The sequence below is a fragment of the Aquincola agrisoli genome, assembly GCF_036621135.1.
Classification (GTDB): domain Bacteria; phylum Pseudomonadota; class Gammaproteobacteria; order Burkholderiales; family Burkholderiaceae_C; genus Aquincola; species Aquincola agrisoli.
The window spans coordinates 1-56,219 of sequence record NZ_JAZIBG010000001.1; the positions used below are offsets into that span (position 1 = coordinate 1).

Below are 56,219 nucleotides of genomic sequence, written 5' to 3' on the forward strand. Positions count from 1 at the left end.
GTGTGAAAGTAGGACATCGTCAGGCTATTTACCCCGCAAAGCCCCTGCTCATCTCCTTGAGCAGGGGCTTCGCCTTTTGGGGATCGGGCTTTGGCTGGCTCCAGCCAGCACCAAGGCGTCGCTTTGCTTATCCCTTGGTGGGGAAACTTGACACGCGAGTCATGGATGTCGGCGGACTCGTGGGACGAGTTGCCGAAGATGCCCTTCGTAGCCGTGTCTCATCCAGCGATCGGGAGCGATCGGGCATGGCAGAACGACAAGTTGGGCAGGCTGACACCAGAGAACTCACCACCTCGCCGCATTCGCGGCAGCGAATCAAGGCCATCACCTAACTCCCGCTGAAACGACGGTTGCGAGGATGAACCGATCCGGCAGCCGAGCCTATCGTTCAAAACGAGGGAGCTCGAGTGAGGGGCTGTGCCGGATGATGCCGGTAGCTGGTCCAAAATTCAAATTTGGACTAAGATGGTGAATGAATCCATTATTGGATCTGCCGCTATGACTGCACTACCGCTTCCGCGCACAGACGACCACGCCGTCGGCGTGTCAGAGCAACGCATGGCAGCAGCCGGACTGCGCGCCTTCGAGCGCATTGCTGCGCAGTGGGAGCTGTCGATTGATGAGCAACTGACGTTGTTGGGCGGTCCGGCGCGATCGACTTTCTTTGCTTGGCGAAAGCAGCCGGACAAGGCCCACCTCTCCCGCGATACGCTGGAGCGGCTTTCGAACTTGCTCGGGATCTACAAGTCACTGCAGATCCTGCTGCCCGACACGGTCGCCGCCGATCGTTGGATACGGCAGCCTAACTCGGCAACCCCGTTTGGCGGACGCAGCGCATTGGAGCGCATGCTCGCTGGCAACATGAGCGACCTCGGCGTGGTTCGGCAGTATCTTGACGCCGTGCGCGGCGGTGGCTGGTCGTGACCGTGGTGCGCCGTGTCCGTTGGGCACAGGCCTGCCGGATCGTTCCGACGCGTCACCCCTCCGTGTACCTCTTCGACCGGGTTGCCGACCCGTCGGACTTCGAGGCGTTGTACGCGCTGGAGTCCATGACCAACGATCGGGTGCGCGATGAGGTGGGCCAGATCGAACTGGTGCCGCCAGACGAGCGAATCTTCGGTCCGGGCACCGGGCCCATCATGGCGGCCTTCACCCACCTCAATCCCTTGGGAAGCCGTTTTTCGGACGGTACTTTTGGCGTGTTCTACGCTGCTGCCGACCGGGCTGTCGCGGTGGCGGAAACCAGCTATCACCATGGCCGTTTCCTGGCCGCTACCCAACAAGGACCGATGCACCTGCCGATGCGGCTGTACCACGTGGCCGTCGATGCACGCTTGCACGACCTGCGCCCCGAAGGAGCGGTCGCTTCGCAAGTCTATGACCCGAACGACTACGCGGCGGCCCAAGCATTGGGCAAGCAGCTGCGCGCGTCGGATTCGGCAGGGGTCGTCTACCGGAGCGTGCGGCATGCCGGCGGGTACTGCGTAGGCCTCTTCAAGCCACGCGCGGCGCGGAACTGCATCCATGCCGCCGTGCTGCTCTACGCGTGGGATGGCACTCGCTTCACCGACGTCTACGAGAAGCTGGAAACCTCCGACTGAGACCCCGGCTCCCCGATTGATGCATCGCAAGGTGTCGGAACCAATGGCGTGCATACTCGGTCTGTTTCCATCCAGCACACTCCAGGAGAAGGCCTTGAAGATCCTGATTCCCGTCGACGGCAGCCCGTTCACGAAGCGCATGCTGGGCTATCTCGCGGCCCATGATGAATGGCTGGGCAAGCAGCACGAATACACCGTGCTTCACGTCGAGACGCCGCTGCCGCCGCATGCAGCTTCTGCCGTGGGGCGCGAGGCGTGCGAAAGCTATTACCGCGACCAGGCTGCCGAGGTGCTGGACCCCATTCGCAAGTTCTTTGAGCAGCAGGCAGCCCCTGCGACGTTCGAGTCCAAGATCGGTTCGACGGCAACCACGATCGCGGAGGTAGCCGACAAGGGGGATTTCGACCTGCTGATCATGGGCTCGCACGGCCACGGCTCCTTCGCCAAGTTGGTACTCGGTTCCGTGACTTCCAAGGTGCTGAGCTTGACCAAGGTGCCGGTCCTCATCGTTCGTTGATCGGCGCCCGCCGTTCGCGGGAGTTGCCACTGCCGGTGAGGGCGGTGGCCGACGCCGTACCATGGGCGCATGAGTTCCAAGGTTCTATTCGGCTTCCATGCCGTCACGGTGCGGTTGAAGACGGCACCGTCTTCCATCGCGGAGATCCACGTCGACGCCACTCGTCGCGATGCACGCATGCGGCAGTTCGTCGAGCGTGCCAAGGAGGCGGGCGCCAAGCTGCTGGACAGCGACGACGAGCGGCTGTCCCGCATGGTGGGCACGCACCGGCACCAGGGAGTGGTGGCGCGCGTCACGCCGCTGCCTCAGGCACACAGCCTGGACGATGTGCTCGACGAGGTCGAAGGCCCCCCTTTGGTCCTCGTGCTCGATGGCGTGACCGACCCGCACAACCTGGGCGCATGCCTGCGTGTGGCGGACGGTGCCGGCGCGCATGCCGTCGTTGCGCCGCGTGACCATGCGGTGGGGCTCAATGCCACCGTTGCCAAGGTGGCCAGCGGCGCTGCGGAGACGGTGCCGTACCTGATGGTGACCAACCTCGCCCGGACGCTCAACGAGCTGAAGGACAGGGGGTTGCGTGTCATCGGCACCAGCGACGACGCGCCTCGCTCGTTGTACGAGGCGGATTTCAGCGGGCCTGTGGCGCTGGTGCTCGGTGCGGAAGGCCCGGGCATGCGGCAGCTCACGCGCAAGACCTGCGATGAACTGGTGCGCATCCCGATGCAGGGCGCGGTGGAGAGCCTCAACGTGTCGGTGGCCTCCGGCGTCTGCCTCTACGAGGCGCTTCGCCAGCGCGGTGGCCGCCGACGCTGACGCGGCCCGCGTGGCCGCCTTGCAGGCGCGCGTTGCGCAGGCTGCCCGTGTCTGTGTGCTGACGGGCGCCGGCATGAGCGCGGAGAGCGGCATTCCCACGTTCCGCGACGCGCAGAGCGGCCTGTGGGCGCGGTTCGACCCCATGCAGCTTGCCAGCGAGGAAGGCTTCCGCGCCGACCCGCGCCTGGTGTGGGACTGGTACGCGCAGCGCAGGGAGGGTGTGCGCCGCGCACAGCCGCACGCAGGCCATGTGGCGCTGGCCGACTTTGCGCGGCGCCGCCCGGGGGTATTGACCGTGATCACCCAGAACGTCGACGACCTGCACCAGCGTGCGGGCCTGCTCGGCACGATCCGGCTGCACGGCGACATCCTGCAGGATCAGTGGCTGTCGCCGAGCCGCCACGCCCCTGCGTGCGATCTGGCGCAGGCCGTTCCCGGCCGGCCGCCCCGCTGCGCTCTGTGCGGCAACCTCGTGCGCCCCGGCGTGGTCTGGTTCGGTGAATCACTGCCGCACGGTGCCTGGCAGGCGGCCGAGCAGGCCGCACAGGCATGCGCCGTGATGCTCGTGGTCGGCACCTCCGGCGTCGTGTGGCCGGCGGCGGGACTGGCGGCGGCTGCACGCCGTAGCGGGGCGCATGTGGTGATCATCAACCCGGCCGCCACGGAGATCGACGGAGATGCGCACGAGCACCTGGCGGGCCCGGCCGCCGAGCTGCTGCCGAAGTTGTTGATGCGGTAGCGGCGGTGTAGGTCGGCGCGGGGGCATCAGCCCGCCTCGATGGCCGCGCCGCGTTCCACGAGCAACGCACGCAGCACCGAGCGGTGGCAGCGCGCCTCGTCCTCGCAATAGCAGCCCAGCGCGAGGTTCGTTCGCATCGACATCGCCGCCAGCAGGTCGAGCAGCTGCGAGGCCTCGGGCGTGGCCAGTTGGCGCTTGAAGCGGCGTGTGAAATCGGCCCACGCCTTGGCATCGGCCGCAGCCTGGCCGTCGCGCATCAGCTCCGGGCTGGGCGACAACAGCGGCAGCCACAGGTCGTAGTAGTCGCGTGATGCGAACTCGGCCTTGGGCACGCCGCGCGGCGGCCGCCGCACCGTACCGAGGCGCAGGCCTTCGCCGGGTGCGCGGGGCGTGCCGAGTCGAACGATGCGCAGTGCCATGTCCGGTGAAATGAAGTCGATGGACCACTTTAGCGCTGCGCAAGCAGTGGCAACATCGGGCTGGCCACGACTTTTCCGGAGTGAACGAACCATGCGCATCCTTCTGCCCATCGATGGATCGGACCTGTCGCTCGACGCCGTGCGCCACGTGTTGCGCCTGGCGGGCGCCGGCCTGCAGGCGAGCTTCCTCCTGGTCAACGTGCAGGAGCCCACGCACTTGTACGAAGTGCTGATGCTGCGCGACCCGGAGGCCCGCGCCGCTGCGGCGCGGGAGGCCGGCGAGCATGCGCTGCAAGGCGCGCAGGCGCTGCTGGATGCAGCAGGGTACGGGTACGAGATCGAGGTCGCGACCGGCGATCCGGCCACTTCGCTGGTGGACGTGGCCGAGCGCGAAGGCTGCGACGCCATCGTCATGGGCAGCTTCGGCCATGGTGCGCTGAGCGAGGCGCTGCTGGGCTCGGTGACGCAGGCGGTGCTGAGCCGTGCCAACGTGCCAGTCACGATCGTCAAGCACCCGTCGCTCGAGGAGCCCCCGCCGCCGGCTGCGCTGGACGAGGGCGCCGCCGAGGAGTAGGCCGGCGGGCGGCGCGGGGCCGAGCGGGTATCCTGCGGGGTTTCCCGACGAGCCGACATTTCCCCCGGAGCCTGTTTCCATGACACGCGTTTTCAACTTCAGCGCCGGTCCCGCGGCGCTTCCCGAACCGGTGCTGCGCGAGGCCGCGGCCGAGATGCTCGACTGGCACGGCTCGGGCATGTCCGTCATGGAGATGAGCCACCGCGGCAAGGAGTTCATGGGCATCCTGGCCGAGACGAAGGCGCTGCTCGTCGAGCTGCTGCAGATCCCCTCGAACTACAAGGTGCTGTTCCTGCAGGGCGGGGCGATCGGCCAGAACGCCATCATCCCGATGAACCTGCTGCGCGGCCGCACCAGCGCCGACTACGTGCACACCGGCGAGTGGTCGAAGAAGTCGATCGAAGAGGCGCAGAAGTACTGCACCGTGCGCGTGGCGGCCACGGCCGAGGCCAGCCAGTACACCCACGTGCCCAAGCAGAGCACCTGGGACATCGACCCGAACGCCGCCTACGTGCATATCTGTGCCAACGAGACCATCGGCGGCGTCGAATACCACTGGACGCCTGACACCGGCGACATCCCGCTGGTGGCCGACATGTCGTCGAACTTCCTGTCGAAGCCGGTCGACGTGAGCCGCTTCGGGCTGATCTACGGTGGCGCGCAGAAGAACATCGGCCCCGCGGGCCTCACGCTCGTGATCGTGCGCGACGACCTCATCGGCCAGGCGCTGCCGATCACGCCGTCGGTCTTCGACTACCGGGTGCTGGCCGACAACGACTCGATGATCAACACGCCGCCCACGTACGCGATCTACATCGCGGGGCTGGTGTTCAAGTGGATCAAGGCGCAAGGGGGCCTGGCGGCCATGGCCGAGCTGAACCGCAGGAAGGCCGCGGTGCTGTACGACTACCTCGACGCGACCGGCTTCTACACGAGCCCGATCGCCAAGGAGGACCGTTCGCTCATGAACGTGCCGTTCCGCCTGCCCGATCCGAAGCTCGACGCCGAATTCCTCAAGGGCGCCGAGGCGCGCGGCATGGTTCAGCTCAAGGGCCACCGCGTGGTCGGCGGCATGCGCGCGTCGATCTACAACGCGGTGCCGGTCGAGGCAGTGCAGGCGCTGGTGGCCTACATGAAGGAATTCGAGGCTGCCCGCGGCTGAGCGGCCGGCCGGGCTACTTCTTGACCTGCAGCAGGCGGGCGATGTCGCGCGACGCCTGCAGCAGACGGGGCAGGAACTGCTCCACCATCATCGCCGGTGGCGTGCGGTTGTGTTGCCCGCTGATGTTCAGCGCGGCGATCGTGCGGCCGGTCCGGTCGACGATCGGCGCCGCCAGTGACACCAGGCCTTCCTCCAGCTCCTGGTTCACCAGGCACCAGCCCTGGCCGCGCACGGTGTCGACCAGCGCGACGAGCGCATCGATGTCGACCACGGTGCGCGAGGTGTACGAGATGCGCTCCCGCGAGGCCAGCCGCGCCCGTGCTTCCTCGGGCGGCAGGCCCGCCAGCAGCACCCGGCCCATCGACGTGCAGTAGGCGGGCAGCCGGCTGCCGATGCCCAGGTTGATGCTCATGATCTTGTGCGTGGGCACGCGCAGCACGTAGACCAGCTCCGCGCCATCGAGCACCGCGGCCGAGCAGGACTCCTTCACCTGCGCCACCAGCGCTTCCATCACCGGCTCGGCCAGGTTCCACAGCGGCAGCGACGACAGGTAGGCAAAGCCCAGGTCCAGGATTTTCGGCGTGAGCCTGAACTGCCGGCCCTGGCTCTCCACGTAGCCGAGTCCCTCGAGCGTGAGCAGGATCCGACGCGCGCCGGCGCGTGTCAGGCCGGTACGGTGGGCCACCTCGGTGAGCGTCTGCATGGGCGCCTGGGCACTGAACGAGCGGATCACCGCCAGTCCGCGGGCGAACGACTGCACGTAGGTGTCGCCGGGTTTCGGGCGTTCGGCGGCGGCAGGTGGCGAGGGAAGCGGCTGGCTGGACATGCCCGATTATCGGCAGCGCGGCTTCGGTACCATCGCGCCCGTCCCAACCCACCCACTGCGAGAAACAGGAGCCCCACCATGGCGATGGACGTCGTCGACTACGAAATCAGAGGCGCCGAGATGCAATATGTCGAGGTCGAGCTCGACCCCGGCGAGGCCGCGATCGGCGAGGCCGGCAGCATGATGTTCATGGACGCCGGCATCGGCATGGACACGGTGTTCGGCGACGGCTCCAAGGGCCAAGGCGGCTTCTTCGGCAAGCTGCTCGGCGCGGGCAAGCGGCTGGTGACCGGCGAGTCCCTGTTCACGACGATCTACACCAACGAGTCGGCCACCAAGCGCCGGGTGGCGTTTGCGTCGCCCTATCCGGGCAAGATCCTGCCGATGGACCTGTCCCAGCTCGGCGGCACGCTGATCTGCCAGAAGGACGCCTTCCTGTGCGCCGCGCGGGGCGTGTCGCTCGGCATCGCGCTGCAGCAGAAGCTCAGCGTCGGCTTCTTCGGCGGCGAGGGCTTCATCATGCAGAAGCTCGACGGCGACGGCCTCGCCTTCGTGCATGCCGGCGGCACCGTTGTCAAGCGCGAGCTGCAGCCCGGCCAGACGCTGCTGGTCGACACCGGCTGCGTGGTCGCCTACACGCCCAACGTGAGCTTCGAGATCCAGTACGTCGGCAAGATCAAGACGGCGCTGTTCGGCGGCGAGGGCCTGTTCTTCGCCAAGATGACCGGCCCCGGCACCATCTGGCTGCAGAGCCTGCCGCTGTCGCGCCTGGCCTCGCGCATCTTCGCGGCGGCGCCGCAGCGCGGTGGCTCGCGCGAGGAGGGTTCGATGCTCGGCGGCCTCGCCGCGGGCGGGCTGCTGGGCGGTGTGCTCGGCGGCGGCGACGACGAGTAGGCGCCTCACGCCTTTCCAGCACGGGCACCACCTACACTAGCGGGCTAGGCAACGGCAGCCCGTTCGTGGTTGGTGCGCTCTTGAAAGAATCTTCGTTGGCGGTGCCGCTCAGCCGGCGCTGCGTGCTGGCCGCCGCGGCCCTGCAGGTATTCCGGCCCGCGCAGGCCGCGCCGGCGGGGGCCGCCGGGCCGATCTTCGTGCTCAATTCGCTCGACGCGAACGTCAGCGTGATCGATCCGGTCTCGTTCACCGAGATCCGCCGGCTGCCCACGGGCAAGGAGCCGCACCACCTCTACCTCACGCCCGACGAGAAGTCGATCGTGGTGGCCAATGCACTGAGCGACTCGCTCACGTTCATCGACCCCCTGACCGGCCTCGTGCAGCGCACGGTGACCGAGATCATCGATCCCTACCACCTGCGTTTCTCGCCCGACATGAAGTGGTTCGTCACGGCGGCGAACCGGCTCAACCATGTCGACCTCTACCGCTGGCGGCCGGCCGATGCGCAGCCGCTGCAGCTCGCCAAGCGCATCCCGGCCAGCCGCACGCCCAGCCACCTCTGGATCGACAGCCGCAGCACCGTCGTCTACGTCTCGATGCAGGACAGCGACGAGCTGATGGCGATCGACCTGGCCACGCAGGCGCCGCGCTGGAAGATCCCGGTGGGCAAGATGCCCGCCGACATCTTCCTCACCGCCGACGACCGCACGCTGCTGGTGGCCTTGACGGGCGACCAGTTCGTCGAGTGCTACGACGTCAGCGGCGCCAAGCCGCAGCTCGTCAAGCGCATCAAGACCGCGGCCGGCGCCCATGCGTTCCGCGCGAAGGGCGACCGCCGGCACGTGTTCGTCAGCAACCGCGTGGCCAACACCATCAGCCTCATCGACACGCATGCGCTGGCCGTCGTCGACAGCTTCGCCGCGCCGGGCGGACCAGATTGCATGGAGCTGCTGGCCGACGGCCGCACGCTGCTCGTCAGTTCCCGCTGGGCACGCAAGCTGACCTTCATCGACACCACCCGCCGCGAGGTGGTTCGCCAGGTGCCCGTCGGCCGCTCGCCGCACGGGGTGTGGACGTTGGCCCATGCGCCCCGCCAGTAGCCGCGGGCGCGCGCGCTTCGGTCCGCGCGCCTCGCTCGGCCTGGTGTTGCTGGCAGCGGCCGCCGCTGCGGCCGTGCCTGCCGGTGCGGCCGGCTGCAGCCAGCCGGTCTACCTCACCTTCGACACCGGCCACATGGGCGTCGCGCCGCTGGTGGCCGAGGTGCTGCAGCGCCACGCGGTCAAGGCCACCTTCTTTCTCGCCAACGAGCGCACCCAGACCGGCGGCGGCAGCCTCGACGACCAGTGGGCCCCATGGTGGAAGGCCCGGGCGGCCGAAGGCCATGCTTTCGGATCGCACACCTGGGACCACCTCGTCTGGCAGGCCGACACCGGCACCTCGATGCGGCTGCGCCCCACGGCCGGGCCGCAGGCCGGCCGCACGCTGACGCTCACGCCGGCGCAGTACTGCGCCGAGCTGCGCCGCCCGGCCGAGCGTTTCCAGGCCATGACCGGCGCGGCGATGCTGCCGCTGTTCCGCGCGCCGGCCGGCCGCACCTCGCCTGCGCTGCTGGCCGCCGCCAAGGCCTGCGGCTTCACGCACGTCGGCTGGTCGCCGGCGGGCTTCCTGGGCGACGAACTGCCGAGCGACAAGTACCCTAACGACAAGCTGCTGGCCCAGGCGCTGCAGCGCATCCGTCCGGGCGACATCCTGCTGGCCCACCTGGGCATCTGGTCGCGGCAGGATCCGTGGGCGCCCGCGGTGCTGGAGCCGTTGATCACGGGCCTGCAGCGGCGCGGCTTCTGCTTCGCGACGCTGCGGGAGCACCCGCAGTACGGCGCGCGCTGAAAACGCATGGAGATGAACACGTCCCTCATCGACCGCTTCGCAGACGCCTTCGGCACGGCCCAGCAATGGCTCTTCGAGCAGCTGCTGCAGCCGGCGATGTTCGCGCTCGGCCTGGGCAACCTGCTGGAGGACGCCTACGACGCGACCGGCTGGCTGCTCGTCGGGCTGATCCAGATCGCGATCATGGCCACCGTGCTGCGCGGGCTGGAGCGCTGGCGCCCGGTGGAGCCGCTGACCGACCGCGCCGCGGTGCGCGTCGACATCCTTTACACGCTGGTCCACCGGCTGGGCCTCTTCCGCGTGGCGCTGTTCCTCACGCTGACGCCGCTGTGGGATGACGCGATCGGCTGGCTGCGGCTGCAGGGCCTGGCCACCTTCCACCTCGATGCCCTGTGGCCCGGCGTGACCGACGTGGCCTGGGTCTCCTTCCTGATGTACCTGCTGGTGTTCGACTTCGTCGAATACCTGCTGCACCGCGCGCAGCACCGCTTCGGCTGGTGGTGGCAGCTGCATGCGGTGCACCACAGCCAGCGCCAGATGACGCTGTGGAGCGACAACCGCAACCACCTGCTGGACGACGTGATCCACGACAGCGTGCTGGTGATCGTCGGGCTGCTCGTCGGCATCGCGCCGGGCCAGTTCGTCGCGATCGTCGCGATCACCCAGCTGCTCGAGAGCCTGTCGCACACCAACGTGCGGATGGCCTTCGGCCGCTTCGGCGACCGGCTGCTGGTGAGCCCCCGGTTCCACCGGCTGCACCACCGCATCGGTGTGGGCCATGAGTCGGACGGCCCCGGCACGCTGGGCGGCCACAACTTCGCCGTGCTGTTCCCGGTGTGGGACCTGCTGTTCCGCACGGCCCGGTTCGATGGCCGCGACGAGCCCACCGGCATCCGCGACCAGCTGCCCGAGCACGGCGGGCGCGACTACGGCCGCGGCTTCTGGTCGCAGCAGTGGCTGGGCCTGAAGCGCCTGGCTTCCCGCGGCTGAGCCCGCATCCCGACGAAGGGCAGGATGAGAGACCTGATCGATGCCTTTTGGCGCGCCAGCGCCTACTGCCTGCACCCGCGCGTCATCGCGCTGTCGGTGCTGCCGCTGCTGGTGGCGGGCGGCCTCACGCTGGCCGCGGGCTGGTTCTTCTGGGAGGCGGCCGTCGATGGCGTGCGTGCCACGCTTGAGGGCTGGCTGCTGATCTCCGCGTTCCTGCAGTGGCTGGACTCCATGGGCGCCGAGGGCTTCCGCGCCGTGCTGGCGCCGCTGGTGGTGGTGGCGCTGGCGGTGCCGGTGATCGTGCTGCTGTCGCTGCTGATGGTGGCGGTGATGATGACGCCCGCGCTGGTCTCGCTCGTCGCGCGCCGGCGCTTCCCCACCCTGGAGCGCAAGCGGGGCGCGGGGCTGCTGACCTCGGTGATGTGGTCGCTGGGCTACACGCTGCTCGCGCTGCTGGTGCTCGCCGCGAGCGTTCCGCTGTGGTTGATCCCCCCGCTCGTGCTGGTGATCCCGCCGCTGGTCTGGGGCTGGCTCACCTACCGGGTGATGGCCTTCGACGTGCTCGCCGACCACGCCAGCCGCGGCGAGCGCGAGACCCTGCTGCGCCAGCACCGCTGGCCGCTGCTCGCCATGGGCGTGGTCAGCGGCTACCTCGGCGCGGCGCCTTCGCTGCTGTGGGCGATGAGCGCGGTCACGCTGATCTTCGCGCCCCTGCTCATCGTCGTGTCGGTGTGGCTGTACACGCTGGTCTTCGCGTTCTCGTCGCTGTGGTTCGCGCACTATGCGCTGGCGGCGCTGCAGCGCCTTCGGGTGCAGGCCGGCGCGGCGCCGCCATCGGCCGGGCCCGTGCCCGTCCCTGCGCCGGCTGCCGAGCCGCCGGCGTTGCCGCCGGCCTGAACGCGCCGCCTCGACATTGCCCTGGAGATTCCGCATGCACTTCGGCCTCATCATCATCGGCGACGAGATCCTGTCCGGCAAACGCCAGGACAAGCACCTGCCCAAGGTCATCGAACTGCTGAACGCGCGTGGCCTCTCGCTCGCCTGGGCCCGCTACGTGGGCGACGACCGCGAGCGCATCACCCAGACCCTGCGCGATGCGATGGCCAGCGGCGATGCGGTGTTCAGCTGCGGCGGCATCGGCGCCACGCCCGACGACCACACCCGCCAGGCCGCCGCCGCCGCGCGGGGCGTGCCGCTGGTGCTGCATCCGCAGGCGCGTGAGCTCATCGTCGAGCGGATGCGTGACATCGCTGCGGAGCAGGGCCAGCCGTTCGAGCCCGACCGTGCCGACAACGTGCACCGGCTGAACATGGGCGTCTTCCCCGAGGGCGCGCAGATCATTCCCAATCCCTACAACAAGATCCCGGGCTTCAGCGTCGGCGAAGTGCACTTCGTGCCGGGGTTTCCGGTGATGGCGCACCCGATGATCGAAGGGCTGCTCGATGGCCGCTATGCCACCCTGCACGGCAGCCACCGCACGGTCGAGCAGTCGGTCATCGTGTTCGGTGCGATGGAGGCGGCATTGACGCCGCTGATGGAGGCCGTCGAGTGCGAGTTCCCGGGGATCAAGGTGTTCAGCCTGCCCAGCGTCGACCATCCGCAGTGGGGCCGGCACATCGAGTTGGGCGTCAAGGGCCCCGCAGCGGCGGTGCCGCTCGCCTACGCGCGTCTGAAGGCCGCGCTGCTGGCGGAGCCCATCCGCCTGGGCCCCGAGATGGTGCGCTGATCCCAGCGGAGGTGGCGCGTACTTGGTGCATCAAGTGGCACCAAAGTGGTTCCCCCATGCCCCGAACCGGTAAGATGCCCCGGGCACACTTTCTGCTAATTTAAAAACGCGCCTTTTTGGGGCTCGGCAGCGTTTTTCATGCTGTCGCTCGATGCTCCGATCTGCCGTTTAGTACTTCAAAAACCCACCCCAAGACCAGCGCCCGCTAGGAGATTCCTGATGGCAAAGACTGTCGCCGACGTGATGACCATGGTGAAGGAGAACGAAGTCAAGTTCGTTGACTTCCGCTTCACCGACACCCGCGGCAAGGAACAGCACGTTTCGGTTCCTATCTCTCACTTCGACGAAGACAAGTTCACCGCCGGCCACGCCTTCGACGGCTCGTCGATCGCCGGCTGGAAGGGCATCGAAGCATCCGACATGCTGCTGATGCCGGACCCGAATACCGCCAACATCGACCCGTTCTTCGAAGAGCCGACGCTGATCATGACCTGCGACGTGCTCGAGCCTGCCGACGGCAAGGCCTACGAGCGCGATCCGCGTTCGCTGGCCAAGCGCGCCGAGGCGTACCTGAAGTCGTCCGGCCTGGGCGATACCGCCTTCTTCGGCCCCGAACCCGAGTTCTTCGTCTTCGACAGCGTGCGCTGGCAAGTCGACATGTCCGGCTGCTTCGTCAAGATCGAAGCGGAAGAGGGCGCCTGGAACACCGGCAAGGACTACGAGCACGGCAACTCCGGCTACCGCCCCACCGTCAAGGGCGGCTACTTCCCGACCCCGCCGGTCGATTCGGGCCAGGACCTGCGCTCGGAGATGAGCCTGATCCTCGAATCGCTGGGCATCCCGGTCGAGGTGCACCACCACGAGGTGGCCAACGCCGGCCAGATGGAGCTGGGCACGAAGTTCAGCACGCTGCTGCAGCGCGCCGACTGGTGCCAGCTGCAGAAGTACGTCATGCAGAACGTGGCGCGCAGCTACGGCAAGACGCTGACCTTCATGCCCAAGCCCATCGTCGGCGACAACGGCTCGGGCATGCACGTGCACCAGTCGGTCTGGAAGGACGGCAAGAACCTGTTTGCCGGCGACGGCTACGCGGGCCTGTCGGAGTTCGCGCTGTACTACATCGGCGGCATCATCAAGCACGGCCGTGCCCTGAACGCGATCACCAACCCGACCACCAACAGCTACAAGCGCCTGGTGCCCGGCTTCGAAGCCCCGGTGAAGCTGGCCTACTCGGCCAAGAACCGCTCGGCCTCGATCCGCATCCCGTTCGTCGCCAACCCGAAGGGCCGCCGCATCGAGGCGCGCTTCCCGGATCCCATGGCCAACCCGTACCTGGCCTTCTCGGCGCTGCTGATGGCGGGCCTCGACGGCGTGGAGAACAAGATCCATCCGGGCGAAGCCGCCTCGAAGGACCTCTACCACCTGCCGCCGGAAGAGGACAAGCTGATCCCGACCGTGTGCCACAGCCTCGACCAGGCGCTCGAGTACCTCGACAAGGACCGTGAGTTCCTGACCAAGGGCGGCGTGTTCACCGATTCGTACATCGACGCCTACATCGAGCTGAAGATGCAGGAAGTGCAGCGCTTCCGCATGACCACGCACCCGATCGAGTTCGACATGTACTACAGCCTGTAAGCCTGCGGGCTTGCAACACGAGGGACGGCCATGGCCGTCCCTTTTTAGTTGGGGGAAGGGGTCATGTCGCTGCGACACAATGGCTCTCCAGGTCATTGGGAGATCGGTGCATGAATGGGTGTCGCTGGCTGATGGGGGCGCTGCTGGCATGCAGCGGCGGGGCGTGGGCGCAGTCCGCCGTCGTCTACCGCTGCCCGGGGCCGCCGGTGCTCTACACCGATGCGATGTCGCCGCAGGAAGCGCGTGACCGCGGCTGCCGGACCATCGACAACGCGCCGGTGACGGTCGTGCAGACGCCCAAGCCCAGGCCGGTGGCCTCGTCGCCCGCGCCGTCCGGCAACGGCGCCGGGCAGCGGCCCGGTGAGGCGCGTGTCGACCCCACCGAGCAACGCGCCCGCGATGCCGATGCCCGGCGCATCCTCGAGGCCGAACTCAGGCGGGAGCAGGAGCGCCTGGTGGCGATGAAGCAGGAATACAACAACGGCGAGCCCGAACGCCGGGGCGACGAGCGCAACTACCAGCGCTACCTCGACCGGGTCAACGACCTGAAGACCGCCATCCAGCGCAAGGAGGGCGACATCGAGGCCATCAAGCGCGAGCTCTCGCGCCTGCCGTCATGAAGCATGCCGCCACGCCCGCGGGGCACTTCGACACCTTCGACCTGCTGGCCACGATGATCGCCATCGCCCGGCCGACGGGCGAATGCCTGTTCGCCAACGCCAGCTTCGAGCAGGTGATGGGGCTTTCGCGCCGCACGCTGCAGCGCGGATCGCTGCTCGACTGCTTCATCGAGCCGCAGCAGCTGCGCGACGCCCTGGTGGCCGTGGCGCGCAACGACTACGCCACCGGCCGCTTCGAGGCGGCGCTGCGGCGCCAGCCCAACGTGCACCTGGAGCCGATGCCGGTGCACGTGATCGTCAACCAGATCGATGGCGAAAGCGACCGCGTGCTGGTCGAGGTGATCGAGATCGAGCAGCAGACGCGCCACGACCGCGAGGAGCGCACGCTCGGCCAGGTCAAGGCGAACAAGGAGCTGATCCGCAACCTCGCCCACGAGATCAAGAACCCGCTGGGCGGCATCCGCGGCGCGGCGCAGCTGCTGGAGATGGAGCTCGAATCGAAGGAGTTGACCGAATACACGCAGGTGATCGTGCAGGAGGCCGACCGCCTGCAGGCGCTGGTCGACCGGCTGCTGGCGCCGCACCGGCGGCCGCACGTGGTGGGCGACGTCAACATCCACGAGGTGTGCGAGCGGGTGAGGGCGCTGATCACCGCCGAATTCCCGCGCGGGCTGACGATCGAGCGCGATTACGACATCTCGATCCCCGAGTTCCGAGGCGACCGCGAGCAGTTGATCCAGGCGGTGCTCAACATCGCGCACAACGCCGCGCAGGCGCTCAACGAGCGCATCGCCGCGGGCGATGCCCGCCTCTGGTTCCGCACCCGGATCGCGCGCCAGCTCACGATCGGCAAGACGCGCTTCCGGCTGGCACTTGAATTGCATATCGAAGACAACGGCCCGGGAGTCCCCGAGTCGATCAGCGATCGCATCTTCTACCCGCTGGTATCGGGTCGCGATGGCGGGTCGGGCTTGGGGCTCACGCTGGCGCAGACGTTCGTGCAGCAACACCAGGGCACGATCGAATGCGACAGCGTTCCGGGCCGGACGGTGTTCAAGATCGTGATCCCGCTGCCGTGATCACAACGCCCTAGAAAGTCACCCTGCGCGCATGAAACCCATCTGGATCGTCGACGACGACCAATCCATCCGGTTCGTCCTCGAGAAAGCCCTGGCCCGCGAGCAGTTCGCGGTGCGGAGCTTCTCCAACCCGCGCGACGTGTTGAGCGCCCTCGACGAAGAAGCGCCCCAGGTGCTGGTGAGCGACATCCGCATGCCGGGGGGCTCGGGCATCGAGCTGCTCTCGCGCGTGAAGGCGCGCCACCCGGGCCTGCCGGTCATCATCATGACCGCCTACTCCGACCTGGACAGCGCCGTCTCGGCCTTCCAGGGCGGCGCATTCGAGTACCTGCCCAAGCCCTTCGACGTGCCCAAGGCGGTGGAGCTGATCCGCCGCGCGGTCGACGAGAGCATGCGCGAGGCGGTGCTCGACGACCGCCAGGCCGAGATGCCCGAGATGCTCGGCCAGGCGCCGGCGATGCAGGACGTGTTCCGCGCCATCGGCCGGCTCTCCCAGAGCAACGTCACGGTGATGATCACTGGCGAAAGCGGCTCGGGCAAGGAGCTGGTGGCGCGTGCTTTGCACAAACACAGCCCGCGCGGCAATGGCCCGTTCGTGGCCATCAACACCGCGGCGATCCCGAAGGACCTGCTGGAAAGCGAGCTGTTCGGCCACGAGCGCGGCGCCTTCACCGGCGCGCAGACCATGCGACGCGGCCGCTTCGAGCAGGCCGACGGCGGCACGCTCTTCCTCGACGAAATTGGCGACATGCCGTTCGACCTGCAGACGCGCCTGCTGCGTGTGCTGTCCGACGGCCAGTTCTACCGCGTCGGCGGGCATCAGCCGCTCAAGAGCAACGTGCGCGTGATCGCCGCGACGCACCAGAACCTCGAGGAGCGCGTCAAGCAGGGCGTGTTCCGCGAAGACCTGTTCCACCGCCTCAACGTGATCCGGCTGCGCCTGCCCGCGCTGCGCGAGCGCCGCGAGGACATCCCCGCGCTGACCCGCTTCTTCCTGCAGAAGAGCGCCAAGGAGCTGGGCGTCGAGGCCAAGCGCATCACCGATGCGGCGCTCGAACGGCTGATGGGCTTCGACTTCCCCGGCAACGTGCGCCAGCTCGAGAACGTCTGCCACTGGCTGACGGTGATGGCGCCGGCGCAGGTGGTCGAGGCCAAGGACCTGCCGCCCGAGCTGCTGGCGATGCCGGCATCGATCCCGCTGTCCGCCGCGCCGGCACCGGCCATCGCCGGGGAAGCGCCGCCGGTACCCACGTCGCTGCCGCCGGCCGAGCTGCCGTTGCCGATGGCCACCCCGGCGGGCGTGGGGACGCCGTCGTTCGATCCGGCGCCGTATGCGCCGGCGCCGATGCCGGCGTTCCCGCCGAACGCGCTCGGCGGCGCACCGGCGGTGGCCGCGCCAGCGCCTGCCGGGGCCTCGCGCGCCTGGCTCGCCGACCTGGAGCGCGAGGCCCGGCAGCTGCTGGAAGCCGGCTCGCCGGAGGTCTGGGACATGCTGACGCGCCAGTTCGAGGGCCAGCTCATCCACACCGCGCTCGACATCACCCGGGGCCGCCGCATCGAGGCGGCGCACAAGCTGGGCATCGGCCGCAACACGATCACCCGCAAGATCCAGGAACTGGGCCTGGACGACTGAGAAGCGCCGGGCTTCCTCAAGGCCCCGGCCGGCAGGCCGAAACCAGAAGGAAAGTGTCCTGGACCAGGACGCCTTCTCTTCCGAATTGCAAGGGGCCTGCCATGAAGTTCGAGAACTTGCGCCTTTCCGGCAAGTTGTGGGGTGTGATCGCTGCGCTGCAACTGGTGATGGTCGGCGCCGCCGGCCTCACCCTGCACCGGGCCATGGCCGTCAGCGACGCGGCGCTGGCCGCGCAGGCCGAGAGCCACGGCCTGGTCGAGCAGACCACGCGGTGGAAGGGCCTCACCGAGACCGCCGTCACGCGCAGCATGGCCTCCGCGGTCAGCGCTGACACGGCCGTCGGCGATCTCTTCAAGCAGAACCTCGCCAACGATGCGCCCGTCATCGCCAAGCTGCGCGAGGAGGTGATGAAGAAGGCGCAGACGCCGCAGGACAAGGAGCTGTCCGCGGTGATCGCCGCCAACGGCAAGGCGCTGCTGGCCGCGAGCGCCAAGACCCGCGAAGCGGGCGCGGCGGGCAACCGCGAGGAGGTGGCCGTGCTGCTGAAGTCGCAGTACGAGCCCTCGGTGCGCGCCTACCTGGCCAGCATCGACGACTTCGCGCAGCTCCAGCGCCGCAAGAGCGAACAGGCGGCGGCCGACGCGGGTGCGGCGCGCCAGCGCATCGTGCTGCTGGGCGCCGTGGCCGGGGTGCTGATGCTGCTCCTGGGTGGCGGTGCGGCGGCGCTGCTGGTGCGCTCGATCCAGCGTCCGCTCGACGAGGCCGTGCGCACCGCGCACGCCATTGCCGAGGGTGACCTGACCCGGCGCATCGACAGCACGCGCGGCGACGAGATCGGCGCGCTGATGAAGGCCCTGCGCCACATGAACGACGCGCTGGCGGGCATGGTGGGCAGCGTGCGCTCGTCGACCGACAGCATCCAGCATGCCTCGTCGGAGATCGCCAGCGGCAACGCCGACCTCTCGATGCGCACCGAGCAGACGGCCAGCAACCTGCAGCAGACGGCCAGCTCGATGGAGCAGCTCACCGGCACCGTGCGGCAGAGCGCCGATGCGGCCACCACGGCCAACCAGCTCGCGCATTCGGCCGCGGAGGTGGCGCAGCGCGGCGGCGACGTGGTGACGCAGGTCGTGTCGACCATGGGCGACATCCAGGCCAGCTCGCAGAAGATCGCCGACATCATCGGCACCATCGACGGCATCGCATTCCAGACCAACATCCTGGCGCTGAACGCGGCGGTGGAAGCCGCCCGCGCCGGCGAGCAGGGCCGCGGCTTCGCGGTCGTGGCCGGCGAGGTGCGCAGCCTCGCGCAGCGCAGCGCCGAGGCCGCCAAGGAGATCAAGGGTTTGATCGGCGCCAGCGTCGACCGGGTGGAGTCGGGCACGCGGCTGGTGGGCGATGCCGGCCGCACGATGAGCGAGATCGTGGCCAGTGTCCAGCGCGTGGCCGACATCATCGGCGAGATCACCGCCTCGGCCGCCGAACAGAGCCAGGGCATCGGCGAGGTCAACACGGCGGTCACGCAGCTCGACCAGATGACGCAGCAGAACGCGGCGCTGGTCGAGCAATCGGCCGCCGCGGCAGAGAGCCTGAAGGCGCAGGCCGAGCAGCTGGCCGGCACCGTGTCGCGCTTCCGTACGGCGGCCTGACGCCGCGGCGCCGGCGGGCGCCGTTCAGCTCAGCTCGACGATCACCGGCGCGTGGTCGCTCGGGCGTTCGTTCTTGCGTGTGGGCTTGTCGATGGTGCAGGCCGTCACGCGGCTCTTCAGCGCGTCGCTGACGAGGATGTGGTCGATGCGCAGCCCCTGGTTCTTGCGGAACGCCAGGTTGCGGTAGTCCCACCAGCTCCAGCTCTTGGGCGGTTGCTCGAAGAGCCTGAAGGCATCATGCAGCCCCAGGGCCAGCAGCTCGCGGAAGTGCGCGCGCTCCTCGGGCGTGCAGTGGATCTGGCCGGCCCAGGCGACCGGGTCGTAGACGTCGCGGTCTTCCGGCGCGATGTTGAAGTCGCCCATCAGCACGAGCTGCGGATGGCGCGCCAGTTCCGAGGCGACCCAGGCGCGCAGGCCGTCGAGCCAGCGCATCTTGTAGACGAACTTGTCGCTGTCGGGCGCCTGCCCGTTGGGGAAGTAGCCGCCGATCACGCGCACGCCGCCGACGGTGCCGGCGATCAGCCGGGCCTGCTCGTCCTCCACCCCCACGATGTTCTTGGCGATGTCCTGCGCGGGCTCGCGCGAGAGCAGGGCCACGCCGTTGTAGGTCTTCTGCCCGAACCACTGCGGGTGGTAGCCCGCTTCCGTCAGCACGGCATGGGGAAACTTGTCGTCGGTGAGCTTGGTTTCCTGCAGCACCACGGCGTCGGGCTGGTGGACGGCGAGCCAGTCCAGCAACTGCGGCAGGCGCACGGCGAGGGAGTTGACGTTCCAGGTGGCGAGTTTCATGTCTTCTGCGAGCGGCTGCTCCGGTCGTGCTTGAGCACCGCATCTGACCACACGCGGAACGCGGGGCGCAATGGCAGCCGGCAACGCACAGAAATGCGGGTTTGTTCGGGCGCCCTGTTCATTGCTGGCATTTATAGTTGCCACATAAATAGTTCAAATATGAACTAATCAAACCTCAAGGAGATGCCCATGCACCGGTCCGTACCCTTTGCTGCCGCCGCCGTCGCGGTCGTGTGCGCCGGCACAGCGCCCGCCGCCCACGCCCAGGGCGTCACGGTCTACGGCATCCTCGACCAGAGCGTGGAGTACCTGACGAACGTCAACGCCGCGGGCGACTCGGTCAAGCGCATGCCCAACCTCACCGGCAGCGTGCCTTCGCGCCTGGGCTTCCGCGGCGTGGAGGACCTGGGCGGCGGCATGAGGGCCGTGTTCGGCCTCGAGAGCGGCCTGGCCCCCGATGCCGGCACGCTCAACAACGGCGGCCGCTTCTTCGGCCGCTTCGCCTACGTGGGGCTGGCCGGCCCCTGGGGCACGCTGACCGCCGGGCGGCTGGCCAACATGACCTTCCTCGCCCATGGCAACGAGACCCTCGGCGGCAACCTCTACTCCAATGCGTCGCTCGATCCGTACATCCCCAACGCACGCAGCGACAACGCCATCGGCTACCTCGGCAACTTCGGCGCCTTCACCGTCGGCGGCACCTACAGCCTCGGGCGCGACACGGCGGCCGGCGGCGGCCCGGCGGCGACGAACTGCGCCGGCGAGGGTGCGGGCGGCGGCCGGGCCTGCCGGCAGTGGACGGTGCTGCTCAAGTACGACGGCGCCAGCGCCGGCGCCGCGTTCAGCCACGACGTGATGAACGGCGGCACAGGCGCGCTGCTCGGCATGGGCGACCCGGCCTTCCGCGATCGCCGCACCGTGCTGAACGGCTACGTCCGCTGGGGCGGCGCCAAGATCGCGGCGGGCGTGCAGCGCCGCCATCGCGATGCCGCCGCCGACCTCAAGTCCAACCTGTGGCACCTCGGCGTGTCGTACGCCGTGATGCCGGCGGTCGTGGTGGATGCGCAGCTCAGCCGCCTCGACGTGGCCGGCAGCGACGCCGACGCGACGCTGCTGGCCGTGCGCGGCAGCTACGCGTTCTCCAAGCGCACGACGATCTATGCGATGGCGGGCCGCATCCGCAACGGCGAGGGGTCCGCCGTCTCGCTGAGCGCCGGCGGCACGGTGGGAGCGGGTCTGTCGCAGAGCGGCGTCGCGGCCGGCATCCGGCACAGCTTCTGACCGCGGCGCTTTCAGCGCACGATCCACTCGCGCACAACCATGTGCGTGCCGAGCAGCACCAGGCTGCCCAGGAAGCAGCGCTTGAAGAGCGCGGGCGGCAGCGTCTCGCGCAGCAGCTGCCCGAGCGCCATCCCGGCCAGCGCCGGCAGCAACAGCAGGGCCGAGGTGCCGAACACCGCACCGGTGTACTGGCCGTTCATGGCGAGCCCGAGGGCCAGCGCGAGGGTGGAGACGGTGAAGGAGAGGCCCATCGCCTGGATCAGCCCGTCGCGCTGCAGCCCCAGCGCCTGCAGGTAGGGCACGGCCGGGATCACGAACACGCCGGTGGCCGCGGTCACCAGACCGGTGGCGGCGCCGGCCAACACGCCCAGCGGCCGCTCGGCGTGCGCAGGCACGGCCAGCCTGGCGCCCATCAGGCTCCATGCCGCGTACCCGATGAGCGCCAGGCCCAGCGACACCGTCGCCCACGCCCCCGCGGGGGCGCCCAGCGCCCAGGCGCCAGCGAGCGTGCCGGCGCACACGCCGGCCTGCATCGGCGCGAGGCGGCGAAGCACCGGCCCGAGCGTGGCCCAGGGGCGGAGCTGCCAGACGTTGGTGGCCAGCGACGGCACGACCAGCAGCGCGGCCGCTTCCGCCGGCGGCATCACGAGCGCCAGCAGGGCCATCGCGACCGTCGGCAGCCCGAGGCCGACGACGCCCTTGACGATGCCGGCCAGCACGAACACGCCGATCGTGAACAGCGGCAGCAGGGCGTGGGGGGCGGTGAGCGTGTCCAGCAGTGACATGGTGTGCGGCGGCCGGGTGGAGGGAACAGGGCCGATTCTGGGGAGCACCGGCGCGGCCGCCAATTCGGAAGTGGCTGACCAAGCCTCAGGCCGTGCCTGAACCTGCCTGTGGCAGCATGGGCCTGATGCGCTTCGACCTGACAGACCTGCGGCTCTTCCTGCACGTGCACACCGCCGGCACGATCACGGGCGGCGCCGAGGCCAGCCACATGACGCTGGCCTCGGCGAGCGAGCGCATCCGCGGCATGGAGGCGGCGCTGGGCGTGGCGCTGCTGCAGCGCGAGCGGCGTGGCGTGCAATGCACCCCGGCGGGCCGCACGCTGGTGCACCACGCGCGGCTGGTGCTGCAGCAGATGGAGCGGCTGCACGGCGAGCTCGGCGACTACGGCGCCGGCGTCAAGGGCCACGTGCGCCTGTTGTGCAACACCTCGGCGCTGAGCGAGCACCTGCCGCAGGTACTGGGCAGCTTTCTCGCGGCCCATCCGGGCATCTCCGTCGACCTGGAGGAACGGACCAGCACGGAGATCGCCGATGCGGTGCGCAGCGACGCCTGCGACATCGGCATCGTGGCCGATTCGGTCGACCTGGCGGGCCTGCAGACGCTGCGGTTCCGCCCCGATCCGCTGGTGGTCGTGGTGCCGCGCGCGCACCCGCTGGCCGGGCGCGATGCCGTGGCCCTGGCCGACATCGTGGGCGAGGAGTTCGTCGGCCTGGCCGAGGGCAGTGCGCTGCAGGAGCACCTGGCGCAGCACGCGCGGCGGCTGGGCCGGCGGCTGAACTACCGCATCCGGCTGCGCAGCGTCGAGTCGGTGTGCCGACTGGTCGGGGCCGGCATCGGCATCGGCATCGTGCCGAAGGCGGTGGCGCTGCGGTGCGGCCGGTCGGCCGGCATCCGGCGTGTGGCGCTGACGGATGCCTGGGCGCGGCGCAGCCTCGTGGTGTGCGTGCGCCGGCTCGATGCGCTGCCGGCGCATGTGCAGCAGATGGTGCGGCACCTGCTCGCGGCGGACGCGCCGCCCGGGCTTGCCGCAGCCCGCCTCAAGTTGCAGGTCGACATGCCGTAACCTTCGCTTGCAGCGCGTTGCGCGGCCCCGGATTCCCAGCAGTTCCAAGGACATCGATGCTGCGCACGTTCGCCCGTTTTCTCACACGCCTGTCCGTGGGCCGCAAGCTGCTGCTGATCTACCTGCTCGATCTCTCGGCCGTCATCTACATCAGCGGCATCCTCATCAACGAGAAGTTCATCGCGATCGACTTCGCGCGCAAGGAAGAGGCGGGCATCGCGTACATCGGCGCGGCCAGCGACGTGCTGGTCGACCTGGCACGCGCGGGCATCGGCCCGTCGGCCGCGCCGCCAGCTGCGGCCGACTGGACCTCGCAGGCGCGCACCGCGGAGGACGCCGAACGCCTCCATGGCCAGGGCATGCGCAGCGAGGAGCTGGCCAAGGGCTTCGCGCAGGCGCTCGACGCGCTGGGCCCGCACCCGTCGCCGGCGTCGCTCTCGCTGGCGCTCGACCAGGGCCGCGCGCTGGTGACGCGCGTGGGCAACCAGTCGAACCTGATCCTCGATCCCGACCTCGACAGCTACTACAGCATGTCGCTGGTGCTGCTGCGCTACCCCGAGCTGCTGGCGGTGCTCGACCGCATCGGCACCCACCTGCGGCCGGACGACCGGCGGCCGCCCGAGCTGCTGCGCACGCAGTACCTGGTGCTCGAAGGCCAGCTCGACGCGGTGGCGCAGGGCATCGCGTCCGACCAGGGCGAGGCCGTGGCCGCCTCGGGCCCGCAGCTGCGCGCCGCGCTCGATCCGGCGCAGGCGCGGCTGGCGTCGGCCATCGAGGGGCTGCGCCGCGCGGCGCGCGCCTACATCGACGACGGCGCCACCGGCGACCGCCTGCGCGCCATGCATACCGCGCAGGCCCACTTGCTCGACGAGCTGCACGCCGCCTGGCGGCTGGGCGCGCAGGAACTGGAGCGGTTGCTCGCGACCCGGATCGACGGCCTGTACATGCGCATGTGGCTGCACCTGGGCACCGCGCTGGTGCTGCTGTTGGCGATCCTGTCGCTGGTGTACGTGGTGGCTCAGCAGATCGCGACGCCGCTGCGGCGGCTGGCGGGCGTGGCCGACGAGGTGCGGCGCACCGGCGACCACACCTTGCGCGCTTCCTGGCAGAGCCAGGACGAGATCGGCCGCATGGTGCTGGCCTTCAACGACATGCTGGCGCAGCTCGACCGCGAGCGCGCGGTGCAGCAGGAGCTGGCGGCCAGCGCCCGCGCCGCCGAGGCGCAGCGCGCGCTGGTCGAGTCGACCCCGATCCCGCTGATGGTCACCTCCATCCCCGGCCACGAGGTGCTGCACGCCAACCCGCCGGCCGAGGGCTGGCTCGACGGCCGGCGCACCGACCCGTGGGCCGTCGGGCTGGAGCCGGCGGTGCGGGCGCACTTCTTCCAGCAACTGGCCGACCGCGACGCGGTCAATGAGTTCGAGGTGCGCTGGCTCGGCACCGGCGAGCCGACCTGGGCCGTGCTCAGCGCCCGGCGCGTGCAGTACCAGGGCCGCGATGCGGTGATCACGGTCTTCTCGCCGATCAACCACCTGAAGCAGATGAAACGCCGGCTGGAGCTGTGGGCCAAGGTGTTCGAGGCCTCGACCGAGGCCATCCTGATCGTCGACGCGAACCGCCGCATCCTGTCCGCCAACCTGGCCTTCCACAAGGCCACCGGCTACGACCTGCAGGACGTCGTCGGCGAGCGGCCGATGCTGATGCTCGGCGGCGAGGCGGGCGAGGCGTTCGTCGAGTCGATGTGGTCCAGCGTCGCGCGCCGCGGCACCTGGCAGGGCGAGCTGACGGTGCGCCGGCGCGACGGCAGCGAGTACCCGGCGTGGATGATGGTGAGCCCGGTGCGCGAAGGCCCGGGCGCGCGCGGCGACGTGACGCACTACATCTTCACCTCGATCGACATCGCCGACCGCAAGAAGAGCGAGGAGCGCATCCAGTTCCTCGCCCACCACGACGTGCTGACCGAGCTGCCCAACCGCTCGCTGTGCACCGAGCGGCTGCGCCTGGCGCTGCAGCAGGCCGGGCGCACCGGTCAGAAGGTGGCGGTGCTCTTCATCGACCTCGACCGCTTCAAGGACATCAACGACACGCTGGGCCACCACATCGGCGACGGGCTGCTGCGCTCGGTCGCGCGGCGGCTGGTGGAATCGGTGCGCGTGGGCGACACCGTGAGCCGCCTGGGCGGCGACGAGTTCGTCGTCGTGCTCAACGGCGTCGACAGCGTCGACGAAGTGGTGCACGTGGTGGAGCAGCGGCTGATCCCGCGCATCCGCCAGCCGCACCTGGTGGAGGGCGCGGAGCTGCACGTCTCGTGCAGCGTGGGCATCGCGCTGGCGCCCGACGACACCACCGACCTCGACACCCTGATGCGCCATGCCGACACGGCCATGTACCAGGCCAAGGCCAGTGGCCGCAACACCAGCGCCTTCTTTGCCGCCGAGATGACCGAGCGGGCGCAGCAGCGCCGCCGCACGGAGGCGGCGCTTCGCAAGGCCATCGATGCCGGCGAGCTGCACCTGGCCTACCAGCCGCGCATCGATGCGCGCACCGGCCGGCCGGTGGGCGTGGAGGGGCTGCTGCGCTGGGACAGCGCGGAGCTCGGGCCGATGAGCCCGTCGGTGTTCGTGCCCATCGCGGAGGAGAACGGCTTCGTCGTGCCGCTGGGCGCCTGGGTCATCGAGCAGGCCTGCGCGCAGATCGCGCGCTGGCGCGCGCAGGGCCTGCCGCCGCTGAACGTGTCGATCAACCTCTCGGCGCTGCAGCTGCAGGATCCGAAGCTGCTCGACACGCTCTCGACGAGCCTGCAGCGCCACGCCGTCGAGCCCGGCATGCTGGAGCTGGAGCTGACCGAGTCGATGCTGATGGACCACGCGGAAAGCACGCTGCAGACGATGCAGGCCATACGCCGGCTCGGCGTCGGGCTGGTGATCGACGACTTCGGCACCGGCTATTCGAGCCTCAACTACCTGAACCGCTTCCCGATCAACAAGCTGAAGATCGACCGCTCGTTCGTGCACGAGATGCTCAACGACCCGAACGCACGCGCCATCACGCAGGCCATCATCGGCCTGGGCCGCACGCTGAAGCTGCAGGTGGTGGCCGAAGGCGTCGAGGTGCCGGCCGAGGGCGCCGCGCTGCGCGCCGCGGGCTGCGACGAGCTGCAGGGCTTTTTGTACGGCCGCCCGATGCGGCCCGAGGCGCTGCAGGCTTGGCTGGCGCAGGGGGTGCGGCAGGTGGCGTGAGGCCGGGGCAACCGGTGCACCAGTGCGCGGCCGGAACCTGGGCCCGCCTTTTTTGATCAGCAGCGGATGCCGTTTCCGCTGCTCCACTACCTCCGCCGCCGCCTGGGCCTGCTGACGCTCGTGGCGGCCCTGGGCGCCGGCGCCTTTGCCGGCTGCGCCCACCTCGACGAACAACAGCGGCGCTGGATCTTCCAGGCCCGCGCCGACGCACCGTGGACGGAGGCCCAGCGCCAGCGCCGCGACGACGGCATGACCAACGTCTGGCTGGAACACCGATCGCGCGCCAGCGGCCGCGACGTGAGGCTGCACGCCGTGTGGTGGCCGAGCGAGGCGGCCGGCGCGCCCGTGCTGCTGTACCTGCACGGCGCCCGCCGCAATGTCGAGATGAGCCTGTCGCGCATCGCGCAGATGCGCGACCTGGGCTTCTCGGTGCTGGCCGTCGACTACCGCGGCTTCGGCCAGAGCACCGACGAACTGCCCTCGCAGGACGGGGTGATCGAGGACGCGCAGGCGGCGTGGGACTGGATCGCCCGCAACCACCCCGGGCTGCCGCGCTACATCTACGGCCACTCGCTCGGCGGCGCGATCGCGGTGCAACTGGCCGCGAGCCGGGCCGACGAGCAGGGCGTCATCGTCGACGGCAGCTTCACCTCGGTGCCGGACGTGGTCCGCACCTTCAAGTGGGGCTGGCTGCCGCTGGGGCCGCTGATCACCCAGCGCTTCGATTCGGCCGCCGCCATCTCACGCGTCGGCTCGCCGGTGCTGATCGTGCACGGCAGCCGCGACGGGTTCATCCTGCCGGAACTGGGCAGGGCGCTTTACGACAAGGCGGTGGAGCCCAAGCGGTTCGTGTTGATCGAGGGCGGGAGGCACTACACCGGCGCGGCGATGGGGGAAGCGCAGTATCGGGAGGCGTTGTTGGAGTTGTTTGGGTTGGGGGCAGGGCGAGCACGTACAGGAACGCCGAACCGATGACAGCCGCTAGCTGGCGTATGCGCTCGACGAGAGTGATTGCAGAGCCGTCGCTCTTTGGAATGGTTCGATTCGTATGGATCCGCGAACCCTACATCGCGGAGTCGTGCACGGGCCCTTACGCCGCCGCTTGCCGAGTTGGGCTATCCGCAACCCAATATCACTCCCTCTCCCGCAGCAAGTGATACAGCACGATCGCCCCAAACGTCGCCGTCCCGATCCCGCCCATCTTGAATCCCGCGATCGACAGCGTCAGGTCGCCGGCCCCCGCCGTCAGGGCCACGCCGGCGACGATCAGGTTGCGCGGCCTGGAAAAGTCGACCCGGTTCATCACCCAGATGCGCCCGCCGGTCGCGGCGATGAGGCCGAAGACCACCAGCGCCAGCCCGCCGACCACCGGCACCGGCAGCGTCAGGATCAGCGCGCCGAACTTGGGTGAAAAGCCCAGCAGCAGCGCCACCGCCGCGGCCACCACGAACACCAGCGTCGAATAGATGCGCGTCACCGCCATCACGCCCATGTTCTCGGCGTAGGTGGTGACGCCGGTGCCGCCGCCCGAGCCCGAGACCACCGTGGCGATGCCGTCGGCGATGAAGGCGCGGCCCATCAGCGGGTCGAAGTTGCGGCCGGTCATGGCCGCCAGGCCCTTCACGTGGCCCAGGTTCTCGGCGACCAGGATCACCGCGACCGGCGCGATCAGCGCCATCGCCGTCGCGTCGAACACCGGCGCGCTGAACTTCGGGAGGCCGAACCAGGCGGCCTGGGCGACGCCGGAGAACTCGATCGGCTTGCCCCAGCCCAGCAGGTTGGCGCCGATGGCATACAGCAGGTAGCCGCACAGCGCGCCCAGCAGGATCGGCAGCCGGCCGACGACCCCCTGGCCGCGCACCGCGACCAGCCCCACCGCCAGCGCCGTGAGCAGGCCCACCGACACGTCGAACGGCGTGGTGCCCAGGCTCTTGACCGCCACCGGCGCGAGGTTGAGCCCGATCGCCGCGACCACCGTGCCGGTGACGATGGGCGGCATCAGCCGCTCGATCCAGCCCGTGCCCAGCACCTGCACCACCAGGCCGATCAGCATGTACAGCACGCCCGCCGCGATGATGCCGCCGAGCGCCAGCCCGATGTTCGGGTTGGGCCCGCTGCCGGCATAGCCGGTGGCGGCGATCACCACGCCGATGAAGGCAAAGCTGGAGCCGAGGTAGCTCGGCAGCCGCCCGCCGGTCAGCAGGAAGAAGATCAGCGTGCCGATGCCCGAGAAGAAGATCGAGGTGTTCGGGTCGAAGCCCATCAGGATCGGTGCCAGCGCGGTGGAGCCGAACATGGCCACCACGTGCTGGATGCCCATCACCACCGTCTGGCCGGCAGGCAGGCGCTCGTCGGGGGCAACTTCGCCCGCCGTCTTCAGGGTCCATCGGGGAAACCAGCTGCTCATCGTCCTCGCTCCTCGTCTTGGGATCTTGCGGGGCGATGATGCGCCCCGGGGTGGGGCGTGATTGTCAGCCGGCCGGTGCCGGCTGCACCGGCGCGGTGCCTCGGCGGCGGTAGGTGACAAACGCGAAGCCGAAGTCGTTAGGCGCGGCGGCGCGGTGGGTCTCGCGCGCCGTCTCGGTGAACTCGCCGGCCCAGGGCGGGAAGCGCGTGCTGCCGTCGAAGTCCCGGTCGATCTCGGTCAGCACGAGTTCGTCGGCCAGCGGCAGCGCCGCGGCATAAAGCTCGCCGCCGCCGATCACGAACACGCGGGGCACGTCGCCGGCAGCATCGATGGCCTCGGCCAGCGAGGCGCTGCGCACCGCGCCAGGGGCCTGCCATGCCGGCTGGCGCGTGACGACGATGTTGGTGCGGCCCGGCAGCGGCCGGAAGCGCTCGGGCAGCGATTCCCAGGTGCGCCGCCCCATGATCACCGGGCAGCCCGACGTGGTGCGCCGGAAGTGGGCCAGGTCTTCGGGCAGGTGCCAGGGCATGGCCTCGCCGTTGCCGATCACGCGGTTGCGCGCGACGGCGGCGATCAGGGTCAGCACCGCCATGCCGTCACACCGCCACCGGCGCCTTGATCGGCGCGTGGTGCTGGTAGCCGAGCACCTCGAAGTCCTCGTATGCGTAGTCGAAGATCGACGCCGGCCGGCGCTTGATGTTCAGCGTGGGGTAGGGGAAGGGCGTGCGCGACAGCTGCGTCTCGACCTGCTCGAAGTGGTTGTTGTAGATGTGGCAGTCACCGCCGGTCCAGATGAAGTCGCCCACCTGCAGGTCGCACTGCTGCGCCAGCATGTGCGTGAGCAGCGCATAGCTGGCGATGTTGAAGGGCACGCCGAGGAAGATGTCGGCGCTGCGCTGGTAGAGCTGGCAGCTCAAGCGGCCTTCGGCCACGTAGAACTGGAAGAAGGCGTGGCAGGGCATCAGCGCCATCTTCGGCAGGTCGGCCACGTTCCAGGCGCTGACGATGATGCGGCGGCTGTCGGGGTTGGCCTTGAGCTGCTGGACGACGTCGGCAATCTGGTCGACGTGGCCGCCGTCGGGCGTGGGCCACGAGCGCCATTGCACGCCGTACACCGGGCCGAGGTCACCGTTGTCGGCGGCCCATTCGTCCCAGATCGTCACGCCGCGCTCCTGCAGCCACTTGGCGTTGCCGTCGCCGCGCAGGAACCACAGCAGCTCCAGGATGATGGACTTGAGGTGCACCTTCTTGGTGGTGACGAGCGGGAAGCCCTCGTTCAAGTCGAAGCGCATCTGGTGGCCGAACACGCTGCGCGTGCCGGTGCCGGTGCGGTCGGTCTTGGCCACGCCGTTTGTGTAGACGTGGCGCATGAAGTCTTCGTACTGGGAGCGCACGGGGCGCAGGGGGGCGGCGGTCAAGTCGGGCTCCAGGCGGACGGGGGGAGGCGGGCGGGCATTGTCCGTGATGCGGCATGGCCTCGTGCGGCGGTAGGTTCCGGCCGCCGGGCTCACCTGCGCCGCGCGACGGCGCAAGCCAGTGCGGCCAGCGCGAAGGCCGGCAGCAGCCACGCGTCAGGGGCCGCCAGCAGGTGGAGCATCACCCCGGCGAGCGCGCTGTAGGCCAGCGGCAGCACCCACAGCACCCCTGGCGGCCGGCGGGCCAGCGCGAGCCAGCCGAGCGTCGCCGCGACGGTGGGTTCGGGCATCAGGCCGAACACCGGCGCCTGCGCGGCCGGGGTGCCGGCCCACAGCGCGATGACGGGATAGGCGGCGATCGCCGCGGCCACCAGCACGGCCGCGGCGCGATCGGCCGCCTGCCGGGGCGGTGGCCGCGGCGCCAGGCGCTCGCCGCGCCAGCCCGCCCACAGCAGCAGCGCAGCCTGCACCGCGAAGGCCCAGGCCAGGTGCACGGAAGCCCAGTTGATCGCCGCCATGCGGTGGTAGTGGAAGGCCCAGGCCACCCCGAGCCAGGCCGCCGCCAGCAGCAGCGCGGGCAGCATCGCCAGGCTGCGTGCTGCTGCGGGCCGGCGCTGTGGCGGGCCGGTGCGCAGCGCCGTTCCCAGCACCGCCAGCGCGGCCAACAGCACGAACAGGTGCGCCGGCCACCATTCGAGGTTGTAGCGCTCGACCAGCCGCTCGTAGCTGCGCGCCGAGAACATCAGGAAGTCGCTCGGCGCGTAGGTCCACCATTCGGTCATGCCAGCTTCCCGGCGTCGGCGGCGATGCGCCGGCGCATCGCCTCGTCGGGCAGCGGACCGCGGGCGGTGCCGAGGTTCTCCAGCACATGGTCCACCCGCGTCGTCGCCGGGATCGCGCAGGTGACGGCGGGGTGCGAGATCACGAACTTCAGCGCCGCTTGCGCCCAGCTCGTGCAGCCCAGCTCGGCGGCCCAGCCGGGCAGCGGGTGGCGCTGCAAGGCCTGCGTCAGTGCGCCCTGCTCGAACGGCCGGTTGGCGATGACCGCGATGCCGCGCTCCCGCGCCAGCGGGAGGATGCGCTCTTCCACCCGACGGTCGCGCAGGCTGTAGCTGATCTGCACGAAATCCAGCGGCTGGCTGCGCATGATCTGCTCGATCTCATCGTGCCGCCGGCCTTCCGAGGTGGTGATGCCCACGTGGCGCAGCCGGCCTTCGGCCTTCATCGCGAACAGCGTGGCCAGGTGCGCTTCCCAGGCCAGCAGGTTGTGGACCTGCAGCAGGTCGAAGCGCGGTATGCCCCACAGTCGGCGCGAGGCCTCGATTTGCGCCGGCCCGCGCGCGCCCGAGCCGGTCCAGACCTTGTCCGCCGAGTAGAGCGCCTTCGGCATGCCCAGGCGCCGCAGCCCCTCGCCGACAACCGCCTGCGACGAGCCGTACATCGGCGACGAGTCGACGAGCCGGCCGCCAGCGTCGAAGAAGGCCTTCATCACCTCGGCGCAGCGGGCACGTTCCGCGGCATCGTCGCCGACGTTGAACGTGATCCAGGTGCCCAGGCCCACGAGGGGCAGTGTGGGCCCGCCCGGGCGGGCGGCGCGGGTGATCAGCGGGGCCGTGGCGGCCCGGCCCGGGGCGCCGGCGCATGCGGCGCCGGCCGCGAGGAGCTGGAGCCAGCGGCGTCGGGTGGTCCGGTCGTCGTCATGCATCGGAGGTCTCCGTCGGAGGGCGGGCGGGTTCGACACCTCGACGATGGCCGCGTTCCGCACCGCTGGGCCACGCACGTTTGTAAGGCGAGGTTACGCGGCGGGCCGGTGGACGTGCACCAGGTCAGGGATAACAACCAGCGTGCGGCCGGTTGTCTTCACTAAGCTAGGGCATCCCCTGCTCCAGAACGGGGAACGGTGGAGAACACAGCATGACCTTGCTTCGTACGACCCGTTTGCCGCTGGCGTTGGCCGCGGCGCTGCTCCTGGTGTCCTGCGGCGGCAGCGACGGAGATGACGACGGCGGGCCGAGCATCCCGGTGCCGGGTGTCACCGAGTCGGTCGAGATCGTGCGCGACAGCAACGGCGTGGCGCACATCTACGCGAAGAACCAGCGCGACCTGTTCTTCGCGCAGGGCTACAACGCGGCGCGCGACCGGCTGTGGCAGCTCGACCAGTGGCGGCGGCGCGGCGAGGGCAAGATGGCCGAGCAGTTCGGCTCGCGCTTCCTCGAGCACGACCGCGCGGCGCGGCTGTTCCTGTTCCGCGGCAACCTTGACGAGGAATTCGCGAGCTACCACCCGCAGGCCAAGGAGATCCTCACGGCGTTCTCGGAAGGCATCAACGCCTACATCGCCGAGGCCCAGGCCGATCCCGAGAAGATGCCGATCGAGTTCCGCCTTACCGGCACCCAGCCGGGGCAGTGGACGCCCACCTCGTCGCTGATCCGGATCTACGGCATCACGCGCAACGTCGGCAGCGAGATCTCGATGGCGCGGCGCATCGCGGCGGTGGGCCTGGCGACGACGCAGGAGCTCACGGTGACCGAGCCGCCCACGCAGATCCAGGTGCCGGCCGGCATCGACGTCGCCACCTTCTCCAACGCGATGCTGGCGCCGTACAGCCTGGCGCGCAACGGCCTGGCCTTCGAGGCAGGCGATTTTCCGAAGAGCCCGCTTGGCCTGGCGCAGCGCGCCGATCTGGCCAAGGCGCTCTCGGCCGGCAACGGCACCGCGCCGCGCAGCGCCGAGGAGCGCGAGGCCATGCGCTACGAGAGCAACAACTGGACGGTGCACGGCTCGCGCACCGACACCGGCAAGCCCATCCTCGCGGGCGACCCGCACCGTGCCATCGAGATGCCCTCGCTGCGCTACATGGTCCACCTGAACGCGCCGGGCTGGAACGTGATCGGCGCCGGCGAGCCGGCGCTGCCGGGCGTGTCGATGGGCCACAACGAGCGCATCGCCTTCGGCTTGACCATCTTCGCCTTCGGCGACGAGGAAGACCTCTACGTCTACGACACCAACCCCGCCAACCCGTCCGAGTACCGCTACGCCGGCGCATGGGAGCCGATGCGCGTGGTGAGCGAGACGATCAGCGTGCGCGGGCAGGCCGCTGCCTCCACCGCTGACCTCAAGTTCACGCGCCACGGCCCGGTGGTCTACGAGGACACCGCCAACCGCAAGGCCTACGCGGTGCGGGCGGCCTACCTGGAGTTTCCCGGCACGGCGGCCTACCTGGCCAGCCTGCGGCTGAACCAGGCGCAGAACTGGACGGAGTTCACCGAGGGCATGGCCAAGCACTTCACGCCGGGCGAGAACATGGTCTACGCCGACGTGGACGGCAACATCGGCTGGTTCGGCGGCGCGATGGCGCCGATCCGCCCGCGTCCGGACTGGTCGGGCATGCTGCCGGTGCCGGGCGACGGGCAGTACGAATGGGCCGGCTACCTGCCGGGCTCGCTGCTGCCGCGGGTGCTCAACCCGCCACAGGGCTTCTTCGCAACGGCCAATGAGTTCAACGTGCCGGCCGATTACGCCTACCGCAGCATGTCGGCCACGTCCTGGGCCGAGCCCTACCGCTTCCAGCGCGCGTCGGAGGTGCTGGCGGCCAGCCCGCGGCACACGGTGGCCGATTCGGCGCGGCTGCAGATCGACGAGCTCTCGATCCCGGCGCGCACGATCGGGCCGCTGCTGACGGGCCTGGTGTCGGACGACGCCGAGGTCACCGAGGCGCTCAATCTGCTGCGGGCCTGGAACCACGTCGTCAGCATCGACTCGGTGGCCGCGACGATCCACGAGCTGTGGCTGCCCCGGCTGCTCAGCCGCGTGTCGGAACTGGTCATTCCGCCCGCGGGGCGCAGCGTGTTCGGCACGCTGTCCCGGCCGGTGGTGCTGGCCAAGCTGGCGGCGCCGGATGCGGTGTTCGGGCCCGACCCGACGGCTGGCCGCAATGCCGTGCTGCTCGACACGCTGAAGGCCACCCTCACCGACCTCAAGGCCCGCCGCGGTACCGACAAGGCGGCGTGGCAGTGGGGCCAGCTCCACCACATCCAGTTCGAACATGAGCTGTCGCCCTTCCTCGCGACCGACCTGGCCGAGTCGCTCGCCACCGCCCGCTACCCGGTGGGCGGCGACGGCGACACGCTGCACCGCGGCTCGTACCGGACCTCGGACTTCCGCGTCACCAGCGGCGCCTCGTACCGGCAGGTGATCGACCTCTCCAACTGGGACAACTCCCTGGCCATCAACGTGCCGGGGCAGTCGGCGGATCCGCAGAGCCCGTACTACAAGAACCTGATCGAGGCCTGGTCCAAGGGCGAGTACTTCCCGATGGCCTTCAGCCGCAGCAAGGTGGACAGCCTGCGCGCCGACAGCGTGACGCTGCGGCCGCAGCGCTAGGCGCGGGCTGCCCATGCGCACGCGCAAGGCGGCCGTGGCGCTGGTGTGCGTGGCCGGCGCCGCCGCGGCGCTCGCGGCGGCCGCCAGCCGCATCACCGTGCTGGTGCTCGACGTGCCCGAGCGCCGCGCGACCGTGGTGCTGCCCCGCTCCGAGGTGTACCGCATGCGGCTGCTGGAATCGGAGGCCACGCTCTGCGCCCGCCAGGGGCCGGGCTCGCCGCTGCACTCGGTGTACCTGCCGGCCGATTTCTGTCCGCTGGCGGTCGCGTCCAGCGTCGCCGCGCCGGGCAGGGCGCTGCTCGAGCTGCCTTACCTGCCGGCGCTGCGGCACATCGTCCGCTGAGGCCGCACGGTCTGGGCCTTCCGGTCTACCATGGCCCTCGCCGAGGGGTGAGGCGGCGCGTCTTCCCGCACAGTCCCCGACGGCATCGTGTCCACCACCCTTGCAACCGGGAGCTGTTTCCATGGCCAAAGTGCTCGTCCTGTATTACTCGTCGTACGGTCACATCGAGAAGATGGCGGAGGCGATCGCCGAGGGCGCCCGCGGCGCCGGCGCGCAAGTCGACATCAAGCGCGTGCCCGAGACGGTGCCCGAGCAGGTCGCCAAGAACGCGCACTTCAAGCTGGACCAGGCCGCGCCGGTGGCGGCGGTGGCCGACCTGGAGCACTACGACGCGATCGTCGTGGGCACCGGCACGCGCTTCGGCCGCATGTCGTCGCAGATGGCCGCGTTCCTCGACCAGGCCGGCGGCCTGTGGGCGCGCGGTGCGCTCAACGGCAAGGTCGGCGGGGCGTTCTCGTCCACCGCCACCCAGCACGGCGGGCAGGAGACGACGCTGTTCTCGATCATCACCAACCTGATGCACTTCGGGATGGTGATCGTGGGCCTGCCGTACAGCCACCAGGGCCAGATGACGCTGGACGAGATCGTCGGCGGGGCGCCCTACGGCGCCACCACCATCGCCGGCGGCGACGGCTCGCGCCAGCCGTCGGACATCGAGCTCGCCGGGGCCCGCCACCAGGGCGAGCTGGTCGCCAAGACCGCGGCGAAGCTGTTCGGCTGAGGCCGCGCGGCGCTCAGGACTGGGTGTCGGTCAGGTAGATCTCGACACGGCGGTTCTGGGCGCGGCCGGCGTCGGTGCTGTTGTTGGCGACCGGCTGGCGCGAGCCGACGCCTTCGGTGCTGATGCGCGACGCAGGGACGCCGCGGCTCGTCAGGTACTCGCGCACGCTGGCGGCGCGCTCGCGCGACAGCGGGTCGTTGACGGCGTCGCTGCCGGTCGAGTCGGTGTGGCCGATGATGCGCACGTGCATCGCCGGGTCGAGGCCCTGCGCGAACTGGTCGAGCACCGGCCGCATCTGCGGCTTGACGTTGGCGCGGCCGACGTCGAACGAGAAGTCGCTCGGGATGTTGACCTTGAGCTCGTTGTTCTGCGTGCGGGCCACGTCGATGCCGGTGCCCTGCGTGGCCCGCTCCATCGCGGCCTGCTTCTCCTGCATGCGCTTGGACCAGATGTTGCCCGCCACTGCGCCGATGGCGCCGCCGACCACGGCCCCGGTGCCGGCACGGCCGCCGGTGGCCGCGCCGATCACCGCGCCCGTGGCCGCACCGATGCCGGCGCCGGTGGCGGTGTCGCGCTGGGTCTTGCTCATGTCCGCGCAGCCGGTGAGGACGATGGCCGCCGCGCCGAAGGCAGCGACCGCGGGGCGGAAGGAAAAGGTCTTGTTCATGGGGTGCTCCTGAAACGTGTCTCGGCGGCGGGTCGTGCTCGCCGTGGCCAATCGAGTCTCTGCCGCCCGCGAAATGCCGGCCATCGGAGGCCAGGCCACGGGGCCGTCGGACACGTCCGACCCCGGTGCTATGCCGCGCCGACGTGGTGGAACTGCATCGCAGCCAGCCTGGCGTAAAGGCCGCCGCGGGCGATCAGTTCCGCATGGGTGCCGATGTCGACTATCTCGCCGGCCTCCATCACGACGATGCGGTCGGCCCGCTGCACGGTGGCCAGCCGGTGCGCGATGACGAGGGTGGTGCGGTCCTGCATCGCGGTCTCGAGCGCGGCCTGCACCACGCGCTCGCTTTCCGCATCGAGTGCGCTGGTGGCCTCGTCGAGCAGCAGCAGTGGCGGGTTCTTCAGGATGGCGCGCGCGATGCTGATGCGCTGGCGCTGGCCGCCCGACAGGCGCACCCCCCGCTCGCCGAGGTAGGTGGCGTAGCCCTCGGGCAGCGCCGTGATGAAGTCGTGCGCGTAGGCGGCCCGGGCCGCGGCATGAACCTCGGCGTCGGTCGCCTCGGGGCGGCCGTAGCGGATGTTCTCCAGCGCACTGGTCGAGAAGATCACGCTGTCCTGCGGGACGATGCCGACGCGGCTGCGCAGCGCGTGCAGCGAGGCCCGCGCCACCGGCACGCCGTCGATGCGGACCTCCCCTTGCTGCACGTCGTAGAAGCGCAGCAGCAGCTGGAACACCGTGCTCTTGCCGGCGCCGCTGGGGCCAACGATGGCGACCGTCTCGCCGGGCTTCACGTCGAGCGTGAAGTGCAGCAGCGAAGGCTGCCGGGGCCGCGACGGATAGTGGAAGACGACGTCGCGCAGGGAGACCGACGAGCCCGCGCTCACCGCCGGCAACGCCTGCGGCTGCGCCGGATCGTGCACCGGTGAGCGCGCGGCCAGCAGCTCCATCAGCCGCTCGGTGGCGCCGGCGGCGCGCTGCAGGTCGCCGTAGACCTCCGACAGCGCGGCGACGCTGCCGACGAACAGGATGATGAACACCACCGTCTGCCCCAGGTGGCCGGCGGTGATGCGCCCGGCCAGCACCGCCTGCGTGCCCTGGTAGAGGCCCCACAGCAGGGCGCCGAAGGTGGCGCTGATGATGAAGGCGACCAGCAGCGCCCGCACCCGCGAGCGGCGGCGCGCGGTGTCGAACGCGGCCTCGGTCGCGCTGCCGAAGCGCCCGGCCTCGCGGCGCTCCTGGGTGTAGCTTTGCACGATGGGCACGGCGTTCAGCACCTCGGCGGCGATGGCGCTGGAGTCGGCGATGCGGTCCTGGCTGGCGCGGCTGAGCTTGCGCACGCTGCGCCCAAAGTACAGCGCGGGCAGCACGACCAGCACCAGGATGCCCAGCACCTGCGTCATCACCCAGGGATTGGTGACCACCAGCATCACCAGCGCGCCGGTGCCCATCAGCGTGTTGCGCAGGCCGAGCGAGAGGCTGGAGCCGACGACCGTCTGCACCAGCGTGGTGTCGGTGGTCAGGCGGCTGAGCACCTCGCCGGTCCGCGTCGACTCGAAGAACTCGGGGCTCTGCGCCACCACGTGGGCGTAGACGGCGTTGCGCAGGTCGGCGGTGATGCGCTCGCCCAGCCAGCTCACCAGGTAGAAGCGGGCGCCCGAGAACACCCCCAGCGCCGCACCCACGGCGAACAGCGCGACGAAGTGATCCCGCAGCTGCAGCACGCGCGCGCCCGGCTCGGCGGCCACGAGGCCCTGGTCGATCAGCGTGCGCAGCGCCACCGGGAAGGCGAGCGTGGTGGCGGCCGCCAGCAGCAGGAAGAGCCCCGCCAGCGCGATGCGGCCGCGGTAGGGCCGCAGGAACGGGCCGAGCGCGCCCAGGGCGCGCACCGGCCGCTTGGCCTGCGCCACGGCATTGGGCCGCCGGCCCGGCCCGTGGTCGGCGGGGAGGGGGTCGTGCAGCGGGGCGGGCGGTGCGGAAGTCATGGTGCCAGTGTAGGCACCGCGCCGGACGCACCCTGCCGGCCGGTATTGCATGCTTGGTCAATCACAGCCATGACATAGGATGCCTTGACAATAATTGCCTAGGCACATATATTTACGGTCATGGACACCTCCGCGCCCGTCAAGTTCTATTCCGCAGACCCTCCCTGGAACGCGGAGCAGAGCCTCGGCCTGATGGTCAAGCGCGTGATGCAGTCCATCGCCCTGCACGCCGACCGGCGGCTGGCCGACCACGGCCTCACGCACGTGCAGTGGGTGCCGCTGATGAAGCTGCGCATGGGTGAGTGCTGCACCGTCGCGGGCCTGGCGCGCGAGCTGCAGACCGATGCCGGCGCGATGACGCGCGCACTCGACCGGCTGGAGGCGAAGGGCCTGGTGACGCGGGTGCGGTCGGCCACCGACCGCCGCGTGGTCAACCTGGCCCTCACCGCCGAGGGCGAGCGCCTGGCGGCGCTGGTCGTCCCCGTGCTGGCCGACGTGTTCAACGACCACCTGGCCGGCTTCAGCCGCGACGAATGGCAGACGCTGCTGTCGATGCTGCAGCGCCTGGTGAACAACGGCGACGCGCTGCGCGACGCCGAACCGACGAAGGAACTCCCGTGACCCTGCAACCCGATCCGGGCCGCTGCGGCGCACCGCGCCGGGCGCTGTCGCTGACGACCATCACCGCCGCGCTGGCGCTGCTGTCGGCCGTGGTGCTGATGGCCGGCTGCGCTAGCCCGGCAGGCATCCAGTCGACCGCGCAGCCGATCGATCCCGCCCGCGTCGGGCTCTCGTCCGGCGCCGCGCTGCCCGAGGTGCAGCCGGACTGGTGGCAAGCCTTCGGCGATGCGCAATTGAACGGCCTGGTCGAGCGGGCGCTGGCCGATCACCCGAGCCTGCAGGTCGCCGCGGCACGCGTGGCGCGCGCCGGTGCCGCGATCGAGGACGCCCGTGCGGCCGAGCGGCCGAGCGCGACCCTGAGCGCCGGCGCCACCCGCCAGCGCTACACCGAGAACGGCATGGTGCCTGCGCCGCTGGCCGGCAGCACGCGCACCGATGCGACGCTGCAGGCAGGCCTGTCCTGGGAGATCGACTTCTTCGGCCGCCACCGCGCGGCGCTGGCGTCGGCCCTGGGCGGCGAGCGGGCGGCGGCCGCCGAGGCCGATGCCGCGCGGCTGATGCTCGCCACCCATGTCGTGCGCAGCTACGTCGGACTGGCGCGGGCCGTGGCGCTGCGCGACGTGGCGCAGCGCGCGCTCGCGCAGCGCGACGAGGTGCTCGGGCTGGTGCGCCAGCGGGTCGACGCCGGCCTCGACACCACCGTCGAGCTGCGCCAGGGCGAGGGCGCCTTGCCCGAGGCCCGGGTGCAGATCGAGCAGCTGGACGAACAGATCGCGCTGGCACGGCACGAGCTCGCCGCACTGACGGCCCAGGCGCCCGGGGCGCTGGCCGGCCTGGCGCCGGCGCTGGGCCCGGTGCAGGCCGCGCCGCTGCCCGCGCAGCTCGGCGCCGACCTGCTCGGCCGCCGGCCCGACATCGCCGCGGCGCGCTGGCGCGTCGAGGCGGCCACGCAGGATGTGGCCGTGGCCCGCACCGAGTTCTATCCGAACGTCAACCTGACCGCCTTCGCCGGCTTCAGTGCGCTGGGCCTCGACCACCTGTTGCAGTCGGGCAGCCGCCAGTACGGCGCGGGCCCGGCCATCCGGCTGCCCATCTTCGACGCCGGCCGGCTGCGTGCCAACCTGCGCGGCCGCAGCGCCGACCTGGACGCCGCGGTGCAGAGCTACAACGGCGCGGTGCTCGACGCCGTTCGCGACGTGGCCGACCAGGTCGCCTCGCTGCAGTCCATCGACCGGCAGCAGCACGAGCAGCAAGCCGCGCAAGCCGCCGCCGAGAGCGCCTACGACCTGGCGCTGCAGCGCTACCGCGCCGGCCTGGGCACCTACCTCGTCGTGCTCAACGCCGAATCGAACGTGCTCGCGCAGCGCCGTGCCGCCGCCGACCTGAAGGCGCGCGCCCTCGACAGCCAGGCGCTGCTGATGCGCAGCCTGGGCGGCGGCTGGCGCGACGCCCCCTCCACCGTGGCCGCCGCGGCGCATTGAAGCCCGCGCCGCAGCCCCTCCCATTCCAGCGAACCGATCTCCGCAGGCAGACGACATGAGCGAATCGCAAGACAAGGCCCTCGCCACACCACCCGCCGCCCGGCGCCGCCGGGGGCTGCTGCTCCTGGGCGCGGCCGTCGTGCTGGTCGGCGCGGCGTGGGGCGTGCACCACTGGATGGTCGCGCGCCACTTCGAGAACACCGACAACGCCTACGTGCAGGCCAACGTCGTGCAGATCACGCCGCAGATCGGCGGCACGGTGCTGGCGATCCAGGCCGACGACACCGACTTCGTGAAGGCCGGCCAGCCGCTGGTGCGCCTGGACCCGGCCGACGCCCGCGTCGCCCTGGCCCGCGCCGAAGCGCAGCTCGCGCAGACAGTGCGCGAGGTGCGCACGCTGTTCGCCAACAACGCGGCCCTCAAGGCCCAGGTGGCCCTGCGCGATGCCGACGTGGCCCGGGCCCGCAGCGACGTGCTGCGTGCGCAGGACGACGTGGAGCGCCGCCGGCCGCTGCTGGCCACGGGCGCCGTGGGCAAGGAGGAGTTCAACCATGCCGATGCGCAGCTTGCGGCGGTGCGCAGCGCGCTCGCGGCGGCCGAATCGGCGCGCGTCGCGGCGCGCGAGCAGCTGGCGGCCAACCAGGCGCTGACCGACGGCAGCGCCGTCGAGGATCACCCCAGCGTGCTGCAGGCGGCGGCGCAGGTGCGCGAGGCCTACCTCGCGCAGCAGCGCACCGAGCTGCTGGCGCCGGTCGACGGCTACGTGGCCCGCCGCAGCGTGCAGCTCGGCCAGCGCGTGCAGGCCGGCGCGCCGCTGATGTCGGTGGTGTCGCTCGGCGAGACCTGGGTCGACGCCAACTTCAAGGAGGGCCAGCTGCGCGGCCTGCGCATCGGCCAGCCAGCCACGCTGGAGGCTGACGTCTACGGCAGCAAGGTCGTGTACCACGGCAAGGTGGTGGGGCTGGGCGCCGGTACCGGCGCGGCGTTCTCGCTGCTGCCGGCGCAGAACGCCACCGGCAACTGGATCAAGGTGGTGCAGCGCGTGCCGGTGCGCATCGCGCTCGACCCGCAGGAGGTGCAGGCCCATCCGCTGCGCGTGGGCCTGTCGATGGACGTCACCGTCGACGTGAGCGACCAGAGCGGCAAGGTGCTGGCCGATGCGGCCCGGCCGGCCGCCACCGTGACGACGCCGGTGTTCGATGCCGTCGACAGCGGCGCCGACCAGGAGGTGCGCCGCATCATCGCGGGCCAGCGCGGCCAGGCGGCCCATGCCGCGGGCCCGCTGGCAGGCGCCGTCGCCGCACGCGGCGCCGCGGCGGCAGCCTCCACGCATTGAGCGGGGCCGCGGTGTCGTCCGATACCACGCTCCCCGCGCAGCCCGGTGCGCTGCGGGAGCCGCCGCCGCCGATGCCGGCGCCCGCCGAGCCGCAGCCGCTGCACGGCGCGTCGCTCGCGCTCGGCACCGTCGCCCTGTCGCTCGCGACCTTCATGAACGTGCTCGACACGTCGATCGCGAACGTCTCGCTGCCGGCGATCTCCGGCGACCTGGGCGTCAGCCCGACGCAGGGCACCTGGGTGATCACGAGCTTCGCGGTCGCCAACGCGATCTCGGTGCCGCTGACGGGCTGGCTGACGCAGCGCTTCGGCGCGGTGCGCCTCTTCACGGCGAGCATCCTGCTGTTCGTGCTGGCGTCATGGCTGTGCGGCCTGGCGCCGTCGCTGGAGGCGCTGATCGGCTTCCGCGTGCTGCAGGGCCTGGTGGCCGGGCCGATGATCCCGCTGTCGCAGACGCTGCTGCTGTCGAGCTACCCGCGCGCCAAGGCCGGCACCGCGCTGGCGCTGTGGGGCATGACGACGCTGGTGGCGCCGGTGGTCGGCCCGCTGCTGGGCGGCTGGATCACCGACAACATCTCGTGGCCGTGGATCTTCTACATCAACGTCCCGGTGGGGCTGCTGGCCGCTGCCGTGACCTGGAGCATCTACCGCGAGCGCGAGACGCCGCGCCGCCGCCTGCCGATCGACAGCGTCGGGCTCGGCCTGCTGGTGCTGTGGGTGGGGGCGATGCAGATCGCGCTCGACAAGGGCAAGGAGCTGGACTGGTTCGCCTCCGGGGAGATCGTCGCGCTGTCGGCGGTGGCCGTGGTCGGGCTGGCGGCGTTCGTGATCTGGGAGCTGACCGACGCGCACCCCGTCGTCGACCTGCGGCTCTTCGCGCGGCGCAACTTCGTGTTCGGGGCGCTGTCGCTGTCGATCGCGTACGGCGTGTTCTTCGGCAACGTGGTGCTGCTGCCGCTGTGGCTGCAGCAGCACATGGGCTACAACGCCACGGCGGCCGGGCTGGCGCTGGCGCCGGTGGGCGTGCTGGCGATCGTGCTGTCGCCGCTGGTGGGGCGCAAGGTGTCGTCCTGGGACCCGCGCGTGATGGCCAGCGGCGCATTCGTGGTCTTCGCGCTGGTGCTGTGGATGCGCTCGCAGTTCACGCCGCAGACCGACCAGCTCACCATCCTGGTGCCGACGATCATCCAGGGTGCGGCGATGGCGTTTTTCTTCATCCCGCTGACGACCATCACGTTGTCCGGCCTGCCGCCGCAGCGGCTGCCGGCGGCAGCGGGGCTGTCGAACTTCGTGCGCATCACCGCGGGGGCCATCGGCACCTCGGTGGCGACCACGCTGTGGGAGAACCGCTCCTCGCTGCACCACGCCCACCTGGCCGAGCAGATCACCGCCGGCAGCGGCGCGAGCAGCCAGGTGCTGCAGCAACTGGCCGCCGCCGGCCTGAGCCCCGAGCAGGCGCTGGCGCAGGTCAACCGGATGATCGACCAGCAGGCCTTCACCCGCGCGGCGGACGACATCTTCTTCGCCTCGTCGATCCTCTTCCTGCTGCTGATCGTGCTCATCTGGTTCACGGCACGGCCCAAGGGCGGCGCCGCGGCTGAGGCCGGCGGGGCGCATTAGGCCGCGAAGAAGTCACCCGGCCGTGGGGCTTTGTGCACGCGCGCGAGGCCCCACGCGAGGCGGCCTTTGTGGTCGAATCGACGTTCCCCTTTGAAGCCGCTCCCATGCTCGATTCGCTGTTCGATTCCGCCTGGATGCGCTGGCTCGACCGCCAGGTGCCGCCGTCCCGCACGTGGTTCTTCGCCGGGCCGGTCGCCCTGGCGGCAGGCGCTGCCGCTTCGGCGCTCGCCCTGCTCGCCGGTTGGGGGCTCCAGCGCACTGACCTCCTGCCCCTCGCCGCCGCCGCCGGCCTCGGCACGGCCGCCGCGAGCGCCTTGTTCGCCATGCTGGTGGCTGCGCTGGTCAACAAGCTGCGCACCCTGCAGCAGAGCATGACGGTCATGGCCACGCGCGACGACTTGACCGGCGTGCTGAACCGCCGCCAGTTCACGCTGCTCGCCGAGCGCGAATGGGCCCGCTGCCGCCGCTACGAGGCGGACGGCGCGGTGCTGTTGGTCGATGCCGACCATTTCCGCCGCATCAACGAGCAGCACGGCCACGCCGCCGGCGACGCGTTGCTGCGCGAGATCGTCCGTGTGACGGGCGGCCTGCTGCGCCAGGCCGACGTGCTGGCGCGGGCCGACGGCGAGGCGCTGGTCGTGCTGCTGCCGCAGACCGATCCGCTGGGCGCCTTGGACGTGGCCGAGCGCATCCGCGAGCACGTCGCTGCACTGCGGCTCGATTGGCAGGGCACCAGCGTCTTCACGACGGTGAGCGTCGGCGTCGCGTCGATGGGCGCGCTGCACACCTCGCTCGACGCGCTGATGCTCGATGCCGAACATGCGCTCGGCGCCGCCAAGGCGGCCGGCCGCAACTGCGTGCGTGCCGCGCCGATTCAGCCCAGGCGCAGCGGCGAGGCGCGGCCCGTCATCTCCAAGTAGCCGCGGCCCACGCGCCGGCCGCTGCCGGCCTCGTGGAGGTCGCTCAGCCCTTCCCAGTAGATCGCGCCGGTCGAGGCGCGGCTGTCGAGTTCCTGGGCGTCGAGCAGCGCGCGCACCTCGAAGCGGCCGGCCGGCGTGGCGACGGTCCACTGCACCGGATAGCGGCTGCGCGTGGCCGGGCTGGTCCAGGTGCGGCCGGGCACGAAGGCCACCTCGCCCGGCCCGAAGGCGCGGACCTCGCCGCCCCGCGCGCGGTAACTGCCGCCGGCCCAGATGGCCGAACCGTCGGCCTTGCGCAGCTGGAAAGCGGTGAGGGCGCCCCCGTCGTCGAGGTTCATGCCGATCCAGTCCCAGCCGACCGCCTCCGGATGCATCAGCGTCTCGCTCCACTCGTGGTCCAGCCAGGCGGTGCCGGTCACCGGCAGCCGGCGGGCATCGCGCACGAGGGTGCCGCTGACCGCCAGCTGGGGCTGCGAGTAGTAGTGGCTCGCCTGCGCAGCCTCCGGCCCCTTGCGCGACCAGCCCGCCTCGCCCTGCAGCAGCACGGGCTGGGTGGATCGCAGGGCCAGGTCGAAGCCGAAGCCCGCGGGGCGGTCTGAAAGCCGGGCGCGGTAGACGCTGGCGCCGGGCGGGCCTTCGCGGACGAAGCGCCAGCCGGCCAGGCCGACGTCCGTGTCGGCCACCGCCGCCGCCGCGAGGCCGGCGTCGGCCTCGCCGTTCCACCGGGCGATGCGCTCGGCATGGCGCAGCTGCCGTTGCGCCAGGTCGGTCACGGCCGCATGGGCGAAGAGCAGCTGGCGCGCGGCGAAGCGGCTGGGGTGGCGCGTGGCCAAATCGGTGCGCGAGCGGAAGAACGTGAGCTGGAAGCCGAACGGCGCGTCGCCCGGCGCCGCCTGCAGCGAGCCGGTGGCATACCACCACTCGGTGCGGGTCTCGGGGTGGGCGCCGAAGTCGCGCGGAAACACCAGCGGCCTGGGGCCGATGCCGGTGCCCGCAGCCGCAGCGTCCGCAGGCCACGCCGGCAGGCCCAGGCCGGGCAGCCCGGCCAGGCCCAGGCACTGCAGCCACGCGCGCCGCCTCACCAGTCTTCCTTCACGGCGCGCACCGCATCGCCGGAGGCGGCCGCCCGCGCGCTCAAGGCAGCGGTGATGCTGCCCGCGGCCAGCACCGCGGCGCACAGCGCGGCCAGCCGGCCCCAGGGCGGCACCAGCGCCATCGTCCAGTGGAAGCTCTGCGGGTTGACGACGTGCACCAGCACCACGCTCACCAGCAGGCCCAGCGCCAGGCCGACCAGCGCGCCGGCGGCCGTCCAGGCCGCGCCTTCGCCGGCCACCACGCCGATCACCTGCGCCCGCGTCAAGCCCAGGTGCACCAGCAGCCCGAACTCGCGGCGGCGGGCGAGCACCTGCGCCGAGAAGCTCGCCGCGATGCCGAAGAGCCCGATGCCGATCGCCAGCGCCTGCAGGTAGCGGGTCACCGCGAAGCTGCGGTCGAAGATCGCAAGCGACATCGCCCGGATCTGCGCCGGCACCGCGAACTCGATCAGGTCCGGCTCCGCCGCCTGCGCACGCAGTGCGGCCTGCACCGCCTCGAGGCTGGCGCCCGGTGCGAGCCAGAGGGCCAGGTCGTTGACGCGCCGGTCGCCGGTGAGGCGCTGGTAGGCCGCCGCGTCCATCGCGACCGCTCCGAACTGCCGTGCGTAGTCGCGCCACACGCCCAGCACCCGCACCTCGAGGCCCGGCGCGGCGCCGGGCGCGCCCAGCGGCAGCCGCAGCAGGCTGCCGGGCTCCGCGCCATACAGGGCCACCATCGCCTCGCTCACGTACACGCCGGTCTCGCCGGGGGTGGGGGCCCTTGGCGCACCGATCATCGGCAGCTGCTGCGCCGGGGTGTCCAGCGGCCGTGCGATCAGGCTGACGGCGGGCCGCTCGGGCGACAGCGACATCGGGCGCACGCGCAGCGCCTGCCACCGTGCGACGCCCTCGACCTGCGCCGCGGCCTCGACGAAGCCCGGCGGCAGGAAGGCCTGGTCGCTCGCCGCGCTGCTGGCCGCCGTGCGCACGTACAAGTCCGCCGGCAGCACGCTGTCGAGCCATTGCGACACGCCTTCGCGGAAGCTCGACACCATCACCGTCAGCGCGACGGCCAGGCTCAGGCTCGCCACCACGCCCGCCACGGCCACGGCGGCGGCCGAGCGTTCGTGGCGCGCCCGTTCCACGGCCAGCAGCGCGAGCGGCGAGCGGCGCGGCCGCAGCAGCGCCAGCACCGCTCCGACGGCCAGCGGCACGCACGCGATGCCGCCGAGCAGCAGGGCGGCGACGGACGCATAGGCGGCCAGCGGCAGCCCGGCGACCGGCGGCGCCAGCGCCAGCAGGCCGCCGGCGCACAGCAGCAGGGCCGGCCGCCACGCCGAGGGCGCCAGCCCGTGCGCGCCGCCCAGGCCCTTCAAGGCCTGCGCGGGGGCCAGCGCAGCCGCCTGGCGCGCCGGCGCCCAGCCGCCGGCCATCGCGGCGACGACGCCCAGCGCCCCGAAGGCCGCCGCCGCGGGCCAGGAGAACGCCAGCGGCGGCGCCACGCCGGGGAAGTAGCCGCCGCCCAGGTCGCCGGCCAGCCAGCGCAGCGCGGCCTGCGCCATCAGCGTGCCGAGTGCAAGGCCCGAGACGCTGCCGACGACGCCGACGAGCAGGCATTCGAGCCGCACCAGCCGCTGCCGCTCGGCGGCAGAGAGCCCCAGCACGCCGAGCAGGGCAAACACCGGCGTGCGCTGCGCCACCGACAGCGCCAGCACCGAGAAGACGAGGAAGCCGCCGACGAACAGCGCCACCAGCGCCAGCACGGTGAGGTTCACGCGGTAGGCGCGCGACAGGCTCGACACCCGCTGCGCCGCGTCGTCCGCCGCTGCCGGCACCAGGTCGGGCGGCAGCGCCAGCCGCGGCAGCCAGGCTGCGGGGGCGACGCCGGGATCCAGCCGCAGGTCGATGCGCGAGAGCCGGCCCAGCATGCCGAAGTGCGCCTGCGCGCCGGCGATGTCGAGCACCCCCAGCGGGCCGCCGCCCGCGGCCACGCTGCCGGCCACCGTCAGCGTCAGCGTGCGCAGCCCATGCTGCAGCCGCAGCGCATCGCCCGGCTTCAGGCCCAGGCGCTGCAGCGCGGCCGGGTTCAGGAAGACGAGGTCCGGATCGAGGAAAGCCGTGCGGCGGCCGCGGGCCACCTCCTCCGCAGGCCGGGGCAGCAGGGCCGGGGCGACGGCGGCGACCTGCAGGGCATCGATGCCGAGCAGCGACAGCGCCAGCCGTGCACCGCCGCCGGCCGGCAGCGCGTAGGTGTCGATCTCCACGACGGGGCTGGCCACCTCGACGCCGTCCGTCCGGGCGATGCGGTCGAGCGAACGGTCGTCGCAGCCTTCGCGCACGGCGCAGCGCAGCACGAGGTCGGGTTCGCCGTTGGCGGCACGCACGGCGGCCGAGAACTCCGACAGCGCCGAGGTGTTGATCAGGTGCACCGAGAACGCCAGCGCCACGCCGAGCGCCACCGCGAGCAGCGCAACCGCGTGCCGCCACGGGTGCGCGCGCCAGTCCGGCAGGCTGATCGTCGCCAGCAGGCGCCAGGCAGGGGCGGCGTGGGCCATGCCGGTCTCCGTGCCCGGGCGTTCAGGCCGCCGGCTCGATGCCGTGCGGCGTGAGCCGCAGCCGGCGGTCGGCGCGCGCGGCCGCGGTGGCGGAATGGGTGACCAGCACGCAGGCCGAACCCTGTGCCCGCACCTGCGAGGCCAGCAGGTCCATCACACGCTCGGCGGTCTCCGGGTCGAGGTTGCCGGTGGGTTCGTCGGCGAGCACCAGCGCCGGCCGGTGCACCAGCGCCCGCGCGATCGCCACGCGCTGCAGCTGTCCGCCCGACAAGGTGCGGGGCGCCCGCCCGCCGAGCCCGGCGAGGCCGACCTCCTCGAGCATCGCCGCGACGCGGCCGTCGTCGCGTGCGCCCTGCAGCAGCAGCGGCAGCGCGACGTTGTCCGCCACGCTCAGGTGCGGCAGCACATGGAAGGCCTGGAACACGAAGCCCAGCCGTGCCCGGCGCCAGCGGGCCTGGGCGGCCTCGGGCAGGGCGGTGACGTCGGTGTCGTCCAGCAGCACGCGGCCGGCATCGGGCGCGTCGAGCCCGGCGATGCAGTTCAGCAGCGTCGACTTGCCGACCCCCGATTCGCCGAGCACCGCGACGATCTCGCCGCGCGCGACCCCGAACGCGACCTGCTCGAACACCGCGGCCTCGCCGTAGCGCCGTGCCAGGCCTTCGACGCGCAGCATCGTGTCAGCCCACCCCGGCGCACGCTGCGAGCGTGCGGATCGTGGCCACGGCCTCGGCCGTCGCGCCCGGCGCATCGCAGGCGACCACCCGGCGTGCCGGCATGCCGCGCAGCCAGGTCAGCTGGCGCTTGGCGAGCTGGCGCGTCGCGGCGATGCCGCGCTCGCGCAGCGGCGACAGGTCGCCGGCCTCCAGGCACTCCCAGGCCTGGCGGTAGCCAACGCAGCGCATCGACGGCAGCGCCGCGTGCAGGTCGCCGCGTGCGCGCAGCGCCTTCACCTCGTCGACGAAGCCGTCGGCCAGCATCTGGTCGAAGCGCTGCGCGATGCGGGCATGCAGCCACGCGCGGTCGGCGGGCTCCAGCGCGACCAGCATGCCGGCCGGCGGGGTGCTGCGCTGCCCCGACCGGTGGTAGCTCGACAGCGGCCGGCCGGTTGCGCGCCAGACCTCGAGCGCGCGTTGGATGCGCTGCGTGTCGCCGGGCGGCAGCCGCGCGGCACTGGCCGGGTCGACCTGCGCCAGCTCGGCGTGCAGCGCGGGCCAGCCGCGTTCGAGTGCTTCGGCATCGAGGGCGGCGCGCACTGCCGGGTCGGCCGCCGGCAGCGGATCAAGCCCGTCCACCAGCGCCTTGAAGTACAGCATCGTGCCGCCCACCAGCAGCGGCCAGCGCCCGCGGGCGCGGATCTCGCCGATCAGCCGCTGCGCGTCGGAGGCGAACTGGGCGGCGGAGTAGGCCTCCCGCGGGTCGATCAGGTCGATCAGGTGGTGGGGCACGCGGGCCTGCTCCGCGGCGCTCGGCTTGGCCGTGCCGATGTCCATGCCCCGGTACACCAGCGCGGAATCGACGCTGACGATCTCGATCGGCAACACCTCGGCCACCGCCAGGGCGACGGCCGTCTTGCCCGAGGCCGTGGGGCCGGCCAGGCCGATCCAGGCCGGCGTGGTCACCGGCGCTCCTTCAGCACGCCGTGGCGCTGCACCAGCGTCCAGGCGACAGCGGCCGTCAGCACGGCCCACACGCCGAGGCCGTAGGCCATCGGCCGCACCGTGCCGTCGATCGCCTGGCCCAGCCACAGGCCGACGGAGAAGGCCACCAGCGCCAGCACGAAGCCGGCCAGCGCCGCGGCCACGCCCGCGGCATGCGGGAAGGGGCCCACGGCGCCGGTCTGGCTGCACGGCTGGTGGATGCCGTGGCCGAAGGTGTACAGCCAGTGCGGCAGCAGCACCGCCAGCGGTGCCTGCATGCCCGCCGCGGCGAAGGCTGCCATGCCCACGCCGCCGGCCAGCGTGAAGAAGGCGCCGCGGCGCACGGTGCCCGTCAGGCCGTGGCGCACCAGCCAGCGGCGGCAGACGAAGGTGCCGAGCACGTAGGCCACCGAGCCCGAGCCCAGCGCCAGGCCGTACTGCGCGGCAGTGAAGCCCAGCACCTCGATGTAGACGAAGGACGACGACGACAGCACGAGGAACAGCCCGCCGTAGGTCGAGGCGGTGAGCGCCGTCCATGCGACGAAGGTGGGGTTCGATCCGACCTCCCGCACCGTGCGCGACAACGGCCCCGGATGCATCGCGCGCGGGTTGAGCGAGCGCGCGGTCTCGGGCAGCGTGCGCCAGACGAAGACCAGCACCCCGCCCACGAACAGGGCGACGGCGGCCAGCGTGCTGCGCCAGCCGAAGGCGGCCGTCAGCAGGCCGCCGGCGACCGGGCCGGTCACCGCGATGACCCCCAGGCCGGAGAGCGCCAGCGACATCACGCGGGCGCCTTCGGCCGGCTCGTAGAGATCGCGCACCATCGCGCGCGCGCACACCACGGCGGCGGCCAGGCAGGCTCCCTGGGCGATGCGCCACGCGACGAGCACCTCGATCGCCGGGGCGAGCGTGGCGCCGATGCTCGCCGCGGCGAAGCACGCGAGCGACACGCGCAACACCGGCCGCCGGCCGAAGCGGTCGGCCACCGGCCCCCAGAACAGCTGCGCCACGCCGAAGCTGAGGATCAGCGCCGACATCGTGAGCTGCACGCTCACCATGCCGGCGCCCAGGTCGCGGGCCAGCGTGGGCAGCGCGGGGAGGTAGAGGTCGGTGGTGAGCGGTTGCAGGCCCAGCAGGAGCGCCAGCAGCGTGGCCGCCACCAGCGGCGCCAGCACCGCGGTGCGCGGCGGAGAAGCACTCATCGGTTCGGTGGCGCCCTTGTCAGAAGCGTTCGTCGCGGCGCAGGTAGCGCCACTGCCCCGGCGGCAGCTGGCCCAGCACGACGCTGCCGATGCGCACGCGCTTCAGCCCAACCACCTTCAGGCCGACGGCCTCGCACATGCGGCGGATCTGGCGCTTGCGGCCTTCGCGCAGCACGACGCGCAGCTGGTCCTCGTTCTGCCAGCTCACCTTGGCGGGCTGCAGCTTCACCTCGTCGAGCCACAGGCCGTGGCGCAGGCGCTCAAGGTCGGCCTCGGGCAGGCGCCCGTCGGGGGCGGTGCCCACGTACTCCACGCGCACCAGGTACTCCTTCTCGATGTTGGAGTCCTCGCCGATCAGCTGCTTGGCGACGCGGCCGTCCTGCGTGAGCACCAGCAGGCCGGTGGAATCGATGTCGAGCCGCCCGGCGGGCACCAGGCTGCGCAGGTGGCCGGGGTGGAAGGCGATGCCTGAGCGGTCCTCGATCCAGCGGTTTTCCGGCTTGACCAGCACCACCGCGGGTTCGTAGCCGTCTTCCGCCTGGCCGCTGACGTAGCCGATGGGCTTGTGCAGCACCACGGTCATGCGCTGCGCCTGTTCACGGTGCGCGGCGGGGTCGATCTCGATGCGGGCGTCGGGCCCCACGCGCTGGCCGAGCACGGCGAGCCGGCCGTCGACCCGCACCCAGCCGGCGTCGATCCAGTCGTCGGCCTCGCGCCGCGAGGCCACGCCCATCGCGGTGAGCCGTTTCGACAGGCGATCGCCTTCCGCCGCACGCGGCGACGTGGCCCCCGGCGCCGGCTTGGGCGGGCGTGCGCCGCGTTCCGGCGGGCGGCTGGTGGCGGGCGGCAGCCGGTTCGACGGGCGATCGGGCCGGGGGCCGGCGCGGCGGTCGGGCGGGCTGTCGGGGCGGGTGCCACGCTCGGGGCGTTCCGGGCGGCCTTGCCAGGCGTCGCGCGGCGGGCGGGCGCCGGAAGGCCGTTCGCCCGGCCAGCTCGAGGTGCCGCGCGGCGGGTGCTCGTCGCGCTGCATGCGCGGTCCGCGTTCGTCGCGCTGCATGCGGGGCCCGCGCTCGTCCGGGCCGGCATCGCGGCGCGGGGGGCGGTGCCCGCTTTCCATCGTGTCGCGGCGCGGACGGTCGCCCTGCGCGGCATCACGGCGCGGGTAGGGGCCGCTGCCGGCGTCGCGGCGAGGCCGGTCGCCGCCGGGTGCGTCGCGCCGCGGCCTGTCGCTGCCGGCAGGGTCGCGGCGGGGGCGGTCCGCGCCGGCCGCATCGCGGCGGGGCCGGTCCTGCCCGGGCCGATCCGACCCGGGTCCCTCGCGCCGGGGCCGGTCGTCGCCGGCGGCATCCCGTCGGGGTCGATCGCCATACGGCTGTGCATCGCGGCGATGCGGCGGACGGGGACGGTCCTCGCTGCCGCGGGGGCCTTCGCCGCCGCGCGGCGGCCGGCCGGGCGCCTGGGCGCGGAAGGCCTCTTCACGCGCGGCCCGCTCGGCTTGCGCCTCGGCGAGGGTGCGCTGGCGGCGGGGGGCGGTGGCGGCACGCAGCGGCGTACGCGAGCGGCCTTCGCCGGGACCGGACGGCGCCGGCTTGTTCTTCAGTTTGAGGGTGGCCATGGTGATCGGCGGCCGGAAAGCGGCCTGCAGGAGGCCGATTGGACCACGCCGGCCCCGTGCCGGTGCCCTAAAGGGTGAGGCCGAACAGCTCGGCGATGGCTTCGCGGTACTGCGGCTGGCCGAGGTCGTTCGTGTTGTGGTGCGAGCCGCCATCGACCAGCACGAAGCGCTTCGGCCCGCGGGCCCGTTCGTACAGTGCGCGGCCGAGTTCCGGCGGGATGAGCCGGTCGTCGCTGCCATGCACCACGAGGACTGGCGCCTTGACGTCGGCGATCCGGTCGCCGGCCTCGAAGCGCTGCGTGATCAGCGGCCCGAGCGGCAGCCAGCCCCAGCGCATCGTGCTGAACACGTCGCGGATGGAGGTGAAGGTGTTCTCGACGATCAGCCCGGACGCGTCGTCGACCTCCTGGGCCAGATGCACCGCGATGGCCCCGCCCAGCGAATGGCCGAAGACGAAGCGGCGTGCCGCAGGGTGCTGGCGGGCCAGCCAGTCCCAGGCGGCGCGGGCGTCCTGGTAGGCCATGCTTTCGGAGGGCAGCACGGCCGTGCTGCGGCCGAAGCCGCGGTAGTCGATGCCGAGCACCGAGAAGCCGAGGTCGTGCATGCGGCGCATGCGGTTGGCGCTGCCGCGCACATCCCAGCGCGCGCCGTGCAGGTACAGCAGCACCGGGGCGTCGCTGCGCGCCTGGGCGAGCCACAGCCCGTGCAACTTCACCGGCTGGTCGGCCCGCCAGCCGCTCGAGGGTGTGTAGTGGATCCAGACGTCCTGGAGTTCGGCATCCTCGAGCTCGCCGCCCCACCAGGTGCCCTCCATGGGCTGGAAGATCCACGTTCGCTGCTGCGCATCGAGCGATGCGCAACCCGCGGCCACGCAGGCCGCCAGCAGCAATGCGAACAACTTGGCGAGCCCGTGGCGGCCCAGCCTCGAAACAACCTGGCGCATGGGGCGCGATGCTTGCACAGGGCGTGCCTGGCGGTGCGCACCCGGGCCGATGGCCCGCGGCCCTACCGGAAATCTGCCTCGGTTTGCACTGCCGAAACATCTTTGCGGCAGGCGTCCGGCGTTCCGGCGATGTGGGGAGGCTTCAGGCGGCCAGCCTGCAGGGCGCGCCCCGCATCACCGAGCGGTGCGGCTCGCGGCTGAGCCGCTTGGCCATGCGGCGACCGAAGTTGGCCAGCGTGCAGTGCTCGCCATGCCCGACGAGCAGGCCGGGTTCCGGTTCGTCGAGGGCTTCGCCCCCCTCGACCTGCAGCCCCAGGGCCTGCAGCAACTGCACACCGGCACCGGTGGCGGCCACGGTCTTGCCCAGGTCGTAGGCGCCCTGCACGAAGCGCAGCGTGGCTTCGTCGGTCTGCAGCGTTTCCGCGCTTTGCACGCCCGAGGGAACACAGACGGCATCGAAGCGCGCCGCGGTGGTCTCGGTGACCGCGTGGTCCGGAGACAGCATCCCGCCCAGCTGCGTCGTCACCGGGGCGATGTGGGGCGCCACCAGGCGCACCTGGGCGCCCTCGCGATCGAGTTCGGCAATCAGGCGGGCGACGCACAGTTCGTCGACGCCGTCATCGATGAGCATCGCCACGCGCCAGGGCCGATGCGGGCCCGCCGCCGCGCCGTGCAGCGCCGCGGCCTGGGCGGCGGCGGTGGCGGTCGTCGAGGTGCGGGTCGTGGTGTCGGTGTTCATGGCGCTCTGTCACTCCTTGCGTGGTTTGTGGCGTCGTGCGTTCGACGCGATGCCGCAAGGCTAGGGGAGCGCCGTCAGCCAGGATGTCGGGGTGCTGCGCGGAGGCTTGTAGGCCGACGCCTCATGATGTTGCTGTGCAGCAATGTTGTTACCGGCCGCGCAGGAAGAGCCCGTCGAGCTCGCGCATCGTCAGCTGGCGCCAGGTGGGACGCCCGTGGTTGCACTGGTCGGCGCGTTCGGTGCGCTCCATGTCGCGCAGCAGCGCGTTCATCTCGTCGAGGGTGAGCTGCCGGTTGGCGCGCACCGCGCCGTGGCAGGCCATGGTGGCGAGGATCTCGTCGCGGGCGCGCTGGAGCACCTGCGTGGCCCCGACGTCGCCGAGCTCGGCCAGCACCGAGCGCGCGAGCGCCACCGCGTCGCCGCCGGCCAGCGCGGCCGGCCGGGCGCGCACCGCCAGCACGCCGGGCGACAGCGGCGTGATGTCGAGGCCCAGTTCGAGCAGCGTGTCGCGCTGCGTCTCGGCGGTGGCGATCTCGGTGGGCGAGGCAGCGAAGCTCGCGGGGATCAGCAGCGGCTGCGACTCCAGCGACGCGGCGCCGATGCTGGCCTTCAGCCGCTCGTAGACGATGCGCTCGTGCGCGGCGTGCATGTCGACGATCACCAGCCCCTGGCTGTTCTCGGCCAGCACGTAGACGCCGGCGATCTGCGCGATCGCCCGGCCCAGCGGCCATTCGCCGGCCTCTGCGTGCACTGCGTGGGCCGGCGGCGGCGCGCCGGCGGTCTCGTCCGCCTGGCCGGCGAACGGCGCCGCGGGGCGCCAGGCCGGCGCAGGCTCCTGCGCGTACAGCAGCGCGGCATGCTGCAAGGCCAGCGCGCCTTGTGCCGGCCCGTCGCTGCGCGGCATGCGCGGCGGATGGCTGCTGTCGGCACCGCCGCTCCAGGACGAAGGGGGTGTCCCTGCGGGCCTCCCGGCCTGCGCGTCGGGGTTCGCCTGCAGCGGCGCCTGCGCGGCAGCCTCGGCGGCCAGCCCGGCGCGCGACACCGCCAGCGCCGACTCGACCGCGCGGCGCACGGCCTGGTGCACCGCGCGGCCGTCGCGGAAGCGCACCTCGATCTTCGTCGGATGCACGTTCACGTCCACCAGCTCCGGCGCGATCGTCGCGAAAAGCACGTAGGCGGGCTGGCGCTGCCCGTGCAGCACGTCCTCGTAGGCGGAACGTATGCCGTGGGCGATCAGCCGGTCGCGCACGTAGCGGCCGTTCACGAAGACGTACTGCTGGTCGGCGCGGGCGCGCGACATCTCCGGCAGCCCCGTGCGCCCCTGCAGCGCGAGCGGGCCGGCGTTGTGCTCCACGCTGCGGCTGCCGTCGATGAAGTCTTCGCCGAGCACGTCCTGGATGCGCTGGTCGAGGCCCGCGGCACGCCATTGCGCGACGAGCCGGCCTTCATGCCACACCGAGAAGCCCACGTCGGGCCGCGCCAGCGCGTGGCGGCGCACGGCTTCCACGGCGTGCGCGAGTTCGGTGGCGTCGGTCTTCAGGAACTTGCGGCGCGCCGGCGTGTTGAAGAAGAGCTCCCGCACCTCGACGCTGGTGCCCACCGCGCGTGCGGCCGGCCCCAATTCGCCGGAGCGAGCATCGAGCCGCACGGCATGGGCCGCGCCGGCGGTGCGGCTCAGCAGCGAGACATCCGCCACCGACGCGATGGCGGCCAGCGCCTCTCCGCGGAAGCCCATGGTCGAGACGCTTTCCAGGTCGACCAGCGAGCCGATCTTGCTGGTGGCGTGGCGGCGCAGCGCCAGCGGCAGCTCCGCAGCCTCGATGCCGGCGCCGTCGTCCTCGACCACGATGCTGCGCACGCCGCCCGCCACCAGCTTGACGGCGACCTGCGTGGCCCCTGCGTCGAGGGCGTTGTCGACCAGCTCGCGCACCACCGAGGCCGGCCGCTCGACCACCTCGCCGGCCGCGATCTGGCTCACCAGTTCATCGGGCAGCTCGCGGATCGGGCGGCGGGGCAGGGCAGACGGGACGGCGCTCATGCCGGCATTCTAGGAAGCGCGCCCGCCGCGATAATCCGCGCCCATGGAACTCGTAGCCGCCCTCATCGACTTCATCCTGCACGTCGACGTGCACCTCGCGCAATTCGTGGCCGACTACGGCACCTGGGTCTATGCGCTGCTCTTCGCGATCGTCTTCGTCGAGACCGGCGTGGTCGTGATGCCCTTCCTGCCCGGTGATTCGCTGCTGTTCGTGGTGGGGGCGCTGTGCGGCGCCGGGCTGATGAACCTGCCGCTGGCGATGGGGCTGCTGCTGGTCGCGGCGATCCTCGGTGACCAGGTCAACTACACCATCGGCCGCGCGATCGGCCCGAAGGTGTGGCAGTGGGAGAAGAGCCGCTGGTTCAACCGCCAGGCCTTCGAGCAGGCCCATGCGTTCTACGAGAAGTACGGCGGCGTGACGATCATCATCGCGCGCTTCATGCCGTTCATCCGCACCTTCGCGCCCTTCGTGGCCGGCGTCGCCGACATGAGCCGCACCAAGTTCACCGCGTACAACGTGGCCGGCGCCCTGCTGTGGGTGGTGGGCATCACGCTGGCTGGCTATGTGTTCGGCAACATCCCGTTCGTCAAGCAGCACCT

The 56,219-nt window shown here is 71.4% G+C and carries 51 protein-coding genes (1 of these 51 running past the window's edge); 31 read left to right on the forward strand and 20 right to left on the reverse strand.

Annotated elements, in window-relative coordinates:
* Positions 1 to 498 precede the first annotated feature (498 nt).
* The 5 genes from V4F39_RS00005 to V4F39_RS00025 all read left to right on the forward strand — a co-directional run bounded on the left by V4F39_RS00005 (position 499) and on the right by V4F39_RS00025 (position 3,670).
* On the forward strand, positions 499 to 924 hold the full coding sequence (locus tag V4F39_RS00005) for an MbcA/ParS/Xre antitoxin family protein (protein ID WP_332287253.1): 426 nt from the start codon (positions 499 to 501) through the stop codon (positions 922 to 924).
* A 62-nt stretch (positions 925 to 986) separates the two neighbouring features.
* Positions 987 to 1,601: an RES family NAD+ phosphorylase gene (locus V4F39_RS00010; protein ID WP_332287169.1), complete on the forward strand. Its 615-nt coding sequence runs from the start codon at positions 987 to 989 to the stop codon at positions 1,599 to 1,601.
* Between the two features lie 94 nt (positions 1,602 to 1,695).
* Entirely contained in the window at positions 1,696 to 2,118 is a 423-nt protein-coding gene (locus tag V4F39_RS00015) for a universal stress protein (protein ID WP_332287170.1), read from the forward strand.
* A 69-nt stretch (positions 2,119 to 2,187) separates the two neighbouring features.
* A complete protein-coding gene (rlmB, locus tag V4F39_RS00020) occupies positions 2,188 to 2,931 on the forward strand; it encodes a 23S rRNA (guanosine(2251)-2'-O)-methyltransferase RlmB (RefSeq protein ID WP_332287171.1) in 744 nt (247 codons plus the stop codon).
* A 10-nt stretch (positions 2,932 to 2,941) separates the two neighbouring features.
* Positions 2,942 to 3,670 carry an SIR2 family NAD-dependent protein deacylase gene (locus V4F39_RS00025; protein ID WP_332287172.1) on the forward strand — a complete coding sequence of 243 codons (729 nt, stop codon included), beginning with the start codon at positions 2,942 to 2,944 and terminating at the stop codon, positions 3,668 to 3,670.
* A 26-nt stretch (positions 3,671 to 3,696) separates the two neighbouring features.
* On the opposite strand, the gene V4F39_RS00030 is transcribed toward V4F39_RS00025, so the two are convergent.
* Positions 3,697 to 4,089, reverse strand: coding sequence for a DUF488 domain-containing protein (locus tag V4F39_RS00030; RefSeq protein WP_332287173.1), 393 nt, complete (start codon positions 4,087 to 4,089; stop codon positions 3,697 to 3,699).
* Positions 4,090 to 4,180: 91 nt separating this feature from the next.
* On the opposite strand from V4F39_RS00030, the gene V4F39_RS00035 reads away from it, so the two are divergent.
* Entirely contained in the window at positions 4,181 to 4,663 is a 483-nt protein-coding gene (locus V4F39_RS00035; RefSeq protein WP_332287174.1) for a universal stress protein, read from the forward strand.
* A gap of 79 nt (positions 4,664 to 4,742) precedes the next feature.
* Positions 4,743 to 5,825, forward strand: a complete 1,083-nt coding sequence (gene serC / locus V4F39_RS00040; protein WP_332287175.1) for a 3-phosphoserine/phosphohydroxythreonine transaminase — start codon at positions 4,743 to 4,745, stop codon at positions 5,823 to 5,825.
* A gap of 13 nt (positions 5,826 to 5,838) precedes the next feature.
* Here serC and V4F39_RS00045 read toward each other — a convergent pair whose 3' ends face one another.
* A complete protein-coding gene (locus V4F39_RS00045; RefSeq protein ID WP_332287176.1) occupies positions 5,839 to 6,651 on the reverse strand; it encodes an IclR family transcriptional regulator in 813 nt (270 codons plus the stop codon).
* 78 nt (positions 6,652 to 6,729) lie between these two features.
* Between V4F39_RS00045 and V4F39_RS00050 the strand changes: the two genes are divergently transcribed.
* The 11 genes from V4F39_RS00050 (at position 6,730) to V4F39_RS00100 (ending at position 18,764) form a co-directional block, all read left to right on the forward strand.
* On the forward strand, positions 6,730 to 7,545 hold the full coding sequence (locus tag V4F39_RS00050; RefSeq protein WP_332287177.1) for a TIGR00266 family protein: 816 nt from the start codon (positions 6,730 to 6,732) through the stop codon (positions 7,543 to 7,545).
* A gap of 122 nt (positions 7,546 to 7,667) precedes the next feature.
* The gene (locus V4F39_RS00055) at positions 7,668 to 8,645 is read left to right on the forward strand and encodes a YncE family protein (protein ID WP_378235167.1); all 978 of its coding nucleotides are present in this window, start codon (positions 7,668 to 7,670) and stop codon (positions 8,643 to 8,645) included.
* The gene (locus V4F39_RS00060) at positions 8,629 to 9,432 is read left to right on the forward strand and encodes a polysaccharide deacetylase family protein (RefSeq protein WP_332287178.1); all 804 of its coding nucleotides are present in this window, start codon (positions 8,629 to 8,631) and stop codon (positions 9,430 to 9,432) included. Before V4F39_RS00055 ends, V4F39_RS00060 begins: the two co-directional genes overlap by 17 nt.
* A gap of 12 nt (positions 9,433 to 9,444) precedes the next feature.
* Entirely contained in the window at positions 9,445 to 10,422 is a 978-nt protein-coding gene (locus tag V4F39_RS00065) for a sterol desaturase family protein (RefSeq protein WP_378235158.1), read from the forward strand.
* Positions 10,423 to 10,446: 24 nt separating this feature from the next.
* Positions 10,447 to 11,319, forward strand: a complete 873-nt coding sequence (locus V4F39_RS00070; protein WP_332287180.1) for an EI24 domain-containing protein — start codon at positions 10,447 to 10,449, stop codon at positions 11,317 to 11,319.
* 34 nt (positions 11,320 to 11,353) lie between these two features.
* Complete coding sequence (locus V4F39_RS00075) at positions 11,354 to 12,148, forward strand: competence/damage-inducible protein A (protein ID WP_332287181.1); 795 nt, start codon at positions 11,354 to 11,356, stop codon at positions 12,146 to 12,148.
* Between the two features lie 219 nt (positions 12,149 to 12,367).
* Complete coding sequence (glnA, locus tag V4F39_RS00080) at positions 12,368 to 13,783, forward strand: type I glutamate--ammonia ligase (RefSeq protein ID WP_332287182.1); 1,416 nt, start codon at positions 12,368 to 12,370, stop codon at positions 13,781 to 13,783.
* Between the two features lie 110 nt (positions 13,784 to 13,893).
* Positions 13,894 to 14,403 carry a hypothetical protein gene (locus tag V4F39_RS00085; protein ID WP_332287183.1) on the forward strand — a complete coding sequence of 170 codons (510 nt, stop codon included), beginning with the start codon at positions 13,894 to 13,896 and terminating at the stop codon, positions 14,401 to 14,403.
* On the forward strand, positions 14,400 to 15,482 hold the full coding sequence (gene glnL, locus V4F39_RS00090; RefSeq protein WP_332287184.1) for a nitrogen regulation protein NR(II): 1,083 nt from the start codon (positions 14,400 to 14,402) through the stop codon (positions 15,480 to 15,482). The genes V4F39_RS00085 and glnL overlap by 4 nt, the downstream gene beginning before the upstream one ends.
* A gap of 31 nt (positions 15,483 to 15,513) precedes the next feature.
* Positions 15,514 to 17,115, forward strand: a complete 1,602-nt coding sequence (gene ntrC, locus V4F39_RS00095) for a nitrogen regulation protein NR(I) (RefSeq protein ID WP_332287185.1) — start codon at positions 15,514 to 15,516, stop codon at positions 17,113 to 17,115.
* Between the two features lie 101 nt (positions 17,116 to 17,216).
* Complete coding sequence (locus V4F39_RS00100; protein WP_332287186.1) at positions 17,217 to 18,764, forward strand: methyl-accepting chemotaxis protein; 1,548 nt, start codon at positions 17,217 to 17,219, stop codon at positions 18,762 to 18,764.
* Positions 18,765 to 18,788: 24 nt separating this feature from the next.
* Here V4F39_RS00100 and xth read toward each other — a convergent pair whose 3' ends face one another.
* Positions 18,789 to 19,553, reverse strand: coding sequence for an exodeoxyribonuclease III (gene xth / locus V4F39_RS00105; protein ID WP_332287187.1), 765 nt, complete (start codon positions 19,551 to 19,553; stop codon positions 18,789 to 18,791).
* A 189-nt stretch (positions 19,554 to 19,742) separates the two neighbouring features.
* On the opposite strand from xth, the gene V4F39_RS00110 reads away from it, so the two are divergent.
* Positions 19,743 to 20,834, forward strand: coding sequence for a porin (locus V4F39_RS00110; protein ID WP_332287188.1), 1,092 nt, complete (start codon positions 19,743 to 19,745; stop codon positions 20,832 to 20,834).
* Positions 20,835 to 20,845: 11 nt separating this feature from the next.
* On the opposite strand, the gene V4F39_RS00115 is transcribed toward V4F39_RS00110, so the two are convergent.
* Positions 20,846 to 21,619: a sulfite exporter TauE/SafE family protein gene (locus V4F39_RS00115; protein WP_332287189.1), complete on the reverse strand. Its 774-nt coding sequence runs from the start codon at positions 21,617 to 21,619 to the stop codon at positions 20,846 to 20,848.
* 125 nt (positions 21,620 to 21,744) lie between these two features.
* Between V4F39_RS00115 and V4F39_RS00120 the strand changes: the two genes are divergently transcribed.
* The 3 genes from V4F39_RS00120 to V4F39_RS00130 all read left to right on the forward strand — a co-directional run bounded on the left by V4F39_RS00120 (position 21,745) and on the right by V4F39_RS00130 (position 26,897).
* Positions 21,745 to 22,683, forward strand: coding sequence for a LysR family transcriptional regulator (locus V4F39_RS00120; RefSeq protein WP_332287255.1), 939 nt, complete (start codon positions 21,745 to 21,747; stop codon positions 22,681 to 22,683).
* 56 nt (positions 22,684 to 22,739) lie between these two features.
* Positions 22,740 to 25,922: an EAL domain-containing protein gene (locus tag V4F39_RS00125; RefSeq protein ID WP_332287190.1), complete on the forward strand. Its 3,183-nt coding sequence runs from the start codon at positions 22,740 to 22,742 to the stop codon at positions 25,920 to 25,922.
* A 66-nt stretch (positions 25,923 to 25,988) separates the two neighbouring features.
* Positions 25,989 to 26,897 carry an alpha/beta hydrolase gene (locus V4F39_RS00130; RefSeq protein ID WP_332287191.1) on the forward strand — a complete coding sequence of 303 codons (909 nt, stop codon included), beginning with the start codon at positions 25,989 to 25,991 and terminating at the stop codon, positions 26,895 to 26,897.
* 157 nt (positions 26,898 to 27,054) lie between these two features.
* Here V4F39_RS00130 and V4F39_RS00135 read toward each other — a convergent pair whose 3' ends face one another.
* The 5 genes from V4F39_RS00135 to V4F39_RS00155 all read right to left on the reverse strand — a co-directional run bounded on the left by V4F39_RS00135 (position 27,055) and on the right by V4F39_RS00155 (position 31,449).
* Positions 27,055 to 28,329 (reverse strand): solute carrier family 23 protein, encoded by a 1,275-nt coding sequence (locus V4F39_RS00135; protein ID WP_332287192.1) that lies wholly within the window; start codon positions 28,327 to 28,329, stop codon positions 27,055 to 27,057.
* Positions 28,330 to 28,393: 64 nt separating this feature from the next.
* Positions 28,394 to 28,921 carry a dihydrofolate reductase gene (locus tag V4F39_RS00140; RefSeq protein WP_332287193.1) on the reverse strand — a complete coding sequence of 176 codons (528 nt, stop codon included), beginning with the start codon at positions 28,919 to 28,921 and terminating at the stop codon, positions 28,394 to 28,396.
* A 4-nt stretch (positions 28,922 to 28,925) separates the two neighbouring features.
* Positions 28,926 to 29,747, reverse strand: a complete 822-nt coding sequence (locus tag V4F39_RS00145; protein WP_332287194.1) for a thymidylate synthase — start codon at positions 29,745 to 29,747, stop codon at positions 28,926 to 28,928.
* Between the two features lie 89 nt (positions 29,748 to 29,836).
* Positions 29,837 to 30,526, reverse strand: a complete 690-nt coding sequence (locus V4F39_RS00150; protein WP_332287195.1) for a DUF6064 family protein — start codon at positions 30,524 to 30,526, stop codon at positions 29,837 to 29,839.
* Positions 30,523 to 31,449 (reverse strand): aldo/keto reductase, encoded by a 927-nt coding sequence (locus V4F39_RS00155; RefSeq protein ID WP_332287196.1) that lies wholly within the window; start codon positions 31,447 to 31,449, stop codon positions 30,523 to 30,525. The genes V4F39_RS00150 and V4F39_RS00155 overlap by 4 nt, the downstream gene beginning before the upstream one ends.
* A gap of 209 nt (positions 31,450 to 31,658) precedes the next feature.
* Between V4F39_RS00155 and V4F39_RS00160 the strand changes: the two genes are divergently transcribed.
* From V4F39_RS00160 to wrbA, 3 genes are all read left to right on the forward strand, one after another.
* A complete protein-coding gene (locus tag V4F39_RS00160; RefSeq protein ID WP_332287197.1) occupies positions 31,659 to 34,127 on the forward strand; it encodes a penicillin acylase family protein in 2,469 nt (822 codons plus the stop codon).
* Positions 34,128 to 34,140: 13 nt separating this feature from the next.
* Positions 34,141 to 34,470 (forward strand): hypothetical protein, encoded by a 330-nt coding sequence (locus tag V4F39_RS00165; protein WP_332287198.1) that lies wholly within the window; start codon positions 34,141 to 34,143, stop codon positions 34,468 to 34,470.
* 121 nt (positions 34,471 to 34,591) lie between these two features.
* On the forward strand, positions 34,592 to 35,191 hold the full coding sequence (gene wrbA, locus V4F39_RS00170) for an NAD(P)H:quinone oxidoreductase (protein WP_332287199.1): 600 nt from the start codon (positions 34,592 to 34,594) through the stop codon (positions 35,189 to 35,191).
* 13 nt (positions 35,192 to 35,204) lie between these two features.
* Here wrbA and V4F39_RS00175 read toward each other — a convergent pair whose 3' ends face one another.
* A complete protein-coding gene (locus V4F39_RS00175) occupies positions 35,205 to 35,858 on the reverse strand; it encodes a YiaD family glycine zipper/OmpA-like lipoprotein (protein ID WP_332287200.1) in 654 nt (217 codons plus the stop codon).
* A 128-nt stretch (positions 35,859 to 35,986) separates the two neighbouring features.
* Complete coding sequence (locus V4F39_RS00180) at positions 35,987 to 37,840, reverse strand: ABC transporter transmembrane domain-containing protein (RefSeq protein WP_332287201.1); 1,854 nt, start codon at positions 37,838 to 37,840, stop codon at positions 35,987 to 35,989.
* Positions 37,841 to 37,960: 120 nt separating this feature from the next.
* On the opposite strand from V4F39_RS00180, the gene V4F39_RS00185 reads away from it, so the two are divergent.
* The 5 genes from V4F39_RS00185 (at position 37,961) to V4F39_RS00205 (ending at position 43,817) form a co-directional block, all read left to right on the forward strand.
* On the forward strand, positions 37,961 to 38,461 hold the full coding sequence (locus V4F39_RS00185; RefSeq protein ID WP_332287202.1) for a MarR family winged helix-turn-helix transcriptional regulator: 501 nt from the start codon (positions 37,961 to 37,963) through the stop codon (positions 38,459 to 38,461).
* 98 nt (positions 38,462 to 38,559) lie between these two features.
* Positions 38,560 to 39,942 carry an efflux transporter outer membrane subunit gene (locus tag V4F39_RS00190; protein WP_332287256.1) on the forward strand — a complete coding sequence of 461 codons (1,383 nt, stop codon included), beginning with the start codon at positions 38,560 to 38,562 and terminating at the stop codon, positions 39,940 to 39,942.
* A 55-nt stretch (positions 39,943 to 39,997) separates the two neighbouring features.
* Complete coding sequence (locus tag V4F39_RS00195; protein ID WP_332287203.1) at positions 39,998 to 41,278, forward strand: HlyD family secretion protein; 1,281 nt, start codon at positions 39,998 to 40,000, stop codon at positions 41,276 to 41,278.
* 71 nt (positions 41,279 to 41,349) lie between these two features.
* Positions 41,350 to 42,897, forward strand: coding sequence for a DHA2 family efflux MFS transporter permease subunit (locus V4F39_RS00200; protein ID WP_332287257.1), 1,548 nt, complete (start codon positions 41,350 to 41,352; stop codon positions 42,895 to 42,897).
* Positions 42,898 to 43,001: 104 nt separating this feature from the next.
* On the forward strand, positions 43,002 to 43,817 hold the full coding sequence (locus tag V4F39_RS00205; RefSeq protein ID WP_332287204.1) for a GGDEF domain-containing protein: 816 nt from the start codon (positions 43,002 to 43,004) through the stop codon (positions 43,815 to 43,817).
* Here the strand turns inward: V4F39_RS00205 and V4F39_RS00210 are convergent.
* The 9 genes from V4F39_RS00210 to mutL all read right to left on the reverse strand — a co-directional run bounded on the left by V4F39_RS00210 (position 43,772) and on the right by mutL (position 55,619).
* Positions 43,772 to 44,899, reverse strand: a complete 1,128-nt coding sequence (locus tag V4F39_RS00210) for a lipocalin-like domain-containing protein (protein ID WP_378235161.1) — start codon at positions 44,897 to 44,899, stop codon at positions 43,772 to 43,774. The genes V4F39_RS00205 and V4F39_RS00210 overlap by 46 nt on opposite strands.
* The gene (locus V4F39_RS00215; RefSeq protein WP_332287205.1) at positions 44,896 to 47,445 is read right to left on the reverse strand and encodes an FtsX-like permease family protein; all 2,550 of its coding nucleotides are present in this window, start codon (positions 47,443 to 47,445) and stop codon (positions 44,896 to 44,898) included. The genes V4F39_RS00210 and V4F39_RS00215 overlap by 4 nt, the downstream gene beginning before the upstream one ends.
* A 22-nt stretch (positions 47,446 to 47,467) precedes the next feature.
* A complete protein-coding gene (locus V4F39_RS00220) occupies positions 47,468 to 48,118 on the reverse strand; it encodes an ABC transporter ATP-binding protein (protein WP_332287206.1) in 651 nt (216 codons plus the stop codon).
* A gap of 4 nt (positions 48,119 to 48,122) precedes the next feature.
* Entirely contained in the window at positions 48,123 to 49,064 is a 942-nt protein-coding gene (miaA, locus tag V4F39_RS00225; RefSeq protein ID WP_332287207.1) for a tRNA (adenosine(37)-N6)-dimethylallyltransferase MiaA, read from the reverse strand.
* Complete coding sequence (locus tag V4F39_RS00230) at positions 49,061 to 50,284, reverse strand: Bcr/CflA family efflux MFS transporter (RefSeq protein WP_332287208.1); 1,224 nt, start codon at positions 50,282 to 50,284, stop codon at positions 49,061 to 49,063. The genes miaA and V4F39_RS00230 overlap by 4 nt, the downstream gene beginning before the upstream one ends.
* Positions 50,285 to 50,303: 19 nt before the next feature.
* The gene (locus V4F39_RS00235) at positions 50,304 to 51,899 is read right to left on the reverse strand and encodes a pseudouridine synthase (protein ID WP_332287209.1); all 1,596 of its coding nucleotides are present in this window, start codon (positions 51,897 to 51,899) and stop codon (positions 50,304 to 50,306) included.
* Positions 51,900 to 51,966: 67 nt separating this feature from the next.
* On the reverse strand, positions 51,967 to 52,842 hold the full coding sequence (locus V4F39_RS00240) for an alpha/beta hydrolase (protein WP_332287210.1): 876 nt from the start codon (positions 52,840 to 52,842) through the stop codon (positions 51,967 to 51,969).
* Between the two features lie 142 nt (positions 52,843 to 52,984).
* Positions 52,985 to 53,581 carry a DJ-1/PfpI family protein gene (locus V4F39_RS00245; RefSeq protein WP_332287211.1) on the reverse strand — a complete coding sequence of 199 codons (597 nt, stop codon included), beginning with the start codon at positions 53,579 to 53,581 and terminating at the stop codon, positions 52,985 to 52,987.
* A 148-nt stretch (positions 53,582 to 53,729) separates the two neighbouring features.
* Complete coding sequence (gene mutL / locus V4F39_RS00250; RefSeq protein ID WP_332287212.1) at positions 53,730 to 55,619, reverse strand: DNA mismatch repair endonuclease MutL; 1,890 nt, start codon at positions 55,617 to 55,619, stop codon at positions 53,730 to 53,732.
* A gap of 43 nt (positions 55,620 to 55,662) precedes the next feature.
* Between mutL and V4F39_RS00255 the strand changes: the two genes are divergently transcribed.
* Positions 55,663 to 56,219, forward strand: partial view of a DedA family protein gene (locus V4F39_RS00255; protein WP_332287213.1) — the 5' portion only. 115 nt of this gene lie beyond the right edge of the window; only the first 557 of its 672 coding nucleotides appear in the window; the start codon lies at positions 55,663 to 55,665; its stop codon lies off the right edge, out of view.

Bases quoted from the DNA above. Each gene is read 5' to 3' on its own strand.
- V4F39_RS00245 (WP_332287211.1), bottom strand. From the start codon at position 53,581: ATGAACACCGACACCACGACCCGCACCTCGACGACCGCCACCGCCGCC.
- V4F39_RS00125 (WP_332287190.1), top strand. From the start codon at position 22,740: ATGCTGCGCACGTTCGCCCGTTTTCTCACACGCCTGTCCGTGGGCCGC.
- V4F39_RS00190 (WP_332287256.1), top strand. From the start codon at position 38,560: ATGGCCGGCTGCGCTAGCCCGGCAGGCATCCAGTCGACCGCGCAGCCG.
- V4F39_RS00115 (WP_332287189.1), bottom strand. From the start codon at position 21,619: ATGTCACTGCTGGACACGCTCACCGCCCCCCACGCCCTGCTGCCGCTG.
- V4F39_RS00030 (WP_332287173.1), bottom strand. From the start codon at position 4,089: ATGGCACTGCGCATCGTTCGACTCGGCACGCCCCGCGCACCCGGCGAA.
- V4F39_RS00045 (WP_332287176.1), bottom strand. From the start codon at position 6,651: ATGTCCAGCCAGCCGCTTCCCTCGCCACCTGCCGCCGCCGAACGCCCG.
- V4F39_RS00110 (WP_332287188.1), top strand. From the start codon at position 19,743: ATGCACCGGTCCGTACCCTTTGCTGCCGCCGCCGTCGCGGTCGTGTGC.
- V4F39_RS00005 (WP_332287253.1), top strand. From the start codon at position 499: ATGACTGCACTACCGCTTCCGCGCACAGACGACCACGCCGTCGGCGTG.
- V4F39_RS00050 (WP_332287177.1), top strand. From the start codon at position 6,730: ATGGCGATGGACGTCGTCGACTACGAAATCAGAGGCGCCGAGATGCAA.
- V4F39_RS00230 (WP_332287208.1), bottom strand. From the start codon at position 50,284: ATGAGTGCTTCTCCGCCGCGCACCGCGGTGCTGGCGCCGCTGGTGGCG.
- V4F39_RS00140 (WP_332287193.1), bottom strand. From the start codon at position 28,921: ATGGCGGTGCTGACCCTGATCGCCGCCGTCGCGCGCAACCGCGTGATC.
- V4F39_RS00180 (WP_332287201.1), bottom strand. From the start codon at position 37,840: ATGACTTCCGCACCGCCCGCCCCGCTGCACGACCCCCTCCCCGCCGAC.
- V4F39_RS00150 (WP_332287195.1), bottom strand. From the start codon at position 30,526: ATGACCGAATGGTGGACCTACGCGCCGAGCGACTTCCTGATGTTCTCG.
- V4F39_RS00220 (WP_332287206.1), bottom strand. From the start codon at position 48,118: ATGCTGCGCGTCGAAGGCCTGGCACGGCGCTACGGCGAGGCCGCGGTG.
- xth (WP_332287187.1), bottom strand. From the start codon at position 19,553: ATGAAACTCGCCACCTGGAACGTCAACTCCCTCGCCGTGCGCCTGCCG.
- V4F39_RS00235 (WP_332287209.1), bottom strand. From the start codon at position 51,899: ATGGCCACCCTCAAACTGAAGAACAAGCCGGCGCCGTCCGGTCCCGGC.
- V4F39_RS00215 (WP_332287205.1), bottom strand. From the start codon at position 47,445: ATGGCCCACGCCGCCCCTGCCTGGCGCCTGCTGGCGACGATCAGCCTG.
- V4F39_RS00155 (WP_332287196.1), bottom strand. From the start codon at position 31,449: ATGCATGACGACGACCGGACCACCCGACGCCGCTGGCTCCAGCTCCTC.
- V4F39_RS00185 (WP_332287202.1), top strand. From the start codon at position 37,961: ATGGACACCTCCGCGCCCGTCAAGTTCTATTCCGCAGACCCTCCCTGG.
- V4F39_RS00120 (WP_332287255.1), top strand. From the start codon at position 21,745: ATGCGCTTCGACCTGACAGACCTGCGGCTCTTCCTGCACGTGCACACC.
- V4F39_RS00165 (WP_332287198.1), top strand. From the start codon at position 34,141: ATGCGCACGCGCAAGGCGGCCGTGGCGCTGGTGTGCGTGGCCGGCGCC.
- V4F39_RS00205 (WP_332287204.1), top strand. From the start codon at position 43,002: ATGCTCGATTCGCTGTTCGATTCCGCCTGGATGCGCTGGCTCGACCGC.
- glnL (WP_332287184.1), top strand. From the start codon at position 14,400: ATGAAGCATGCCGCCACGCCCGCGGGGCACTTCGACACCTTCGACCTG.
- V4F39_RS00075 (WP_332287181.1), top strand. From the start codon at position 11,354: ATGCACTTCGGCCTCATCATCATCGGCGACGAGATCCTGTCCGGCAAA.
- V4F39_RS00065 (WP_378235158.1), top strand. From the start codon at position 9,445: ATGAACACGTCCCTCATCGACCGCTTCGCAGACGCCTTCGGCACGGCC.
- V4F39_RS00100 (WP_332287186.1), top strand. From the start codon at position 17,217: ATGAAGTTCGAGAACTTGCGCCTTTCCGGCAAGTTGTGGGGTGTGATC.
- V4F39_RS00240 (WP_332287210.1), bottom strand. From the start codon at position 52,842: ATGCGCCAGGTTGTTTCGAGGCTGGGCCGCCACGGGCTCGCCAAGTTG.
- V4F39_RS00135 (WP_332287192.1), bottom strand. From the start codon at position 28,329: ATGAGCAGCTGGTTTCCCCGATGGACCCTGAAGACGGCGGGCGAAGTT.
- V4F39_RS00175 (WP_332287200.1), bottom strand. From the start codon at position 35,858: ATGAACAAGACCTTTTCCTTCCGCCCCGCGGTCGCTGCCTTCGGCGCG.
- glnA (WP_332287182.1), top strand. From the start codon at position 12,368: ATGGCAAAGACTGTCGCCGACGTGATGACCATGGTGAAGGAGAACGAA.
- serC (WP_332287175.1), top strand. From the start codon at position 4,743: ATGACACGCGTTTTCAACTTCAGCGCCGGTCCCGCGGCGCTTCCCGAA.
- V4F39_RS00130 (WP_332287191.1), top strand. From the start codon at position 25,989: ATGCCGTTTCCGCTGCTCCACTACCTCCGCCGCCGCCTGGGCCTGCTG.
- V4F39_RS00060 (WP_332287178.1), top strand. From the start codon at position 8,629: ATGCGCCCCGCCAGTAGCCGCGGGCGCGCGCGCTTCGGTCCGCGCGCC.
- V4F39_RS00070 (WP_332287180.1), top strand. From the start codon at position 10,447: ATGAGAGACCTGATCGATGCCTTTTGGCGCGCCAGCGCCTACTGCCTG.
- V4F39_RS00085 (WP_332287183.1), top strand. From the start codon at position 13,894: ATGAATGGGTGTCGCTGGCTGATGGGGGCGCTGCTGGCATGCAGCGGC.
- V4F39_RS00200 (WP_332287257.1), top strand. From the start codon at position 41,350: ATGCCGGCGCCCGCCGAGCCGCAGCCGCTGCACGGCGCGTCGCTCGCG.
- V4F39_RS00160 (WP_332287197.1), top strand. From the start codon at position 31,659: ATGACCTTGCTTCGTACGACCCGTTTGCCGCTGGCGTTGGCCGCGGCG.
- wrbA (WP_332287199.1), top strand. From the start codon at position 34,592: ATGGCCAAAGTGCTCGTCCTGTATTACTCGTCGTACGGTCACATCGAG.
- V4F39_RS00035 (WP_332287174.1), top strand. From the start codon at position 4,181: ATGCGCATCCTTCTGCCCATCGATGGATCGGACCTGTCGCTCGACGCC.
- ntrC (WP_332287185.1), top strand. From the start codon at position 15,514: ATGAAACCCATCTGGATCGTCGACGACGACCAATCCATCCGGTTCGTC.
- mutL (WP_332287212.1), bottom strand. From the start codon at position 55,619: ATGAGCGCCGTCCCGTCTGCCCTGCCCCGCCGCCCGATCCGCGAGCTG.
- rlmB (WP_332287171.1), top strand. From the start codon at position 2,188: ATGAGTTCCAAGGTTCTATTCGGCTTCCATGCCGTCACGGTGCGGTTG.
- V4F39_RS00195 (WP_332287203.1), top strand. From the start codon at position 39,998: ATGAGCGAATCGCAAGACAAGGCCCTCGCCACACCACCCGCCGCCCGG.